Origin of the sequence: Nocardiopsis xinjiangensis YIM 90004 (genome assembly GCF_000341145.1) — a bacterium.
Classification (GTDB): domain Bacteria; phylum Actinomycetota; class Actinomycetes; order Streptosporangiales; family Streptosporangiaceae; genus Nocardiopsis; species Nocardiopsis xinjiangensis.
This window is the reverse complement of the sequence record NZ_ANBE01000003.1, coordinates 1-57,671: the sequence shown is the minus strand read 5'-3', so window position 1 is coordinate 57,671 and position 57,671 is coordinate 1. Positions and strand designations below refer to the sequence as shown.

Here is a 57,671-nt window from a genome sequence, read left to right as displayed (position 1 = left end):
ATCGTTCCCACGCTATGGCCTGTTCGGTGGGTTCTCCTCCACCCCGTCGGCCGTCACCGCCCGCCGGGAACGCCTTCTGCGCGGCCCCGTTCGCTCACGGACACCTGTTGGTGCGGTACCGGTCGGCGTGACGGAAGGCATACACCGCATGCTCCCTGGTGGTCCGGCTCGGGGAGGGGTGCCGCCTCAACGGTGGCCGAAATCCGCAAGGAGGGGTTAAAAGCCGGATGGTTCTCGGCCACCATGGGCCCATGAACCAGCGCTCGGAACAATTGGTACTCGACTACTTGTCCGAGGTCGGGCTGGCGTCGTACGGACACTTGACCGCGAAGGAACGCACGGCCTTCCTGGCAGAGCTGCGATCGAAGATCGACGAGCGGCGCAGGGCGGCCCCGGACGACCACGTGGACACGGTACGCGGGATCCTGCGCGGGTTCGGCAGCGCCGAGGACGTGGTGGAGCGCGAGTGCGGCGGACGCAACCTCGACCTGGAGGACAACGAACTCATCCCCGATCGTCCCCAGCACGCGAACCGGCCGCCGCCGCCCTGGCGGGGCGGGCCGAGCATGGGCCTGATGGGTCTGCTGGAGGGACCCGGCCAGACCGACACGGACGTGCGCCGAAAGGCGAGGACCAAGAGCACCGGAACCCTGCGGGGGATAGCTCTGGTCGTGCGCACCCACCCGGCCGAGGCCGCGGCACTGGGGCTGATGCTGCTGACCGTCCCCTGGTGGATGGACCTGGCCTTCGTGTGGGTCCTGGCCGCCGTGCTCGTCGCCCTGAGCCAGGTGTGGAACGGGCGCGACACGTGGATCGGTATCGGTCTCCCGCTGCTCGCCTGTGTGTTCGGGATGGCCCTGTGGACCGGCGATGCCCGTTACATCGACGAGTACGTCCTGGAATCGCTGACCGCCACGGGCGTGGTCGGTCTGGGGCTGGCCAACCTCGTCTGTGTGCTCTACCTCTTCCCGCGGGTACTTCGTGCGGCCCGACGGAAGGAGGCAGTGGTCCGAACCGTGTGATCGTCCGGGGCTCGCTGGGTCACCGGTTGGCAAATGCTCGGAATAACCTTTTCCGGCCAGGCCGTTACGACGCGTCCGGGGACGCTGTTTCGGGTACCCATGTCAGTACACGGCCTTTTTCGTTGGGCCGCGGCGGTAACGGTGCCCCAGCCCGCCAGCATGGGCGCCGACCGCGTCGAGACGGACCCCGGTTTCCGCCGAGTCCCGTCCCATTACTCCGCACCCAGCGGTGAGCGGGGCCGTCGTCGACCCGAGGCCCGGATGATCCGCATCCGGGCCTCGTTCCCATGCCCAGGGGCGTCCACAGAGGAATTATGTTCTCGCGCCCGGATACCCCCTGCCGGTAGCCTGGGAGAGTACTCACGGAAACCAGAGGGACCGCCCAGGGAACGAACGGGAACGCCGCGGTCGGGCGCCCCGGGTTTCGGTCCTGAGGTTCCCGATATTGAAAGCATGAGGTCACCCAGTGCCCACCGGCAAGGTCAAGTGGTACGACGGAGACAAGGGTTTCGGTTTCCTCACGCGCGACGACGGCGGTGAGGTGTTCGTGCATTCCTCCTCCCTGCCCGCCGGAACCACCGCGCTGCGCACGGGACAGCGTGTGGAGTTCGGCGTGGCCGAGGGACGCAAGGGCGCCCAGGCGCTCCAGGTGAAGCTGCTGGACTCCCAACACTCGGTGGTCGAGGCCCGTCGGAAGAAACCCGATGAGATGGTCGTCATCACCGAGGATCTCATCAAGCTCCTGGAGGGCCTCTCCAGCGGCTACCGCAAGGGGCGCCGACCCGATCGCCGGGAGGCGGCCAAGGTCGCGTCCGTGCTGCGTGTGGTCGCCGACGAGCTCGACGTCTGAGGCCGCGGGGTCGGGTACGACACGCCGTTCGTGCCCGACCCGTGACCCGGAACTGACTGATTCGGACCGCCGAATTGGTCAGATCGGTGCTCACCATCAGTGAGAATGGAAAACGTGAGCCCTTCTCGACGTTCTCCTGTACCGGACAAGGCATGTATCGAGGCGGTGGATCTCGCCCGCTCGGTGGCCGCCGAGATCGGGCGACCCGAGTGGGTGGGTGAGCTTCTCACCCCCCAGGTCGAGGACACGCGCCTGGTCACGCACTACTTCACGTGCCTGGACCCCGCATACCCGGGGTGGAACTACGCCGTCACCGTGGTCCGCGCCGCGCGCGCGAAGAGGGTCACGGTCAACGAGGTGGTCCTCCTGCCGGGCAAGGGTGCTCTGACCGCGCCCGAGTGGGTCCCGTGGAAGGACCGCCTGCGCCCCGGCGACGTCGGGGCCGGCGACCTGTTGCCCACGGAGGAAGGCGACATGCGCCTGATGCCCGGCTACGCCCAGGTCCCCGAGACCGATCTCGAGGCCGAGGGTGTGGACCAGCAGATGATCTGGGAGCTGGGTCTGGGGCGCAGCCACGTCCTCTCGGAGCTCGGCCGCGAGCGGGCCGCCCAGCGGTGGTACGAGGGTGATGCAGGCCCGCGCACCCCGGTCGCCGACCAGGCCCCGGCCCCGTGCGCGACCTGTGGTTTCCTCACCCCGCTCGCTGGTGAGCTGCGCAAGATGTTCGGTGTGTGCACGAACGAGTACGCGCCCGACGACGGCCGGGTCGTGTCCCTCGACCACGGTTGCGGAGCACACTCGGAGGTGCGCGCACCCGAGTCGCAGAACGAGCCGGTAGCGCCGGTCATCGACGAGATGGGGTACGACCACATCATCTTCGACGACACCACCGAGCTGGAGCTGGTTTCCGCCGACTCCTGACCGACCGACGCCCCGGCGTGCGGCGCACGCCGGGGCGTCGTCATGTCCGGGGACAACCAGCGGCCCCGGGGCCGCAGAGGCGGGCGCGTGGCGCGGCACACCCGCTCCGGGCATGTCTTAGGCTCGTTCTACCGCGTGCGCCCCGCCGCGGACGGTCCCTGTGTCCCCAGCGCGCGAGGAGTCCACTATGGCCGAGTCCGCGGTCGCTGCGGCGACCGACCCCTTCCACACCGCCGAACTGCGTCGGCGTGTGCTCGCGGCCTGGGCGGACGCCCCTGCCCGGTTCCGGGAGGACGCCAACGCCGAGGAGGACTTCGCGCTCGGCGGTTACCGCGACCGTGTCGTCGTGGAACTGGCACAGAACGCCGCCGACGCCGCCCTCCGGTCCGGTCGGCCCGGCCACCTGTTCCTGGAACTGAGCGAGGACCGCCTCACCGCCGCGAACACCGGTTCCCCGATCACCGCCGACGGCGTGGAGTCCCTGTCGACNAGGGTTCTCCGCCGTGGCCGCCCTGAGCGACGACGTCACCGTGGCCTCCTCCACCGGTGCGGTGCGCTTCTCCGGAGCGAGCGCGGGCGGGGCCGTGGCCGACCTGCTCGCCGCCGACGGAACCCACGAGGAACTCGCCCTGGAGGTGGAACGCCGCTCCGGGCACGTACCCATGCTGCGCCTGCCCTTCCCCGCCGAGAACACGAGCGTCCCCGAGGGCTATGACACCGCGGTCACCCTCGTGCTGCGCGACGAGGACTCCGCCCAGCGCGTGCGCGAACTCCTCGACCGCACCGGCGAGGCGCTGCTGCTCGCGCTCGACGGCCTCGCCGAGGTCCGTGTGCGTGTGGACGGTGCCGAGCACGTCCTCACCCGGGACGAGGGCGGCGCGGCCGACCTGAGGACCACCAACCGCAGCGCGTACGGCGAACGCACCACCGCCTGGCGCCTGCTCTCCCGCTCGGGCCGCTTCTCCTCGGAGGCCCTCTCCGACCGTCCGGCCGAGGAACGCGAACGCAGCGCGTGGCAGCTCACCTGGGCGGTCCCCGTCGACGCCGAGGGCCGGGTCGCGCCGATGCCCTCCGACGTCGAACCGGTCGTGCACGCCCCGACCCCCACCGACACCGCCCTCGACCTGCCCGCGGTCCTGATCGGCACGTTCCCGCTCAGCACCGACCGCCGCGGTGTCCAGGCCGGCACCGTCACCGACCTCCTGCTCATGGAGGCCGCCAACGCCTACTGCGCGCTCCTGCGCCGCTTCGACGCCCGGTCCGCCCTGGATCTGGTGCCCGGGGCCAAGGTGGCCGGGGGCGCCGTCGACGCGGTGTTTCGGACCCGGGTCGCCGAACCGCTGCAGGACACCCCGTTCCTGGTCACCGAGGCGGGCATGCCCGCCGCCCCGCGCGATGCCGTACTCCTCGACACCGGCGGGGGAGCCGAAGGGGCGGCCGAGAAGTTGGCCGAGCTGATCCCGCAGGTCCTGCCCGGGGCGTGGAACCCCCGCCACCCGGCGTTCACCGCGCTCAAGGTGCGGCGTCTGGGCCTGGCCGAACTCGCCGACCTGCTCTCCGACACCGACCGGCCCCCGAGCTGGTGGTCCGACCTGTACGCGACCCTGTCCACCGCCGACACCACCGACCTGGGCGCTCTTCCCGTGCCGCTGGTCGACGGCCGGCTCGTGCGCGGGCCGCGTTCCCTGCTCATGCCCACCGGGGACTGGCGGCCCACGGACTCCGAGGCGCTCGGTGTGCGTGTGGTCCACCCCGAGGCCGCCCACGCGCTCCTGCTGCGCCTGGGTGCCGTCGAGGCCACCGCCGCGACCGTTCTCGCCGACCCGCGTACCGAGGCGGCCGTGCGCGACTCCCTCGACGCCGAGGACCCCGACCCGGTCGCCGATGCCGTCCTGGCACTGGCCTCCGCCTCCGGGAGCAGTACCGACGACCTGCCGTGGCTCTCGGAACTGGCCTTGCGCGACGACGAGGACGGCTACTCCGTGGCCGGGGAACTCCTCGTGCCCGGAGCACCCCTGGCCGACCTGCTGGCCGCCGACGCACCTTTCGGGACCGTGCACCAGGACCTCGTCGACCGCCACGGAACCGACGTGCTGCGGGCGGTCGGCGCGTTGTGGGAGTTCACCCTCGTGCGCGCCGAGGAGGTCGCGCTCGGCGAGGACATCACCGACGACTTCGACGGCGACGGGATCGAGGACTGGGCCGAGGACGTGATCGAGCGTGCCGGCGATCCCGAGCTGCCCCCGGTCGTGCCCGAGCTGGTCTGTGTCGCCGACCTCGACTGCGTGGCCGAGGACCGGTGGCCGCAGGCGCTCGCCATGCTCGCCGAAGGACCGTTGCGTGAGGCGGTGACCGCGCCCACCCGTGTGCTCCTGCCCGACGGCCGGGTCCAGGACGTGCCTTCCTACACGGCCTGGTGGCTGCGTTCCCGGGCCCGCCTCGGCGGCCGTGCCCCCGTCGAACTGCGTGCCGGTGACGCCGAAGCCGCCCTGGCCGGTCTCTACGACGAGGCGCCCGCCACCGTGGACCGCGAATTCGCGCGGGCCCTGGGTGTGCGGACCACCGTCGCCGACCTGCTCACCGACCCCGGCGGGCCCGACGACCTGCTCAGCCGCCTGGCCGACCCCGAACGGCACGTGGGGCGCGGCACCCTCCACAGCCTGTGGACGGCGATGGCCGAGGTCGACCCCGACACGGTCTCCCCGCCCACCCGCGTGCGCGCGCTACGGGAGGGCTCCATCGTGGTCGCCGACGCCGAGGACACCGTCGTCGTGGACTCCCCCGACCTGCTGCCGCTCCTGGACGGGCCCCTGGTCATCGCCTCCGCCGCCCTCGCGGAGCGCCTGGCCGACGTGCTCGACCTCGACCTGGCGAGCGAGACCGTGACCGGGCGGGTGGGCTCGGCGGGCCGGATCCGGCCGGTCCCGGACGAGGCGGAGCTGTTCCTGGACCCGGCCGACCGCACCTACCTGCACCACCAGTCCCTGACGGTGGACGGCACCCGACTCGACTGGTACGTCGGCGACGACGCCGTGCACGCGGCCAATACCGACGGGCTCGCCCGCGCCCTGTGCTGGCGGGCCGGAGCCTGGTCCCGCCGCCATCTGCTCGCGGCGGCGCTGCGCGACCCGTCGGCGGTCGCCCGGCTGCTGGCCGAGGCCGACCTGGACTGAGGAGCGGGCGTACAGGGGGAGAGAGCGGACGCCGTTGCGGGTATGTTCCCTCTCCCCTCGTCGATGACTGGATTCCCCATGCACCGGTCGGCCCCTTCCCCTCTCCGCGTCCTGGCCCCCGCGGCAGTCCTGTTCGGGCCCCTCGCCTGCACCCCGCCGAACCGTTCCCGTCCGGGAGCGAGGCGGAGGTGTCCCTTCTCCCACCTGGAACAGTCCGCGGAGTGCACGGTGGTGTTGCCGGAGGGTCTGGCCGAGATCGGTACCGGTGAGACCCGGCTGGTGGCGCTGGAGCGCGACCGCGAGGTCGAGACCTCGGCCCTGGCACCGCACGTGGTCGTGGGCGGGGAGGACACCGGGACCGCACGCGGCCGAGTGGTGCTCAGCGGCGTCTGACGTTCGGTGACGACCCTGTGGGGAATGACGGGCAGGGAGGAGGGAAGGGGACAGCGATGGACCTGAACAACCAGGTGGGAGCGGTCGACCGCACGGTCGAGGTCGAACCCACGGCTGACGGTGAGGAGTGCGCGGTCGTGCTCACCCGTGACTTCGGTGCCGCGGCCGAAGAACTGTGGCGGCTCTGCACGGACCGCGAACGCCTCGCCCGGTGGTTCGTACCCGTCACCGGGGAACTGGAGGAGGAGGGGACCTACCAGGTGCAGGACAACACCGCCGGCCGGATCCTGGCCTGTGACCCACCGCGTTCCTTCCGTGTGACGTGGGAGTTCAGCGGATACAGCGAGCTCGAGGTACATTGCACCGCGCTCTCCGACACGCGTGGCCGCCTGCGTGTCGCACACGCCGCGCCCGTCGACGAGCACTGGGAGAAGTACGGTCCCGCGGCCACCGGGATCGGCTGGGAGCAGGCGCTGCTCGGTCTGGACCGGTACCTGGGGACCGGCGACCCCAACCCCGACGGGGACACCCGATGGGAGGAGTCGGCCGCCTACCGCGACTTCGTCATGCTCTCCGGGCAGCGTTGGGGCGAGGCCCATGTCGCCGCGGGCGGCGAACCCACCGCGGCCGAGGCCTCGGCCGCGCGGACCGTGGCCTTCTACACCGGCCGGGAACTCTGAGGTCCTTCGTTCCCGGCCGGGGCCCGAGCACCCAGCGTTCCCGCGGGCCCGGGTCTCCAGGGGCGCGCGCCCGGATGCCTTACCGCGCGACGCGGAAGAAACCCTCCGAGATGAGCGTGCGCAACGCGTCCGGGGTCCGTTCACGGACCACCGCCGGGTCCTCGCCCATGAGCTCGGCGATCGCGTCCAACAGGGGCCCCACCGGCATCGTCCCGTCGCACACGCTCGCCAGCGCGGCCTCGACCGTTCCCACACGTGCGACGCGGTGCAGCCCGTCGCGCTGGCGCAGCAGGATCTTCTCCGGATCGGGTGCCCCGGGCCTGCTCACCCGCTCCTCGACCACACCGGGTGCCAACGCCACGTGCGCCGACAGCAGGGCCGCGTCGGTCAGCCGGTGCGCGGTCATCGCGCCGTTGACGACCTCGGACAGGTAGGGGCCGACCGGTTGCTCGATCCCGTGCCGCAGCTCCTCCACGCGCACGGTCGCGTCCTGGGCGGCGTCCTTGCGCAGGCTGATCCAGCCGAAACCGATGCCCTTGATGCCTTCGCGCTCGAAGTAGTCCAGCCAGGCGTCGTAGCGCCGCGTGTACTCGGGGGTCCCGTGCTCGCACGAGTCGCGCAGCCACAGTTCCACGTACTCCGCGGGGTCCTGCACATCGCGCTGGACCACCCAGCCCGAGCACCCCGTCCCGGCGATCCAGCCGCCGACACGGTCCTCCCAGTCGTCGCCGTCGGCGTGCACCCAGTTCGCGAGGATCTGGCACCATCCGCCGTCGGTCAGATGGGCCGGGGCCCCGCGCACCAGTTCGGCGCAGACGCTGTCCCCGGGCAGATCGGACTCGCGGTAGGTGTACCGCGAGGCCTCGGGTGTGATCACGAAGGGCGGGTTGGACACGATGAGGTCGAAACGGTCGTCGGCCACCGGTTCGTAGAGCGAGCCCTCCAGCAGGTGTGCGTCGGATCGCCCCGACAGCGCGAGGCTGATGCCGGCCAGGCGCACGGCACGCGGGTTGAGGTCGGTCGCGACCACCTCGCGGGCCCGCGAGCCCAGGTGCAGCGCCTGCACGCCGCAGCCGGTGCCCAGGTCCAGGGCGCGGTCGAAGGGGCCGTCCACGATGAGTTGGGACAACGTCGAGGAAGCGTTCCCGGCGCCCACGACGTGGTCGGGGCGGGGCACGGCGCCGCTGCCCGGGCGCACCTTGGGGTCGGAGATGACGAAGCCGGGACGGCCTTCCTCGAGCTCCCACGGGCCCAGATGGACGAGGGCGCGCACGACACGTCCGCGCTCGCCCTCCTCGAGGGTGACCAGGCCGGTCTCGGCCAGCTCCTCGACGGGCAGGATCTTGCGGGCCGCACGCTCGGGGATGGGTGACTGCAGCCACCACAGACGCAGCAGCAGTCCGAGCCGTTCGTCCCCGCCGGTGGCGCGCATTGCGGGCACCAGTTCCTCGCGGGCCAGGGCGCGGGCGGCGGCGTCGCCGAGACGGTCGCGCACCCCGGACACCGTGTAATCGGCGTCGATCAGGATGCCACGCAGCCGGTCGGCGAGTCCGCGCGGGAATTCTGTCTCAGACACTCGTCCATTATCGGCCAGGTGGGGGACCGGAACCGACTGCCGGACGGTCTCAGGGGCGTCCGGGCGCGGTGTCTTCCCCGGTCCCGGCCGTGGTGTCCCGCGGGGCACGGTGGGCGGCCCCGCCCGTTCCGGCCCCGGTGCCCTCCGTGTCCCCGGTCTGCTCCGGGCCCTCTCCGCGGCTGCGGAGCAGGCGCGGGATGTAGAGGAACCCGAAGACCCCCAGGGCGATGCCGGTCAGACACACGCCGATCCACCACTGCTCGGACTCGGGGAGACCCTCGTCCATGGCGAGCAGGAGGACCAGGGCGGCGGTCCAGGCGAGCGTGCCGATGGCGGCGGGCACGCGGTAGTCGCTCTCGTGGACGTCCGGATCCGGCTGGCGAGGTTTGCGCACGGGTCCAGGGTATCGCCCGGGCGCGAACGCGGACGAGAGGTGGCCCGCGGACTCTCGCGGGCGCGTTTTTCCGGGGCGCGTGTCCGTTTGATGCCTACATCACACCGTTCGTCCTCACACCCCAACTATTCAGTGATTTGCATGAAACCTCTGCGCAACATGTGTCTGCTGTTGTGCGAAAGTGCAACTAATCTTGCTGAGTGTCCGTGATGCCCGCCAACGCGACCAGGTCAGAGTGAAGACGTGAACGCAGCAACCCCACCCCCCTCCCAGACTTCCGACGCTCCACGCGGAGCGCTCGACCGCTACTTCCACATCACCGAACGCGGATCCTCCCTCGGCAGGGAGATCCGCGGCGGCCTGGCGACCTTCTTCGCCATGGCCTACATCGTGGTCCTCAACCCCCTCATCATCGGGACGGCGGAGGACGTCAACGGCGAGACCCTCGGCATCCCCGAGGTCGCGGCCATGACCGCCCTGATCGGCGCGCTCTCCTGCGTGCTCATGGGCGTGGTCAGCCGCTATCCCTTCGCGATCGCCGCAGGCATGGGCCTGAACGCGGTCGTCGCCTACGGGATCGCACCGCTCCTGCCCTGGGCGGACGTCTTCCTGCTGGTGATCATCGAGGGCATCGTACTGCTGATCCTGGTGCTCACCGGGTTCCGTACCGCGGTCTTCGCTGCCGTGCCCCCCGGCCTCAAGGTCGGCATCGCGGTCGGTGTCGGCCTCTTCCTGACTTTCGTCGGACTCTCCAACGCCGGCTTCATCACCGGTGCCGAGGACCCCCCCGTCCAGCTCGGCTCGGACGGCAGCCTCAGCGGCTGGCCGATCGTGATCTTCGTTCTCGGTCTGCTCGTGGGCATCGCGCTCTACATGCGCAACCTCAAGGGCGCCCTGCTCATCGCCATCGGGGTGGCAACCACCGTCGCGATCGCGGTGGAGACGCTGATCGGTGACGGTGCCGGCGGGCTCGGTTGGAGCCTTGGCGAGTCCCCCACCCTGCCCACGAGCCTCGGTGAGTTCGTCGCGGTCCCCGACTTCGGCCTCATCGGCCTGTTCGCCGACGGCGGCCTCAACATCGCCGCGCGGTGGTCGGACGTGGGCCTGGCCACCGTCCTCATGCTGATCTTCACCCTGTTGCTCGCCGACTTCTTCGACACCATGGGCACCATGGTCGGCGTCGCCCACCAGGGCGGCCTCGCCGACGAGGACGGCAACATCGAGGGCACCCGCGAGGTGCTCCTCGCCGACTCCGCCGGCACGATCCTCGGCGGTCTGGGTTCGGCATCGGTCGCCACGCTCTACGCGGAGTCCGCGGCGGGTGTGGGTGAGGGCGCCCGCACCGGCATCGCGTCGATCGTCACCGGCGCCATGTTCATGCTCGCGACGCTGTTCACCCCGCTGATCGAGCTCATCCCCTTCGAGGCCGCCACCCCGGTGTTGGTCATCGTCGGGTTCATGATGATGTCCCAGGTGGTCAACGTCGACTTCAGCGACCCGGCCATCGGTATGGGCTCGTTCATGGCGATCATCATGATGCCGTTCACCTACTCCATCGCCAACGGCATCGGTTTCGGCCTGATGGCCTACACCTTCATCAGCCTGGTGACGGGCCGGGGGCGCCAGGTCCACCCGCTCATGTGGCTCGTCTCCCTGGTCTTCCTGATCCACTTCGCGGAAGCACCGATCTACGCCCTCATCGGCTGACCAGGTCGGTCTTTCCCGGTCTCCCCGTGGTTTCCGGCCACAGGGAATGCCGGGGCGGGTGAACGGCGTTGTTCCCAGAGATGTGTCAACGCCGTTTACTCCACGTTGGTCCCCGTCCCGGGACCCCATGCACGACGGTTCCTCCCCACCACGGCAGAGAGGTGGGGAGGAACCGTTGAAGCGTGCTTCCATGTTCCGTTCCCTGGGCGTGCGCAACTACCGCCTGTACGCGGCGGGCCAGCTGCTGTCCAACCCGGGCACCTGGATGCAACGCATCGCCCAGGACTGGCTCGTCCTCCAACTCAGCGGCGGCAGCGGCATCGCCCTCGGCCTCACCACCGCCCTGCAGTTCCTGCCGATGCTCCTCTTCGGTCTCCTGGGCGGCGCGCTCGTCGACCGGATCGACAAACGCCGACTGCTCATCTGTACCCAGAGCGTCATGGCCGTGCTCGCCGTCGGGCTGGGTCTCCTGGCCACGGCCGGCGCCGCCGAGGTCTGGCACGTGTACCTGTTCGCCCTGGGGCTCGGCATGGTCACCGTCGTCGACAACCCCGGACGGCAGTCCTTCGTGCCCGAGATGGTCGGCCGTGACCACCTGACCAACGCGATCGCGCTCAACAGCGCCAGTTTCCAGCTCGGCCGTGTCACCGGACCCGCAGTCGCCGGACTGCTCATCGCCTGGGTCGGCAGCGGGCCCGTCTTCCTCCTCAACGGTGCCTCGTTCGGGTTCACCATCCTCGCGCTGATGATGATCCGCCCCTCCGAGCTCAACCGCACCGACCGTGACGCGGCCGGCGGCAAGGGACGGATCCGTGAGGGCCTGGCCTACATCGCCTCCCGCCACGACCTCATCGTGCTGCTCGCCCTGGCCGCCTGCACCCAGTTCTTCGGTGCCAACGTCCAGAACCAGCTCGCGCTCATGGTCAACAACGTCTTCGAGACGGGCGCGGACGCCTTCGGGTGGGCCGCGGCCTGTCTGGCCGTGGGTTCGCTCGCCGGTGCCCTGCTCGCCGCGCGGCGCGAGCGCCCCCACATGCGTCTGGTGCTGCTCGGTGCCCTCACCTTCGGACTGCTGCAGGCCGTGGCCGGGACCATGCCGTCCTACCTGGCCTTCGTCGTGGTGCTGGTGCCCATGGGTGTTGCGTTCATGACCTTCGTGACCACGCTCAACGCCACGTTCCAGCTCAGCGTCGCCCCGCAGATGCGCGGACGGGTGATGAGCATGTTCCTGCTGGTGTTCATGGGCGTGGCACCGATCGGGGCACCGGTGGTCGGGTTCCTCGCCGACACCTGGGGGCCCGGGACGAGCATGTTCATCGGCGGAACGGTCACGGTCGCCGTCGTCGTGGTGCTCACGCTGGTGCTGCGCTGGGCCAAGGGCGTCAGCCTGCGGGAACTGTTCACCACCGCCCGCATCGACGACGGACGGCCGCCGGAACCGGCCGAGGCGGTCGAGGAGCCCGCCGGGACCGAGGGCGCCGCCGAGAAGGACGGCGGGTCACCGGCCGCTGCGTCCGAGGGGACCGAGAGCGCCCGACGCTGAGAGGACCGGAGGCGACGGTGCCGGTCAGGCCGTGACCACACGGGTCATGATCGACACCGAGCTGACCACCATCAACGCCAGCACGGCGCGGCGGAACCACCCGGCGTCCATCCGGCGGAAGACCCGTTCGCCCGCGACGGTGCCCAGCACCATCGCGGGCACTCCGACCAGCACCGCCACCCCGACCTGGGCGGTGAGCTGACCGGTCAGCCCGAATCCGATCAGCGTCCCCACACTCGTCGCGGAGAAGGTCGTGCTCAGGGTCGCGCGCTGGGTCCGGGGCGACAGGCCGCCGTACTTCGAACCCTGGATCCCCGCCACCAGCAGCGGGCCGTCGATCGCGGTCGCGGAGAACGAGGCCCCCGACAGCAGACTCATCCCCGCCACGGACGGCGTGCCGCCCGGGATCGGTGTTCGGAACCAGATCAGTACCGTGCTCACCACGATCACCGTCGCGATCAGGATCAACAGGGTGCGCTCGTCGACCACGTTGATCACCCACAACCCGAACGGGACCCCGGCCAAGGCCGACAGCAACAGGAGCGGGGAGAGCTTCGGGTGCGCATGCGCCCGGTCGCGCACGGCCACCCACAGGTTGAGCGGGACCGCCGTGACCGCCGCGATCACCACCGCCGCCACCGGGTCGATCAGCAGAGCCATCAGCGGCACCGACACCAGCGAGTAGCCGAAACCGGCCGCGATCCGCACCAGGGAGGCCACGGCCAGGGCGGCGAAGACGGCGGCGAGCTCGAGCACAGAAGGAGACTCCGGTCAGGGGACGGGGAAAATCCAGCTCAGCGCGGGTTCTGCGGCCGGCCGCAGGGAGAGTACCGCCCGCGCGGTACTCGGACAACCCGCCAGAGGGAAGGCCGCACCCATGCGCCTGTTCACCGCACTCGATCCGCCGCGCCGGGTCACCGACGCCCTCCGTGGCGCGGTCCGGCGCGGCCGCCGCCACGAGCCACGGCTGCGTTGGATCGCCCCCGAGCACTGGCACCTGACCCTGGTGTTCCTGGGGGAGGTCGCCCCCGAACGCCTGCCCGCCCTGGAGCCGGGGCTCGAACGGGCCGCCGCGGCGCACCCGCCGCTCGACCTCACTCTCGACGGCTGGGGCACCTTCCCTCCGCAGGCCCGGCGCGCTTCCGTCCTGTGGGCCGGGGTGGGCGGACACACGCGCGCGCTGGCCGCACTGGTCGAGGATCTGCGGGCGGCCGTGGAGGAGGCCGGAGTGGAGACCGGCGCGCGTCCCTACGTACCGCACATCACGATCGCCCGTAGTCGTCCCCCGCGCGACCTGGAAGCCACTGTCGCATCGCTCGGGAACCCGCCCCAACTGCGATGGCGTGCCACCCGGGTCGCCCTCGTGGAAAGCATTCCAGGACAGGGGGCCCGCTATCGGACCGCTCTCACGTGCCCCTTGCTCCGGGGCTGCGCCGACCGGAGCGGAGAGTGAGCGGGCCCGAATGCGGTCAGGAGCCGGATACGCCCTCTGACCGGTCCACCACGAACGTTCCCTTGATCGGGAGCGTGATCACGAGCCCCCGTTCCCGAAGCTCTCGGGTCGCCCTCCGCGCCGTGCCGATCGAAACGCCGTACTCCTCTGCGAACTCCCGTTCGGGGGGAAGCCGGGCACCGGGCTTCAGGTCCTCGCGCTGTATCTGCCCTGCCACGAAGTCGGCAAGTTCCAGATACAGGTAAGCCGCGTTCGATGGCTGGAAGTCTTCGGGACTGCTCATGGATGCACGATAAACCGGTCCTGCGCTGCATAAATGTAAGGGACGCGTCCCTTTGCTATACACCGCGTCCTATAGCAAGTAAGGTGAGGGCTCCACAACCGAACAGAGCGGCCCGGCGGTGCTAGCAACACCCCGGGCCCGGACGAACAGATGAGGTGTTCGCCGTGGGCTACGCTATCGCCCTTTTCGCCGTGCTCGTGCGGCTGTCCCGTCTTACGTGCGGGGTTCACGTGACCCCGTTCGGCTACCTTCGAGAACTCTCCGCAGAGCTTCGCCGTCGTCGCTCCGGCCGTGTCCGGCGCTACGTCGTCGAAGGGCACACGAGCGAGGCCCCTGCCCCGCTGGTGCCCGCCCCGCGTAAGCCTGCCGACAACCGCCCCCGTACGGCTCTCTCCTCTGTTGTGCCCGTGGTCGAGCCCCGCGAGGTCGAGGCTCCCCCCGCGCTGGTGCGTGGTTACTACGTGGCTCATGAAAGGCGTGAAGCGCTCCACCGCGCGGACAGGAACCGTACCGGGACCGCAGTGCTCTGCGACATCACCGAGAGGACCGTTGCGTGATGACTGCGAACACCCGCCCGGTGAAGCCGTGCCCCGAACACGAATGCACCCTGCGCGATCCCCACGAGGGGGAACACATGGATCCGGACGGTCGCACGTGGGCGATCACGCTTCCCACGTCCACCATGGCGTTGCAGGTATCGCGCCTTCTCGCGGCCCCTGGCCTGCCGGCACGCAGCACCGCGACTCTCCGCCGCGCCGACGTGGCCTTCGGGATCTTGGACGCTCTGCCTCGTAGTCATGCCCCACTCCCTGGGTACTGGCGTGTGGTCGCCCCCGGGGACAAGAACGAACGCCAGTACAGCACCGACCTGTGTGAGGACGTCTCGGAAGCTCTCCGCGAGACAGGAGGCCGGCCGCGTGCCTCAGTGCGCTCCGCGTGGCGTGTGCGCGGTGGGCGGCTCTGGATGGCGCGCTGCGCGCGGGTGCGCCGTTGCCCGAGCAGTGGCGTTCGTGACCGCGCGGGCATGATGCGGTAGGCAGCAGCCAGAGCAGGGCCCGGAACCTGAAGGGAGGGGCCGGGCTCCCCTGCATCGTGTGCTTGCTCACCTCGCGCAGAGACGGACCGGCCAGGGGGCCAGCAATCAGTGGTCCCGGAGATGTCATGGAGAGCTGCCCTCTTGCGGTGGTCGGCGCCTCTTCAGAGACGGCCGGAAGAGCGTTCCGTGCCCGGGGACCCGCTATCGGACCGCTCTCACGCGCCCCTTACTCTGGGGTACGGATACCGGCCGGACAGCAGAGCGGGGCACGTCATGAGCATGCTCACCAACAACCACAAGCAGCGTTGGCTGCTGCCCGTGGTGCTGGGTTCCATCATGCTCCTGGTGATCCTGGGCGCCCTGCTCGACTGAGCCCCGGGCCCGCGTCCCCGCGGGTCCGTCCCTCCGGCTCCCGCCCCCGCGGCTTGACCTTGACGCCGGTGTCAGGGTTCTAGGTTGCCGCCATGACGACACAGAACCCTTCCGTCGGCACCGGCCGACTCGCGACGGCCTGCCTGGTCCTGGCCGCTTTCGCCATCGGCACCGACGACCTGGTGATCGCCGGACTGCTCCCTCGGATCGCCGCCGACCTCGGCGTGGGCGTGCCCGCGGCCGGCCAGCTCATCACCGTCTTCTCACTCACCTATGCGGTCTCCGCCCCGCCGCTGGCCGTGCTCACCGCCCGGTGGCCCCGACGGCCGCTCTTCCTCGGCGGACTCTCCCTGTTCGCGCTGGTCAACCTCGTCACCGCGCTGGCCCCGAGCTACGCGGCCCTGCTGGTGCTGAGGGTGGTCGCCGCCGCACTGGCGGCCGCACTGACCCCCACGGCGTTCGCGATGGCCGCCCAGATGGCCCGGCCCGGACGCGAGGGGAGCGCCCTGGGCGGCGTCGCCGCCGGCCTCACCGTCGCCCTCTTCCTGGGGGTGCCCCTCGGTACCTCGATCGGGACGCTGGCCGACTGGCGCTGGGCGTTCGTGTTCGTGGCCGCGCTCTCCCTGGCCGTTCTCGCGGCCTCCGCCGTCGCCCTCCCCGCCCTGCCCGGATCGCCCGCCACACGCGTGTCCGCGCAGTTGCGCCCCCTCGCCCGGCCGGCCGTGCTGCTCTGTGTACTGGGCACCGTCGGCGGCGCGAGCTGCGGTTACCTCGTGTACACGTACGTGGCGCCGGTGACCAGGGACCTGACCGGTGCCGGAGGGCTCACCCTCGCGGCCCTCATCGCAGTCGCGGGGGCGGCGGGCGTCCTCGGCACCGTCGTGTGCGGCCGCCTCACCGACGCCTGGGGCACCGATCGGAGCCTCATCGCCACCTTCGCCGGACTCGTCGCCGCCTGCGCCCTGTTGGCCGTCCTCGGCCTGTTCGGCGAAGGGTCGCTGCCCGTCTGGGTGCTCGTGGCCGTCTTCGCCTTGTGGGGCTTCTCCGCCTGGGGGTTCGCCGCCCCTATGAGCGCACGCGTCCTCGCTCTGGCGGGTGAGTCCGGCACCGAGGCGGTCGCGCTCAACACCGGGGCCCTCTACGTCGGGGTCACCGTCGCCGGTGCGGTCGGCGGCGCAGCTGTGGCCGGACACGGGGGAACCGGTGCGGCGCTCGCCGCGACGGGGATCGGCCTGGCCGCCCTGGTCCTCATGGCGGTCTCGGTGCGCGCGTTCCCCGCGGCCGGGGGTGTTGCCCCCGGTTCTACTGTGGAGATGGCGGAGGAGAAGGAGGACCCGCATGCGCATCGGTGAACTCGCCGAACTGACGGGGGCCAGTACGCGCGCGCTGCGTTACTACGAGCAGCGCGGGCTGTTGGGATCGGAGCGTTCGGAGAACGGATACCGCGACTACCCGGAGGAGGCCGTGGCCACGGTCAAGGGCATCCGGTTGCTCCTCGACTCCGGTCTGAGCTCCGACGACATCCGTGCGATCCGCGGTTGCCTGGCGCGTGACCTGTCCACCGAACCCGAGTGCGCCGACGCCCGCGTCCTCTACGAGCGCCGGTTGCGGTCGGTGCAGGAACGCATCGACACACTGACCCGCACGCGCGACCGCATCGAACACCACCTGCGTACGCACGCCGTGTGAGGTCCGACCCGCCGACCGCGCTCAAGCTGCGGTGGAGGAGGCCAGCTCCGCGGCCCGGGCGACCAGGTCGGCGTTGTTCTCGGCCTCCGTGCCGTCCGGCAGCCGCAGGGTGTCCTCCAGACCGGTACGTACGTCCATCCCCGCCGACAGTGCCGCCTCCAACATCGGCCACGCCGTCGCGTCGGCGCCGTGCAGCAACCGCGGACGCCGGTCCTTGGCCTTGTCGAGCAGCGCCACGATCGTGTCGGCGTTGTGCCGCGCGTCCCCGGTATCCACCTGCGTGGGTTCGACGAGCACGGCCGAGACCGTGATCCCCGTCGCGATCAGGATGCGTGCGGCGTCGACCGTCCACAACCCGGCCTCCACGTCCACGCGGCGGTCGTTCAACAGGCGTACCAGGTCGACCGAGCCGGCCTCGTGCAGGTTGACCGTCACCGAGTCCGGCAGCATCGGCGACGCCCACCGCTGCACCAGGTCGTAGCGGCGCACCGGGTCGGACTCGGCGGAGAGCGCCGTGGTCAACGACACCGGAACCTGGGGCCCGTCGTTGCGCAGGCGCTCCATGAGCGCCCCCACCACCTGCGGGTCCAGCGACTCCGCGCCGCCCGGCCCGCGCGGGTGCACGTGGAGGTCGGTGGCCCCCGCGTCGACCGCGGAGTGGGCGTCCTCCACCATCTGGTCGAGCGAGACCGGAAGGGCGGGGTGGGAACCGGGACGGCGGTCCCCGTTGAGACAGGCGACGATCCTCATGGGGCTCTCCTCAGCGTGTCCGTACGCCGAATGTGCCCGCTCGCACGCACACGCAAGCCACCCCCGCCCGCACCGTCCTGGCAGGATGTCGGACATGAGAAGACTCCTCGCGCTCGCCGCAGCCGTCGTCCTCGCGCCCGGTCCGGCCCTCCCGGCCTGGGCCGACACCGACGTGCCCGACGGGACCGGGGAACCGGGGGAGCCGGGGGAGGGCCCCAACTATCCGCGCGGTGGCGAACCGCCCGAGGGCTCGGAGACGGCCTTCGAGTTCCAGGACCCGCTCGTCTCCGAGTCCAGCGGGATCGCGCCCTCGCTGCGGCACGAGGGCGTGTGGTGGACCCACAACGACAGCGGCCTGCACGAACCCAGCGTGTACGCGGTCGACGAGGACGGCGAGACCCTCGCGATCCTCACCCTGAACGTGGAACTGCGCGACTGGGAGGCCGTGACCGTCGCCGAGGGGCCCGACGGGCAGCCGCAGATCCACGTCGGCGACATCGGCGACAACTTCGGCGGCGGGTGGCCCGACATCCGGGTGTACCGGTTCCCCGAACCCGAGACCCTTGCCGACGCCGCCATCGACCCCACCACCCTGACCCTGACCTACGAGGACGGCGGACGCGACGCCGAGTCGATGATGATCGACCCGCGCGACGGTCGCCTCTACCTCGCCTCCAAGGAGTTCTCCGGCGGTCTGTACGCCGCACCCGAGGAGCTCGACCCCGAGGGCGAGAACGTCCTGGAGCGCATCGAATCGGCGCCTCTGTTCGCCACCGACGCCGCCTTCCACCCCGACGGCACCCGGTACGTGATCCGCACCTACTGGGGCGCCACGGTGTACGACTCCACCGACGGAGTGCCCGGCGACGCGATCGGCTCCTTCGACCTGCCGGAGATGGACCAGGGCGAGTCGATCGCCTTCACCCCCGACGGCACCGCGCTCATGGCCGGCACCGAGGGAGAACACGCACCGGTGTGGCGGGTCCCTCTGGCCGATGAGTTCCTGAGCGAGGAGGACGCCGAACTCGCCGCCGGTGACGGCGAGGAGACCGGTGCCTCCCCGGAGGAGGCCGAGAGCGGCGACGGGGACGACGACTCGGCCCTGGGCCTCATCGCCGGGGGTGCCGTCGTCGCCGGTGTCCTCATCGCCGCGGTCCTCTGGCTCGCCCGCTGCAGCTGAGCGGTCGTCGAGACCAGAGTGGGCCCTACGTGGGCTGCGGTTCTGCCCGCGTCATGTCGCCGTAGTCGAACACGGACCGTTGCGGGGCTGCCAGAGGCAGGGCTGCCGTTTACGGGGCGTCTCGGAAGTGGTGCGGGTGCGCACGACGGTCGGGTACACGGTCCAGGGCTCTTGTGGTGTGCGGATTCGTGATTTCGGTATCAGGCCGGCAACGCGTTGGTTCTTGTTGCAGAGGGCAACGGAGAGATGCGTGCGGGGTGAGGATAAGTCTCGTTCCGGAAACAGTGGTGCGCGCGGAGGTCATGAAACTTGCGGCCGCACCTTCACTTAATGCTACTTTTATGTGCGGTTTGTTCGTTCAGTGCGGCATGCCAAATTCACGGGCTTCAGAGGGAAGTGTGGAAAGGCAGGAGAAGTGTGTCCGATTCCGTGGGTGGCCCGCCATGGAATCGGGAGGTGACCGGTGGTGACGACCGGAAAGCAAGCCGACCTCGGGGGTGTTGGCGGGCGATCGGGGGCGGATGCTGCTCATGGCGGCGTGCGAAGTTCCTGCTTGAAGCTCACGGCAGTGGGGATGGCGTTGGCGCTACTGGCGACGGACTCCCTGTCATCATTGCCCCCGCACCTGACCATGCCGCGGCTCACGCCGGCCTCGGCGGCTGACGTCGATACGCCTGAACAGCAGGACGGGTCCGCGTCCGATCGGACACACCGATCCGAAAGCGCCGTGGTCGAAGGTGATCCCGACGGCTCGTCCTCGGATGCCGATGTACCGGACGAGGCGCTGCCCCGCGAGTGGCCCGATCTGCCCGAGGACGCTGATCCGATGCGTCCCCCGGGTCTGGAGGGAACAGAAGCTCCCGCACAGCCCGAGGAGGACGAGCCGGACGTCTCCGGCTTCGACGAGGACACCAGCGAGGAGGCCGTCGACGAACGCGAAGAGTTCTCCCGTACCTTCGAGAACGAGGACGGCACCCTGTCCACCGATTTCTCGCTGCAGCCTTTCCACTTCGAGGGCGCGAACGGTTCCTGGGAGAGGATTGACACCAGTCTGGTTCCGGAGAATACCGCGACCTGGGCCAACTCCGCGGACTCGCGGGACCTCGCCTTCGCCTCACACGCGGACAGCGGTGAGTTGGCCCGGATGGAACTGGACGAACACCACAGCCTGGTTTTCTCTCTGGAAGATGCTGCGGGCGTCGAGGGTGAGGTCCTCGACGGGGACGAAGACAGCATCCTTTACGAAGACGCCCTGCCCGGGGCCGACATCGAACTGGAGTCCCTGGTCGGGGGGACCGTGAAGGAGACCATCTGGCTCAACGAGGCCCCAAAGAGTTCTGAAGACGCCACGTGGCGTTTTCCCTTGGAACTGGAGGGTCTCACCCCGGAGCTCCTCGACGACGGCAGCATCGACCTGGCCGATTCAGAAGGTGAGAGTGTCGGCCACATTCCGGCCGGCTACATGGAGGACTCCGACATCGACCCCAGGTCCGGTGATGGAGCGTGGTCCGAAGCGGTCGAGTTCGCCTTGTCCGAGGAGGACGGGCAGTGGGTACTGGAAGTCACCGCCGACCATGATTGGTTGACCGACGATGCCCGCGTCTATCCGGTCGGGGTGGACCCCACAGCATCGTGGAACTACAACGTCTCCCAAGACACCTACGTCCAGAGTGGGTTCAACACCCCGCGGCACACCGAGACTGAACTCAAGGCCGGTACCTACGACAACGGTTCCAACCGAGCCGCCTCCTACTTGAAGTTCAGCTCCCTGGTGAACGAGCTGCGCCACCACAAGATCTACGGCGCCCAACTTTACCTGTTCAACCACTGGTCGTACTCGTGTACGCCGTCCCCGGTTCACGTCCACGAGGTGACGCAGTCCTGGAACCACAGGTCAGTTTCCGACTTTCCGGGCCCCAGCTACAACTCAACCGCCCTGGGGCAGAACAGCTTTGCCCGCGGGTGGATGCCTGTGGGAGCATCCAGCAGCTCCTGCCCGGCCCGCTATGAAGGCATCGACCTCGGTTCACGCGGTCGAGACCTGGTGCAAGCCTGGGTCGACGGCGACAAGGCCAACCATGGCCTGACCGTGCGTGCCTCCGAGACCAGCAGTTCGGGCTGGAAGAAGTTCGGAAGCCGGGAATCCTGGGGCGCGCCGTACATGACGGTCACCTACAGCCCTTATCGGGCCGACTACTCCTTTGCGCAGGAGCCCCCGGAACTCGACCCGGCGCCGCACCCCAACCGGGGGACCAGCGTCGAGGTCGGTGTCACCAACCGAGGCGAGGAGACGTGGACCCCGGACAACGGTTACGAACTCAGTTACCAGGTCTTCGACGAGGACGGTGACCGTATCTACCACGTCGCTCCCACGACACCGGTGCCGAGCAACGTGGCAACCGGGGAGAGCGTGAACATCAATGCCGAAATCGACCCGCTGCCGCCGGGGACATGGACCATCAAGTTCGACATGACACACGAGGCGCAGTCCTTTGCGGCCTGGGGTGTGCCCATGATGGCGCAGATGGAGGTCGAAGTTCCCGACCTTCCACCACAACTGCTGGACTACAGCCCCCGTGACGGAGCCCGGGTCGCAACCCTCACCCCGGAATTCACCGCATCCGGCAGTAACAACGATGCTTGGCCCACCGACGACATGGAGTTCTGGTTCAACTTCTGTGATGGAGAATGGCCGGAGTGGGAATGCATCGACTCCGGTTGGCAGGAGGACACCTCCTGGGAATTGCCTTCCGACCTGATGGAGTGGGGAAACCAGTACTGGTGGAACGTCTTTGTGCGGGACGGAAGCCAGACGACGGAGAGTGGCTGGCTGCGGTTGGTCGCCGAAGCCGACCAACCAGCGGTCAATTCCAACCTCGCCGGCGCAGGCAGCGATGACGCCTCCGGGGCTGTGGACGATCTGATCGGCAATTACACCGAGACCGTCACGGACGCAGCACTTCCCGTGTCAGGGCCCGAACTGGATGTGACACGGACATACAACTCCTCCGATCCCAGGCAGAACGGCATCTTCGGTGCCGGCTGGTCGACGCGTTTCGACATGGACCTTGTCGCCGACGTGGACGGTACGGGCAACGTCGTGGTGACCTACCCGGACGGCCGCCAACACCGCTTCGCGCACGAGGCCGGGGGCGGATACGCCCCGCCGAGCGGTATGCATGCGACTCTGGCCCGGACCGAAACCGGTTGGCGGCTCATGGACAAAGCCTCCACTTCCTACGTCTTCGACGACTCGGGTCGGTTGTCGGAGGTCACCGACCACCGCGGCCGCTCGCAGACCATCGAATACGATGCGTCGGGTCTGATCGCCGAGGTCGTCTCGGACGCCGGCCGTTCCCTCGAATTCGGGTGGAAGGACGGGCGCGTCGTCTCCGTCATGGCCGCGGGTGGCGAGGATTCGGCCGAGTGGACCTACGCCTATGACGAGCAAAGACTGGCGGAGGCGTGTGACCCGGAGGGCGCATGCACCTCCTACACCTATGAAGAGGGATCGCACTACCGAGCAGCTGTGATGGACGCCAACCCGTACGGGTTCTGGCGCTTCGAGGAGGACAGAGGCGACACCGCTGCCGACGAGGTGCCTGAAGCGCTTGGAGGGGAACCCGCTACGATCGTCGGATCGGGCCTGGGCGTTGAGGGGGCACTGACCGGTGTGGACTCCGGGGCCCTCGCCACCGGCGCGGACTCCTACGCCCAGCTCCCGGAAGCGGCCCTCCACAGGATCGGCACGCGGATCACTGCGGAAGCCTGGTTCTCCACCACCGAGCACGGCACTGTCATCGGTGCCGTGGACCGAACGGACTCGCCGTCCGAGAGCAACCAGATCGTTTACGTGGGAACTGACGGCAAGCTCCGTGCGCAGTTCCTGACTACCGACGCCGATGTGGCCCCGATCGTCACCGACAGTGCAGTCAACGACGGCGAGTGGCACCATGCGGCCCTGACCTCCGACGGAACGTCACAGGTGCTGTACCTGGACGGAGCGCAGGTGGGGACCAAGGAAGGACAGGTCGATCACCGCAACACCAAGTTCGTGTACGCCGGCCACGGAGTGGCTGGCCCTGAGTGGCCGGCCACGCTGAGCAGCGCGGGTGATTTCTCTTTCAATGGGATCATCGACGAGGTCGCCCTCTATCAACGGCCGCTGCATCCGGACACGGTCGCTTTGCACCACACGTCGGGGGTCGATGCCGCGGACCGCCTCAGTGAGTCCGTGACGCCGGAAGGCAAGACCTCAACTCGTCTTGAGTTCGACGAGAGTACCTCCCGGGTGCGTATCCACACTGACCGCAACGGCGGTAAGTGGGTCTACTCCGAACCCGACTACAGCGGTTCCCTCGACGACGAGGAACCGGAGGTCCTCGCAGAGGTCACCGTGGCCGACCCCAGGGCGGAAACCACTTCCGCCCGGTACGACGCGCTCAACGGCCATCAACGTGTGACCGACATCGACCAGTTGGGCTACGAGACGACCTACTCCTACGACACCGGTGGCTTCATGGCGGCCACCACCAGCCCTACTGGCACGCGTACCGAGTTCGCCAACGACGAGCGCGGCAACCGCCTGGGCAAGATGGAGTGCCGGGACACGTCAGCCGCGGAGTGCTCTTGGGAGTGGTATTCATACCACCACAACCCGGACGACCCCTTCGACCCGCGCAACGACCAGCTCCTCAGTTACCTGGACCCGCGGTCGGAAGACTACCTCGACACCACGTATCGGACCTGGTGGGCCTACAACGAGTACGGTGACCAGATCTCGGAGACCTCGCCCGGGACGGAGGACGCGCCCGACGGGCACAGCACCCGCTATCTCTACACCGACGGGACCGAAAAGGCGGTGGACGGCGGCACAGTACCGGCCGGCATGCCTGCCGAGAGTGTGGATGCCGAAGGCGGGGTGACGGAGTACGCCTACAACTCACACGGTGACACCACTCGCGTCGTCGAGCCCTCCGGGGCGGTGACCGAGAATACCTATAATGGCCTGGGCCGCCTCGTTGAGACCACCGTGGTCTCCGACGAGTTTCCTGAAGGTGTCACTACCTCCCTCACCTACGACGGTGCGGGCCGCATGCTTACCCGGACCGGACCGCCGGTCGCCAACGAGATCACCGGTGACGAGCACCGACACCGCACTACCCTGCGCTACGACGGTGACGGCAACCCCGTCCGCAGCACCATCAGTGACCTGGTCGGTGGAGACCCGGACCGCGTGACCACGTGGGCCTACAACCAGTACGGTCACCTGGTCGCCCAGACGGACGCGCAGGGCCGTACCGAGCACTACGGCTACGACCTGACCGGATCCCGGACCCATTTCCAAGATGCGGCGGGGACGATGTTCCGTACCACCTACACCGAACGGGGGCACGTCGCCGAGCGCTCGGTCGAAGGCTGGACCGGCCACCCCGATGATGTGGCCGAGCCCTCGAACCTCGTCCTGGAGTCGCGCTCCTACGACCCGGACGGCAATCTCGCCTCCACGACGGACCCGGCGGGCCGCACAACATCCTTCGTCTACTACGCAGACGGCCTGCTCGCGCGTACTACTGCCGCCCAGATGATGCTCAACCACGAGGACGAGCCGCAGGACGTCGTTCTGGAAGACAACTCCTACGACCCGGCCGGGAACCTGGTCCGTTCGGTGAGCGACGGGGGAGAAACCCGCGTCGACCGGGTGTGGAGCGCTGATTCCCAGCTCGTCGAGCAGACTCTCGACCCGGAAGGGCTGGCCCGCACGACCACCTACTCCTATGACGGTCGCGGGAACACGATCCAATCCATCCTGACCGACCCTTCGGGACGGACGGAGCGGACCAATAACACCTATGATGCCGCCGGGCACCTGGTCGAAGAGGCCGTCGCCACCGATGACGGTGCACTCGTGACCACCTATGAGGTCAGCGAACGCGGCCTCGTCACCGCTGTGACGGACCCACGTGGGAACGAGGACGGAGCCGAGCCCTCTGACTTCACCATCCACACGCGCTACGACGAGCTCGGCAGGCCGGTCGAGGAACGGATGCCCGAAGTCACGGTCGAGCACTACGGGGCGACTACCACTGATGAGCGACCCACGCTTCGCTACGGCTACAACCTGGTCGGCGACCTGACCCACGAGGAGGATGCCGAGGGGCACACCACGGTCTCCGGATACGACCTCGTCGGGCAGAAGACCAGTAGGCAGGGCCCTTCCTTCATCGGAGCCGAAGGTGTCGAAGTGAGCCCCGAAGCAATCAGTGAGTACGACGCTCTGGGGCGGGTCGTCTCACACACGGACCCGCTCGGCAATAGCCGGACCTACACGTGGGATCAGCTCGGCAATCTCACGGGTAGCATGGACCCGCCGCAGGAGGAGGGAACCGAACCGGGACAGTGGAGCTATTCCTACAACCCCGTTGGTGAGCTGCTCACGGTGGTCGATCCTCTCGGGGCCCGGACCGAAGCGACCTATGACGACCTCGGGCGGCAGGTCACCGAGACCGAGGTGGAACGCGTCCCTGCGGCGGCCGCCTACACAACGCAGTACACCTACGACGTGTCAGGCAACCCCCTGTCCGTGACCGATCCGTTGGGGAACGAAACAGCCTACGCCTACAACCCGGCTGGCGAACTCGAACGGAGCACCGCACCGACCGGGGAGACGACCCGGTTCGAACACGACTCGGCCGGTCGGCCCACGAAGACCGTCGACCCGGTCGGCAACGAGTCCGTTTCCGAGTACGACCCGGCGGGACGGCTGGTGCGGCAGAGCGTCCTCGACGCCGATGGGGAAGCGCTCCGCACGGAGTCGACTCGCTATGATGCCGCCGGTGAGCCGGTCGAGCGCACCGATGCGCTCGGCCACACGACCGAGTTCGAGTACGACGCCCTGGGTCGACTGGTCAGCCAGGTCGAGCCAGTCAGCGAGAGCGATTCCATCACGACCACCTTCGGCTACGACGCCTCGGGCCGCAGGACCCGGATCACCGATGGGCGAGGCAACAGCACCTGGACCACATACACACCGTCCGGACAGGTCGAGGACCTTGTCGAGCCTGCGACGGACAGTGATTCGGAGGCCGTCGACCGCACCTGGACCACGGCCTACGACGTCGGGCTGAACCCTGTACGTCAACATGTGCCGGGTGGGATCGTCCGGAAACGTACCTTCGACGCCTTCGGGAACTTGACCAGGGAAACCGCACAGGGAGCAGAGGCCGAGACCGAGGACCGGGTGTTCGGCTACGACCTCGCGGGGCGTCCGGAGTCGGTCGGTACACCCTCGGGGGACATCGACATCGTCCACGACGACCGGGGCAACCGGGTGCAGTTCCTCGGCCCCGGCGCTGTTTCCTACGACGGCATCGCGCCGGGGACCACGGTCAGTTACGACGGCGCCGGCCGTGTCGGTACTCGTACGGACATGACAGGCACAACGACGTTCGCGTACGACGCTTCCGGACGGGTGACCGAGCACTACGATCCCGTGACCGACACCGAGCTGGTGATCGACTACGACGAGGCCGGTCGCCTTTCCTCCACAACTACGGACGAGGGTGCTGTGCGGGCGTTCGATTACGACGCCTTGTCCCAACTGACAGAGGACACGCTCGTCTCCACGGAGGAAGAGACCGGATACACCACCTCTTACGACTACGATGCGGCCGGTCGTATCACCGAACGGTCCGTGCAGGGAGGTACGGACCCGGGAACGCACAGTTACACCTACGACCAAGCTTCCAGATTGACCTCGTGGACCTCGCCCTCGGATGGGAAGACCGAGTACGGCTGGGACGACGCGGGCAACCGTGTCTCCGCCGGCTCAGAGGAACTCGAGTACGACGAGCGCAACAGGCTGACCGCCTCCAGCGAGGGGAACACCTGGAGTTATGCGCCGGGCGGCACGCTCAGTTCGGCCTTCGTCGACGGCGAGTTGCGCACACCGGGCTTCGACGGGTTCGGCCGCATGGTCGATGCCGGGAACGGCTCGGGCACCTACGCCTATGACGCGCTCGGGCGCATCGCCGAAAGAGACGGCTCCGGCTCGGAGACCCACACGTTCGTCTACCCGAACCTGTCGAACAACCCCGTCGGCATCCTGGACGGCACGCAGACCCCTGTCGCGCAGTACGGGCGTGACAGCGAAGGGCAGCTCATGAGTGTCCAGGACGGCCAAGACGCGCCGGGTCTGACCTACAGCAACTCTCACGGTGACCTCGTCGCAACGCACACGGCTGCGGGTTCGGTCCTCTCCACAGCGGACTTCGACCCGTTCGGGGAACAGAGGTCGGATTCGAGCGCTGCATCCTTGGGTTATCAGGGGGAGTGGACGGATCCCGAGACGGGCGATGTGAACATGCACGCCCGCTGGTACCAGCCCGGGAGCGGTAGGTTCGCCTCCCGGGACACGTTGACCCTGGCCCCGACCCCATCGGTGCAGAGTAACCGGTACACCTACGCCAACGCCGACCCGGTGGGCAACACCGACCCGAGCGGACACTTCGTACCGATCGCGATCGGCTTCAGCTTCAAGGCCTTGGTGGGCATCGGTGCCGCGCTGAGCGCAGCGGTGGCGATCTCATCGGTGGGTGCCTATACCGCAGCAGGCGGACGTATCAATATTTCGACCCCGTCTGTCCCGGACCTGTACAGGATGCTTCCGGAGTTCAAGAAGCCGAAGCGTCCCAGGTATTCCAGGGTTCCGCGTTTCAACATTCCTAACTGGAATGGTGGATACAGTGGCCCCTCGTACTCTTGGGGAGGTCATCGTTACGGCAGTGGCTCCTCTTGGGCCTACTCAAGCGCTCGTGGCGTCACTGTTCCTCCTGTCGTTCGGACACCGGGATTCAGTGGTGGACGATATGGCATGTATGTGTCGGGAGGCGGAAGCCAGAGCACTTTCGTCCCGATGGTCGACCCGCGCAGAAAGACTCTCGACCGGATCCTGAGCACACCGCAACCCCGGCCCCCGATCAAGTCGTTGGTCACTCAGGAGGAGGTCGATGCGCAGCGGCTCGAAGCCGAGCGAGGCGCGAAGATCCATCGGACGACCACGATGGATGACCTCTACGAGGAGTTCGAGTTCAACATCAGTCCTGCAGGGGTGCGCCCGGTGAGCAGGCGGGAGCCGCTTCCCGGGAGAGTTGACGAAGCGAACGACGAATGTGTGCCGTACACGAACTACGGTTATATCGACACCGAGGACCGGCGCAGCGGAGTCGTCAAACAGTTCTGCTCCCCTGAGGACCTGAAGGGGGGAAGTAAGCCCAGTTCAGCTGCGGGCGTCATTCCTGGTTACCCTACAACTCCAAAACACCATCCGAAAATGCCTGAAAAAAAGGGTTACGCCTATAACAAGGGGCATCTTCTTGGTCGGCAGCTCGGAGGGAGCGGCTCAGATGCGAGAAACCTTGTCAACCTTCACCGTAGAGCCAATTTCCCTGTCATGGAACGCTATGAGCGCAGAGTGAGGGATTCCGTTAATTCGGGAGAGGATGTTATATATTCAGTTCGTCCAGTTTATGGAGGTGGCTCCAATACCCCATCTTTTATTCATGTGCAGGCTATAGGGGAAGATGGCCTTCGGATTGATTCTTGCATTTCAAATGAATATGAACCTGTTGCGCTTCATGGAGTGCCGTGTGTAGGGGGCGGGTAGGATGTATCAGGCATTTTTTGACCGATTTTCTGAAACACTCGGGGAGCCGAGTTCGGTCCCGTTGTTCGATCGTGCGCCGGTGGAGGAGTGCCTGGGGAGGGCCCTTCCTGATGATTTTGTTTTCTTGATGAAATCATACGGTTCTATTATTGGGTGGGGTGGTGACGAAGCTGTTATCAGGGTGAATGCTACCCCTCGGGTACAAATGGGTGTTGGGGAGTTTATTGAAAGGCGCAACGAGGATACATATGAAGTCATTGAACCTTTTTATGGGATCTATATTGGAGAGGATTTTGGGAGGTGGGTGGATGCCTCGGTTATTCTGAGTCGAGACCCTTATAATGTTTTCGCTATTGGTGAGGTCGATGGTCGGGACTTGTTGCTTTTCTTTGATGAAGTGATCGGAGGGTGGACTATCGTTCATGACATCGGGGGCGAGTGGTGGCAGTTCGAAGGAAGTATCTGTGAGCTCTTGGTGAAGATGGATAGCGGGGAGGCCAGGGTCCCTTACATGGAGGATTTTTTCGTGGGGATGGACCTCGAGCAGGAGACGGATGAAATCTCGATATGATGTGAGGAAGAGGGCCGGGGGGCGGCTTATCCTGGCCTCTGGGAGTGTGGTCGCCCTTTTCGGATGCGTCTGGGGCTTGTCCGCTGTGTTCGGGGAAGGCGAGCTTTCGGTGGGCGACTGCCTGCCGTATGACGGTACTGCGTTCGCGATGATGGCAGATCGTGAGGCGCTGGCCTCGGAGGCAGTCGATTGCTCGCAGGAGCACGGGACCGAGGTCTTCCACGTCGAAACGCTTCCGAGTGGCGAGTACCCCGGGACGAGAGAACTCATGAACACGGCTGCGCAGACCTGCGAAGGCGGGATCTTCGAGGATTTCGTGGGCATCGAATATCACCGTTCTGAGCTGTACGCCTCGGTGAGCATCCCCAGTGCCACGCTGTGGGAGGAACAGGGTGACCGATCGCTTTATTGTGTTGCGCACGCGCCGGGTGGCAATGTCACGGGCTCCTTGGAGAATGCGAACCGATAACGCCCCGGTACCGGTCATCGATCAGGGGGCCTGGCCACCCGGGATGAAACACCCGTTCCCTCGTGCAAAGTCGACCTGATGTTCTTCCGTCCGCACACCTGGCGCAGGGACGGAGTCCAGGGCCATCTCCCGGGCGCCGCCCCCTTCGGTACGGCGCCCGCGCCGATCACTGCGGGTCGAGGAAGAACTCCCGGGCCAGGAACGCGTGGCGGGAGAAGTCGCTGAAGACCCCGTCCACGCCGACCTCGAAGAAGACCTCGTACTCGGCCGCGAAACCTCCGTACTCGGTGGACACACCCTCCGAGCGCAGGTTCGCGGGCAGGAAGTGGTTCTCACTGCGGAACGTGAACGGGTGCACCAGCAGCCCGGCCTCGTGCGCGTGTTCGACCAGCTCGGTGGGCGTGCCCAGGTTCCCCTCGTCGTCGGTCGGGACGATCAGGCTCTTGTGCGGGCCGATGGCGTGCGCGAACGAGGCGACCTCGGCCAGGCCGTCCGGTGTCGTGTAGTGCCGCCAGTGCTCCTCGGTGCCCATGAGCAGGACCAGCGGCAGGCCCGTGTCGGTGAGCTTGCGCAGGCTCTCGGGCTCGAAGGACTGCAGGAACACCGGGACCGCGGGCTCGTCCCCGTGCAGCCCCGCTTCCCGCAGCTCGGCGATGAGCGTCGGCTCCAGCTCCAGGCCCTGCTCGACATGGTGGGCGGGGTGCTTGGTCTCCGGGTAGATGCCGACCGGGCGGCCCAGATCCTTGGTCAACGACTTCGCGAGCTCGATGACCTCACCCAGGGTGGGGATCTCGTAGGTGCCGTCCATGACCGCGTTGTCGGGGCGTACCTTCGGCATGCGCTCCACCGCACGCAGGGTCTTGATCTCGGCCAGCGTGAAGTCCTGGGCGAAGAATCCCTCCGCCTCGCGCCCGTCGACGGTNGTGCCCCCGCCGATCTCCTGTTCGTGGCGGCAGATCAGCGCGCCGTCACTGGTGGAGACCAGGTCCATCTCGATGAAGTCGCCCCCGTGGCGGGCCCCCAGTTCGTAGGAGGCGAGGGTGTGCTCGGGCCGGTGACCCGAGGCGCCCCGGTGGGAGATGATCTTGATCGGGGGTTCCTTCTTGTTCCTGCGCACAGTCGGACCGTCCTGGGTCGGGCAGGGCCTGCGAGAAGAGGGCCTGCGAAAAACGAGCCTGGAAAAGGGGAGTGGCCGGCCCCGCGAGGGACCGGCCACCATTGTGCAACGCCTTGAGCGGCCTCGGGGCCGCCCGCCCGGGACGGTCGGGATCAGGACAGCTTGCCCGCCACGAAGTCGATGCACTGGGTGAGGGCGTCCACGTCACTGGGCTCCACAGCGGGGAAGGTAGCGACGCGGAGCTGGTTGCGGCCGAGCTTGCGGTAGGGCTCGGTGTCCACCACGTTGTTGGCGCGCAGCACCCGGGCCACGGCCTCGGCGTCGACGGAGTCGTCGAAGTCGATGGTGCCCACGACCTGGGAACGCTGGGCCGGGTCGGTGACGAACGGCGACGTGAACTCGGTGCGGTCGGCCCAGTTGTAGAGGATCGACGAGGACTCGTGGGTGCGGTCCACGGCCCACTTCAGGCCGCCGTTGCCGTTGAGCCACTCGAGCTGCTCGGCCAGGAGCAGGAGCGTGGCCACGGCCGGGGTGTTGTAGGTCTGGTCCTTGCGCGAGTTCGTGATCGCGGTGGTCAGCGAGAAGAACTCCGGGACGTAGCGGCCGGAGGCCGCGATCTCCTCGGCGCGTGCGATCGCGCGGGGCGACATGACCGCGATCCACAGGCCGCCGTCGGAGGCGAAGCTCTTCTGCGGCGCGAAGTAGTAGACGTCAGTCTCGGCGATGTCGACCGGCAGGCCGCCGGCGCCGCTGGTGGCGTCCACGAGCACGAGCGAGCCCTCGTCGGCGCCGGCCACACGGGTGATGGGCGCGGCCACACCGGTGGAGGTCTCGTTGTGGGTGAGCGCGTAGGCGTCCACGCCGGCCTCGGCGACGAGCTCGCCATGGGTGCCGGGGTCGGTGGCGATGACGGTGGGCTCGGACAGCCACGGGGCGCCCTGGACGACCTTGGCGAACTTGCTGGAGAACTCGCCGAAGGACAGGTGCTGGGACTTCTGGCGCACCAGACCGTGCGCGGCGATGTCCCAGAACGCGGTCGTGCCGCCGTTGCCGAGCACGACCTCGTAGCCCTCGGGCAGGGAGAAGAGGTCGCGCACGCCCTCGCGCACGCGGCCCACGAGGGACTTCACCGGCTTCTTGCGGTGAGAGGTGCCCATGTAGGCCGGACCGGAGGAGGCCAGCGCGTCGAGCTGGGCGGTACGGACTTTGGAGGGGCCGCTTCCGAATCGGCCGTCGGCGGGCAACAGGTTCGCGGGGATCTCAATCTCGTCGGTCACGTCCACCAGCGTAGTGGCGGCGCTGCTCGCCGGAGGGCTCAGGGGGCGGCATTCGGACACGTGAAACATTGTGAACAAGGGTGAAACGATGTGAGGGGAGGGGGCGGGATCCTGCCTGTTCCCGGTGCGTTCTGCTGCGGCTGAGGTCAGGAGGGATCCGCCCCCACCCATCGGCGCTCCCAGGCCTAGCCTCGCTGCGCTCGGTGGCACCCCCGATGCCGGTGTGCTGCGCGGGAGCGCGCCGGCGGAGGACGGGAGGGAAGGGACCTCCACCCGGGTGTGGCGCGGAGTGACAGGAACTGTTCAGCGTTGGTTGTCGCGCCGATCCGCGTAGTCTTCACCACGCCGGTCGAGGTTTTCGCACGTCAGGAGCGCTCAGGGCGGTCCGGGGTCGAAGACGGCGTGGGTGCCCACCCGCCGCCAGATCACGTGGGTCTTGCCCGGGATCTGCTCCTGCCCGTACTCCCACGTGGCCCGCCCGTCGGGGGCCCAGGTCATTTCGTAGATGCCCGGGTGGCCCTGAAGGCCCTTCACACGCAGACTCGGCCGGAACCGGCCTGTCTCCAGGTCGGGTACGAACGCTTCGCGCACGACCTTCTCGAAGCGGGCGAGCTTCTCGGGGGCGCTCTTGGCCAGCTTCTTGCGGTCGGACCGGAACCGGGGGGTGACGTCGAAGGTCGGCACCTAGCGTTCTCCGTCCTCGCCTGTGTCCTCGTCGTCCTCGGCCAGGCCCGCGAACAGAGCGTCCACGTCCTCGTAGAAGTCGGTCTGTCCGGCCGCGATCTGCTCGCTGGCCTCCCGCTCACCCGCCGACCACTCGGGAGTGAAGAACCAGGCCTGGTCAGTGGGTACCGAGGTGAAGCCGCGCACGACCATCTCTCCCCGGTCGTTGACCGTGAACTCCAGCTCGTCTCCCTCGTGCACCTGCAGCGTCCGTGCCACACCGCTGGGCACCGTGATCTGGTTCTTGGGCCGCATGCGCACCTTGGCGGGGAGCTTGCGCTCCACCTCGCAATTGCTCTCCTCAGCCAGGCGTCCGGTCTTCTCCTTCTCGGTCATGTCCCCTCCTTCCTCTTCTCCCTCTCCATCGTCCATCAGGTTGTAAGAAATTCCAACCCTCTTACTTGGAGCGACCATGGCGACTGCCGGCCCCGCATCGCCGTTGCGTTGGTCGCAGAGCAGCCCCTGAGCGGGCATCCGTGCCCGTGCCCCGTGGGGCCCGTTGACGCTGCGGGTGCTCCGCGCGAGAGGATGAGCGCGTGGAGCATCCGAACCCCGCCGGCCTGCGAAGGACCTACCACGGCCACCCCCTGCGCCGGTCCGCGCTGGCCGCTCATCCCATGTCCCAGTTCCACCTCTGGTTCGAGGAGGCCTACGACATCGGCCTGCCCGAGCCCAACGCCATGGTGCTGGCCTCGGTCGAGCCGTCCGGACTGCCGCGCGGACGCACCGTGCTCATGAAGGGCTACGACGGCACCGGCATCCGTTTCTTCACCAACTACACCTCCCGCAAGGGCCGCGCCCTGGAGGCCGACCCCCGCGCCTGCGTCGTCTTCCCCTGGCACCCGATCCGCCGCCAGGTCCTCATGGCAGGGCGGGTGGAACGCCTGGACGAGGAGGAGAACGACCGCTATTTCGCCTCTCGTCCGCGGGGCTCGCGCATCGGAGCCTGGGCCAGCGAGAGGCAGTCCGCACCGGTCGCCGGCCGTGCCGAGCTCGAGGAGCTCTACGAGGGGTTCGACGGCGTGTGGGAACCGGGCCGCGAGATCCCACGACCGGACTACTGGGGCGGTTTCCGACTCGTGCCCGAGGAGGTCGAGTTCTGGCAGGGAGGGGCCGACCGGATGCACGACCGGTTCCGGTACCTGCGGGACCCCGACGGCGACGATTCCTGGACGATCGAGCGCTTGGCCCCTTGAGTCGGCCGTGATGTTCCTCGCTTCGTACGCATGTTCGGGGTGTCCCCGGGGTCTTTGCGGGGTGCGGGCCGTCGGGTACCTCCCCCTCGTTCCCGGGGTCCGGTCGGAAGAGGCCTCAGGACCCTTGTACCGTGGGGGTTGCGGCTCTGGCCGTGTCCGCATCGTGAGTCCGCTCGAGATGCACGACGGTCGCGTCGCGATATGCTGGATCGAACGGTGGTCGCTCCTGCGGCTCTGTGGACGCCCCGTTCCCCGCCAGTCACTGGGAATCACGCCGTCCCGGCCTGTGTTGTGAGAGATCTGCCGTGTCCGCCGTCAATGCGCGCCGGGCACTGAGCCTTGGGAGGGGAGACGTGACCGCACACGGGCTGATCGACACGACGGAGATGTATCTCCGTACGGTCTTCGAGCTTGAGGAAGAGGGCATCGTCCCGCTTCGTGCGCGCATCGCCGAGCGCCTGCACCAGAGCGGACCTACGGTGAGTCAGACCGTGGCCCGCATGGAGCGCGACGGCCTGCTGCGGGTCGAGAACGACCGCCATCTGGTGATGACCGGCGAGGGCCGCCGTCTCGCCACTCATGTCATGCGCAAGCACCGGCTCGCCGAGCGCCTGCTCGTCGACGTCATCGGGCTGCCGTGGGAGGACGTGCACATCGAGGCCTGCCGCTGGGAGCACGTGATCTCCGAAGCGGTCGAGGAGCGCCTCGTCTCCCTGATGAACGCGCCTTCGGTGTGCCCGCACGGCAACCCCATCCCAGGGCTGGACGAGCTGGGCCTGGCCGACTACTCGCCGGAACCCTTCACCGACGACTCCATCGTCCCCATGATCGATGTGGCCGGTGGCAGCGACGCCACGGTCACGGTGCGGCGCATCAGTGAACAGATCCAATCGGACGCCGGCATCATGCGCACACTGCGCTTGGCCGGGGTACGACCGGAACAGGACGTCGTGATGCGTGCGTCCGACGGCGGAGTCCGGATCATCGGCAAGGACGGTGACTCGGTTCTGCCCGGCGACGTGGCCGGGCACATCTTCGTCGCCAAACCTTGAGACTCCACCAGGAACGGTGACTGCTCATCAGGATTGTGACAATGCCTGCGCAAGCGTTGACGGTGTTGCTACGCTCAGCCGTAGGTGCGGTCGTTCGGGGTACCCGGAGCGGGCATGTGTGCAGCTCATGACGGCGAGGTGGCGGCTAGATGACACGGTGGGGTGAGCCCTCCCGGGAGAGCGACGCTCTCACCACGGCCGCCGTGGTCGAACAGGCACAGATCGCCATCGTCGTCATCGACCGGCACAGCTATCTTCGGTACTGGAACCCCTTCGCCCGCGAGCTCTTCGGTTTCGTCGACGGCCGGGACCACGTCGGGCTCTCCCTGCTCGACATCGGCATCCACGACTCCGACCGCGAGCACGCCGGCCAGCTCGCCCGCCGCGTGCTGCGCGGCGAGCCCTGGGAGGGCACGTTCGCGGTCCTGCGCGGTGACTCCACGTGGATCCACGTGCGCGCCCAGGCCGTGCCCGTGCGCGACGACGAGACCGGCGAGATCGACGGCATCACCCTCATCGCCCGTGAGGCACTGCGCGGCGGCCGTGTGGAGGAGCAGTACGGCCTGCTGGAACGCATCGGCAGCCGCCTCGCCGGGTCCTTGGAGCTCGACTCCACGGTCAAGGGTGTGGCCGGGATCCTCGTTCCGCAGTTCGCCGACCACTGCTTCATCGACCTCTACGAGGACGACCGTCTCATCAGACACGTGTCGGTGCATTCCGAGGGATGGACGCCCCCGCCGCGCACCTGGGTCGAGATCGGCGAGGAGGTCCGTTACCCCGAACGCCATTTCGTGACCCGGGCGCTACGCCGGCTGGAGACCGTGGTCAGCAGCGACCACCTCTTCGCGAGCTCGCCCAACGACCGCTCCGACCGGGTCTCCCGCCAGGTCGGTGTCAGCTCCGTGATCGCCGCCCCGCTGCGGGCACGCGGTGAGGTACTGGGTGTGCTCACCCTGGCCCTGTCGGGGCTCTCGCCGCGTCAGAAGAACACCTACGGCGGGTTCGACCGCGACCTGGTCGGTGCGATCGCCTCCCGGGTGGCCCTGACCATCGACAACGCGCGCCTCTTCGAGGAGGAGCGCAGTACTGCGCTGGCCTTCCAGCGCAGCCTCCTGCCGCGGAGCTTCCCCCCGCTCGACGGCCTCACCGTGGCCCACCGGTACCTGCCGGCCGGACCGCTGAAGGCGCACGGGCACGGGATCCAGACCCAGGTCGGCGGCGACTTCTACGACGCGATCCCGTTGTCGGCCGGACGCGTGGGGCTGGTCATCGGCGACGTCGAGGGCCGCAGTCCGCAGGCCGCCGCCGTCATGGGACAGCTGCGCGCCGCCCTGCGTGCCTTCGCGCAGGCCGACCGCGAACCCGCCGACATCCTCCGCGAGCTCGACGAGTGGGTGCGCCAGCTCGGACAGCCCGACGGCAACGGCGGCACCTGGATCCCCAGCGTCAGCTGCCTGTACATGGTCTACGACGCTTGGTCGCGGGAGCTGTCCTACGCCAACGCCGGCCACGCACCGCCGCTGCTGGTCACCTCCGACTCGGTCCAGCCCCTGGAACTGGCGCTGCCCGACCGCATGCTCGGCGTGCGCGCCAAGAGCGGATCGGGTGAGGACATCGTCTACCACCAGGCGAATCTGCGCCTGCCCACCGGCGCGACCCTGGTCATGTACACCGACGGGCTCGTGGACCGCCATCCCGTCGGCGGCCGCCCCGATCCCGAGCGCGCGTTGGCGCGGATGACGGAGCGGGTCGCCGAGGTCGCCGACAAGGACGTCGAGCAGATCGCCGAGGCCGCGGTCAACAGTGTTCCGGGTGAGCTCGACGACGACACCGCGCTGCTGGTGGTACGCACCAACTCCGACCAGCTCGCCGTCAGTGAGGGCTGGTTCCGTTCCGATGCCTCCACCGTGGGGGAGTCCCGCCACCTGGCCGCCCAGACCTTCAAGGAATGGGGCATGGACCGCGACCAGGCGGAGCTGGCCTGTCTGCTGGTGTCGGAGATCGTGACCAACGTCGTCATCCACGCCACACCGCGCCCGGTGCACCGTGCGTTCAGCGGCGGCGGGATCCTCGACTCGGAGAGCCCGGGAAACGAGCCCGGTGCGGACGAGTTCGACGAGGACTGGACCGACCTGCTGGAGGCGGCGGCCGAGGAGGACGAGGCGGTGGAGGACCCCGCCGACAAGGAGTTCCTGTTGCGGTTGCGCCGCGGTGCCGACACCGTGTGGGTGGAGGTCTTCGACAACGATCTGCGTCTGCCGCGGATCCGCAGTGCCGCCGCCGACGACGAGGGCGGCCGGGGGCTGTATCTGGTGGAGCAGCTGGCGACCCGTTGGGGTTCGCGGCCCACACCGGACGGCAAGGCCGTGTGGTTCGAGATGCCGATGTTCGGTGAGGACGGCTCCGAGGAGAGCTGAGGAGCCGGGTTCCGGTGCCCGGCCCGGAGAGGCCCGGGGCCTTCGGCGTCCGGCTGTCGGCCGCTGACGGCCCCTCAGCGCCAGGACCACGCCCACAGCAGCAGGCACAGGAAGACGAAGAAGACCACGATCGCCTTGGTGCTCCAAGGGACGTGGACCTTGGGCCGGAGCCAACGCACACCGATCACGAGCAGGACCACCAGCAGGCCCATCACGATGAGGCCGTCCCACGCACCGGTCATGACCGCTCCGACCCTTCTCCCGGGGTTTGGCGCTACAGGCCCAGTCCGCGTCCGACGATCTCCTTCATGATCTCGGTCGTGCCGCCGAAGATCGTCTGGATACGCGAGTCCTGCCAGGCCCGAGCCACGGGGTATTCCATCATGTAGCCGTACCCGCCGTGAAGTTGGAGGCAACGGTCCATGACCCGGTTGCACATCTCGGTGGTCCACCACTTGGCCTTCGCGGCGTCCTCGACGGTGAGTTCGCCCCTGTTCAGGAGCTCGACGGCCCGGTCCACGTAGGTGCGGGCCAGGTCCACCTCGGTCGCCAACTCGGCCAGGGTGAAACGGGTGTTCTGGAACCGACCGATAGACCGGCCGAAGGCGGTGCGCTCGCGGCAGTACTCGATGGTGTGCTGGAGCATGAAGTCGGCCGAGGCCACCGCGCAGGTGGCGATGGACAACCGCTCCTGGGGCAGGTTCTCCATCAGGTGGATGAAGCCGAGGCCCTCCGTGCCGATCATGTTCGCGACCGGTACACGCACGTCGTCGAAGAACAGTTCGGCGGTGTCCTGGGCCTTCATCCCGATCTTGTCGAGGTTGCGGCCGCGCTCGAACCCGGGCATGCCGCGCTCGACGACGACGAGGGAGAAGCCCTGGGCCCCCGCGTCCGGGTCGGTCCGGCAGACCACCACGACCAGGTCGGCGTTGATGCCGTTGGTGATGAAGGTCTTCTGCCCGTTGACGATGAGGTCGTCGCCGTCGCGGACCGCGCTGGTCTTGATGCCCTGCAGGTCGCTGCCGGTCCCGGGCTCGGTCATGGCGATCGCGGTGATCAGCTCGCCGCTCGCGAAGCCGGGGAGCCACCGCTGTTTCTGCTCGTCGTTGGTGAGCCCGACCAGGTAGGGGGCCATGACGTCGTTCTGGAGCGTGACACCGAACCCGCTGGCGTGGGCCTTGCAGACCTCCTCGTTGACGATCGTGTTGTACCGGTAGTCGTGGAGGCCGGTACCGCCGTACTCCTCGGGCACGCCGTGGCCGAGCAGGCCCACCCGGCCGGCCTTGGTCCACACCTCGCGGGGGACGATCCCCTCCTTCTCCCAATCGGTGTGGAAGGGGGCGACCTCGCGTTCGAGGAACTCCACGACCGACTCGCGGAAGAGTTCGTGGTCGGAGTCGAACAGGTCCCGCTTCATGAGCTGCTCCGGGGTGTCGGGGGTCACGTTCTGGTGTGGCCACACGGTAACCGAATCTGATTCGGTAAAGAAGGGGCGGGTCGGGGCGGGGCGCGGAGTCCGGGGTGCTCGGAGCCGTATTCACGGGGGCGGGACTTGCCACGGCGGTCAAACCGAATACAGTTCGGTTCAGAACCGTCATCCTGCGCCCCTTGGAGGACCCCGTGGCCGAGGCCTACATCGTCGACGCCGTACGCACCCCCGTCGGCACGAAGAAGGGCGCCCTCGCCGGCGTGCACCCGGCGGACCTGGGGGCGCACGTGCTCAAGGAACTCGTCGAACGCACCGGCGTCGACGCCGAAGCCGTGGAGGACGTCATCATGGGCTGCGTGAGCCAGGTCGGCCCGCAGGCCCTGGACCTGGCCCGCACGGCCTGGCTGTCGGCCGGTCTGCCCGAGAACGTCCCCGGCGTCACCATCGACCGCCAGTGCGGGTCCTCCCAGCAGGCTCTGCACTTCGCTGCTCAGGGCGTCATGTCCGGTACCCAGGACCTCGTCGTCGCCTCCGGCGTCGAGAACATGGGCATGGTCCCCATGGGCGCCAATGTCCAGTTCGCCATCGACAACGGCCTCGGCCTGTACGGCGACGGCTGGGGCGAGCGCTACGGCATGCAGGAGATCTCCCAGTTCCGCGGCGCCCAGCTCATGTGCGAGAAGTGGGGTTACAAGCGCGAGCAGCTCGAGGAGTTCGCCCTGGAGAGCCACCAGCGCGCCGGCAAGGCGCTCGAGAGCGGCCGCTTCGACGCCCAGATCGCCCCGATCGCCGGTGTGAGCCAGGACGAGGGCGTGCGCGCCGACACGACCACGGAGAAGATGGCCGGGCTCAAGCCGCTGCGTGAGGGGTGGGACCTCACCCCGGCCGTGGCCAGCCAGATCTCCGTCGGCGCCGGCGCCGTGCTCATCGCCTCCGAGGCCGCGGTCGAGAAGTACGGCCTCACGCCGGTGGCCCGCGTCGTCCAGCTGTCCCTCGTGGGCGACGACCCGGTCTACATGCTCACCGCGCCGATCCCCGCGACCCGTATCGCGCTGGAGAAGGCCGGCCTGAGCATCGACGACATCGACGTCACCGAGATCAACGAGGCCTTCGCGCCCGTGCCGATGTCCTGGACCGAGGAGCTGGGTGCCGACCCGGCCAAGGTCAACCCCAACGGCGGCGCCATCGCTCTGGGCCACCCCCTGGGCGCCACCGGTGCGGTCCTGATGACCAAGCTGGTCGGCGAGTTGCAGCGCTCCGGTGGCAGGTACGGCCTGCAGACCATGTGCGAGGGCGGCGGCCAGGCCAACGTCACCATCGTCGAGCGCGTCTGATCCCCCACGTTCACAGGGCCGTGCCTCCGCCGCGAGGCACGGCCCCTTCTGCGTTCCAGGCCCGAAGCTGTCGTTCGCTTCCAGGCGCATGTATGGCGTGGAGATCGGACGACGTGCCCCGGGGCGATGCGTGCCGTCGGTGAGCCGGGCGGCACTCCCATCGTGTTGCGGATGGCCGGGGAACTCACGAACCGGTGACGGGGGAGCGCAGGCCCGGGCCGCAGACACCGTGCTCCAGGCCCAGCCAGGCGGCCATCTCTTCCAGCTGCTCCCGCAGTTGGGGCAGGGTCTCGTCGGGGGCGCCGGGCTCGAGCGTGACACGTCGGGCCAGCAGGGTCCCCGCCTTCCGGTCGGCCTTGAGGTCGACCCGGGCCACGAGGTCCTCGCCGAGCAGGAACGGCAACACGTAGTACCCGTGCACGCGCTTGGCCGCCGGTACGTAGATCTCCAGCCGGAACCGGAACCCGAAGAGTTCCTCGGCACGCCCGCGGGTCCACACCAACGAGTCGAACGGGCTCAGCAGGGCGCGGGTGTCGACCGAACGCGGAACCCGGGCGTCCCGGTGCAGGTAGGCCGGGCGTTCCCAGCCCTGGACCGTGACCGGGAGGAGCTCGCCGGAACCGACGAGGTCGGCCACGGCCGGCCGGGACAGACGGGTGGGCAACCGGAAGTAGTCGCGCAGGCACGGTTCGGTCGCCACCCCGTGGGCGCGGGCGGCGATCGCGACGAGCTCGCGCGCGGCATCCTCGGGACCCAGCTGCGGGGCGTCGAGGTGCTCGGCGGGCAGGACCCGCTCGGTCAGGTCGTAACGGCGCTCGAACCGGGTGTTGCGCCCGTTCGAGGACAGGTCGCCGACCCAGAACCCGTACTCCAGGGCACGCTTGACGTCGGACCAGTTCCAGCCCCAGTGCTCCTTGGTGCGGGGTGCGTCCTGCGCGAGTGCCCTCTCCACCTCCCGGGCGGTGGACGGGCCGAGGCGTGCGACCTCGTCGGCCACCGCTCCGACCAGGCCCGGGCGTGTGTCGAGGACACCGGAGATCCACGTACCGTGCTTCTCGCGGTTGGCGTCCATGCGGTAGCGCAGCAGCTGCCGGGTGGCGGGCGGCACCAGGCTCGCCTCGTGCGCCCAGGTCTCGACGAGGCGGGCCCGGCCCGACCCCGCGGCGGTGGTGGTGGCCCGGTCCAGCAACTCCGGGTCGTAGGAGCCCATGCGCGCGAACACGGGCAGGTACTGGCTGCGCGACAGGACGTTCACGCTGTCGATCTGGAGCAGACCCGTTCGGCCCGCCACCCGCCCCAGGTGAGCGAGGGTGGGTGTGCCCGACGGGTGCGGGTCGGCGAGTCCTTGCGCGGCGACCGCGGTCCGGCGGGCCTGGGAGAGGGAGAGCACGGAATCGCGGCGGGGGTGTCGGTCGACCATGCCGTCACCGTAATGCCGGGCACCGACATTTCCCGCGGGCCGAAGGGAGCCGGTTCAGGAGCCGCCCATCCGGCGGTGCTGGTTCTCCTCCAACGAGGGGCCCGGTTCGGAACCGCCGATGAGCGGGCCCGGTAGCGAGGGGTCGACCACGCCTTCCTCCACCCAGGTGTAGGAGTCACCGAGGACCCGCCGGGAGAGTTTGCCGTCCACGTCGTCGGTGTTGGACCACAGCGCCTCGAACAGCGACGCGATCCGCAGGCGGGCCTGCCGGCAGAACACGTCGGCGAGCTCGAGAGGCTCCGACCCGCGTTCGGGGTGGTGGTCGACGTCGTGGCGGGCACGCACCACCACCGCGCTCATCGCGAAGAGTTCGGCGCCGATGTCCACGAGCCTGGCGAGGAAGGCCTGTTTGACCTCCATCCTCCCCTGCCAGACCGACATGCCGTAGAACGTGGACCGGGCGAGCTTGCGACCGGTGCGCTCCACGTACCGCAGGTGCGGGGCGAGCGGGCCGAACTCCGCGAAGGCCGAGGGCCTCTGCCCCTGGCCGAGGGCCAGCGTGGGCAACCACTTGGCGTAGAACCCGCTCGCCCGGGCCGCCGCACGGACCTTGTCGGAGGTGTCGGCGCCGGGGTCGATGAGGTCGCCTGCCACCGACAGGTGCGCATCCACCGCCTCGCGGGCGATGAGCAGGTGCATGATCTCGGTGGCGCCCTCGAAGATCCGGTTGATGCGCAGGTCCCTCAGAAGCTGCTCCGCGGGAACGCCCCGCTCACCCCGCGCGGCCAGGGACTCGGCGGTCTCGTATCCGCGCCCGCCCCGGATCTGCACGAGTTCGTCGGCGATGGTCCAGGCGTGCTCGGAGGCCCACAGTTTGGCGAGGGCCGCCTCGATCCGGATGTCGTTGCGGCCCTCGTCCGCCAGCTGCCCGGACAGCTCCAGCATCGCCTCCATCGCGTAGGTGGTCGCGGCGATGTAGGAGATCTTCTTGGCGACCTCCTCGTGCCTGCCGACGGGGCGACCCCACTGCACCCGCTCGCGGGCCCACTCGCGGGCGATCTTGGTCGACCACTTCCCGGCGCCCACGCACAGTGCGGGCAGGGACAGGCGGCCGGTGTTGAGCGTGGACAGGGCGATGCGCAGCCCGTGCCCCTCNCCCCCCCTGGCGGAGCCGGTTCTCCGCCGGCACCCGCACCTGGTGCAGGCGGGTGAGGCCGTTCTCGATCCCGCGCAGGCCCATGAACCGGTTGCGGCGTTCCACGGTGATGCCGGGACTGTCGGCCTCCACGACGAAGGCGCTGACCCCGCCGCGGTGACCCGGCCCCTCGGGCACCCGCGCCATGACCACGAGCAGGTCGGCGACCACACCGTTGGTCGTCCACAGCTTCACACCGTCCAGGAGGTAGGCCGAGCCGTCCTCGGTGGGCACGGCGGTCGCGTGCAGGCGGGCCGGGTCGCTGCCGACGTCGGGTTCGGTGAGCAGGAACGCGCTGATGTCGCCGCGGGCGCACCGGGGCAAGAAGCTCAGCTTCTGGTCCTCGCTTCCGAACATCCGCACCGGCTGCGGTACACCGATGGACTGGTGCGCCGACAGCATCGCGCCGATGGCCGGGCACGCCGACCCCACGAGGGTGAGCGCCCGGTTGTAGTACACCTGGCCCAGCCCGAGCCCGCCGTACTCGGCCGGGATCTTCATGCCGAAGGCCCCGATCCGGCGCAGGCCGTCGATGACCTCGTCGGGGATGTACTCCTCGCGCTCGATACGGGCGGCATCGATCTCGGAGCAGAACGCGCGCAGCTCCGCCAAGAACGCCTCCCCGTGCCGCCGGTCCTCGTCGCCGGGTTCGGGGAAGGGGTGGATCAGGTCCAGACGCAGCCGGCCCAGATACAGCTCCTTGGCGAAACTCGGGAGCTCCCACCCGCTCTCGCGGGCCTGTTCGGCGACGGCCCGCGCCTGTTTCTCGTCGACCCGGGATCCGTGGTCGGCGGCCCGTGGTTCGGCCATGGCGCTCACCTCGTCGGGAGAAGGGGTGTGTCCTGACTCACATCCCCTACCCTGCGGTGTCTCCGTTGACCCACGCCGGCGCAGGGTCCGGCCGGTACCGCCGCCTACGGCCCTCACGTTCGGTGGCCGGCCCCACGGGTCCCCCGGAAAAACCTTTGACCCGATGCGAACCCGGAACGGGGGTCGGCCGTCCAACCCCGTGCGACACACACCACCGAGTACATGTCGGGAGTCGCGACGCCCCGGTGCGGAGGACGGCCGCACCGGGGCGCACACGTGTCCGGCCCCGCCTCGGGGCGGAACCATCTTGTCGACTGCGTGCTCTAGCCTTTTGCTGTGCGTATCGCGACATGGAATGTGAACAGTGCCAGGGCCCGGGCAGAACGCATCGGCGCCTGGCTCGACCGGAGCGACGTCGACGTCCTCGCCATCCAGGAGACCAAGGCCCGGGACCACCAGTTCCCCGCGTCCGTCTTCACCGACCGCGGGTACGAGGTGGCCCACCACGGCCTCTCCCAGTGGAACGGGGTCGCGATCGCCTCCCGCGTCGGGCTCGAGGACGTCCGGATCGGTTTCCCCGGCCAGCCCGGCTTCGGTGAACCGGAGGAGGCCGAGGCCCGCGCCATCGGTGCCACCTGCGGGGGCGTCCAGGTGTGGAGCCTGTACGTGCCCAACGGCCGCGAGGTCGCCCACCCCCACTACGCCTACAAACTCCGGTGGTTGCAGGCCCTGCGCGAGGCCGGAACCGCACGCCTGTCCGAGGACCCCGACGCCCAGATCGCCTACGTCGGCGACTTCAACATCGCCCCCCAGGACGAAGACGTGTGGGACATGGACGCCTTCGAGGGCCTCACCCACGTGACACCGCCCGAACGCGCCGCCTTCACCGAACTGGTCGAGGCCGGCTTCACCGATGTCGCGCGCCCGCACACTCCCGGGCCCGGCGTCTACACCTACTGGGACTACAAGGGCCTGGCCTTCCCCAAACGCAGGGGGATGCGTATCGACTTCGTCCTGGCCTCGCCGGCACTGCGCGACCGCGTGAGCGGCGCCGGCATCGACCGTGAGGAACGCAAGGGCAAGGGCGCCTCCGACCACGCCCCCGTCATCGTCGGGCTGGACGGTGCCACCGGCGAGCCCGTCGCGAAACCGAAGGAGTCCGGCAAGTGAGCACCCCGCGCATCGCTGTCCTGGGCAGCGTCAACATGGACCTGGTCGCCTACGTGGACCAGGCGCCCGGCTCCGGCGAGACCGTTACCGGGACCGAATTCCGCCAGGTCCCCGGCGGCAAGGGCGCCAATCAGGCGGTGGCGGCCGCACGTGCGGGCGCGCGCACGACCTTCCTCGGCGCGGTCGGTGACGACCCCTTCGGGCAACAGCTGCGGCAGAGCCTGGTCGGGGCCGGGATCGACGTACGGGGAGTGCGCACGGTGCCCGGGGTCTCGGGGATCGCGCACATCGTCGTCGACGGCAAGGGCGCCAACTCCATCATCGTCGTACCGGGCGCCAACGGCACGGTGGAGCGCGCGAGTGAGGCAGAGGCCGAACTGATCGAGGGCGCCGACGCGCTCCTGCTCCAGTTGGAGCTGCCGATGTCGGCGGTCGTGTCCGCCGCGCGTACCGGCCGGGCGCTGGGTGTGCCGGTCCATCTCACGCCCGCGCCCGCGCGCGAGCTCCCCCAGGAGCTCCTGGAGAACGTGGATGTGCTGGTGCCCAACGAGCACGAGGCCGCGGCCCTCACGGGTGAGGTGGACCCCGGCAAGGCACTGGCGGCGCTGTTGGAGCAGGTTCCGGAGGTGCTCATCACCCTGGGATCGGAGGGCTCGCTGTACGGTGCACGCGGGGGCGATCCGGTGCGGGTGCCGGCCCGTCCGGTCACGGCGGTGGACACCACGGCCGCCGGCGACACGTTCTGCGGTTCCTTCGGGGTCGCCCGGGCCGAGGGGCGTACGCCCGAGGAGGCGATGCGGTTCGCTGCCGCCGCTTCCGCGCTGTCGGTGCAGCGCCACGGGGCGAGTTCGTCGATGGCCGGCCGGGACGAGGTCGAGGCCCTCCTCCTGAACTGACGGAGCCCTGGCCAGGGGTCGGCCGACGCGGTCGGCCCCTCAGTCGATGTGACCGATCCGGCGCAGGAAGGCGGTCGGGTCGGCGTCCTGCAGGCGTACTTCGAGGACCACGTCGATGGTGTCGCCGACCAGGCGTCCGCCCCAGGCAAGCGGGCCGCCGTCGCCGACACCGAAGTCCGAAAGCGAGATCTGGGTGTTGGCGGAGAAGAAGTGGCCGTAGATGCCCTCGGGGTCGGACAGGTCGGGCGCCTCGCCCACCCACTGCGCCGGCATGGACACCGGGTTGGTCTTTCCGTGCACGGTCAGTTCGCCGTTCAGCGTGAAGCCGTTCTGCTTGCGGCGTCGGGGCACCACCGAGACGGAACGAAAGTGCAGTTCCGGGTAGGTGTCGCTGTCCAGGAAGTCCGAGGAACGCAGGTGGGCGTCGCGTGCGGCCACACCGGTGTTGATGCTGCCGGCGTCCATGGTCACGGCCACGGTGGACTCGGCGGGCTCCTCGGCGACCTGGACGATGCCGCGGGCCTGGCCGAAGGTGCCCTGCACGCGGCCGAAGCTGAGGTAGCGGGCCACGAAGATCAGGCTGGAGTGCAGCGGGTCGAGATACCAGGTCCCCGGTTCGGGGCCGACACGTTCGAGCGTGGACGACATGGACAGTACTCCCATATGTCTGGATTGTGGGGTTTGTCCATACGATAATTCGGCTTCAGGGGCCGCAGGGCGCTCAACGCTGTGATCGGAGCGAGATGTTCGACTCGATTTCGCAGGCCACGGGCGTGCAGGGAGCCCGGCCCCGAGCGTGCGCAAGGCCCCCGGACACCGGTCCGAGGGCCTTGCGGGAACACGCACTCACATGTACTCGGGCGACTCCACTCCGAGCAGGTCCAGGCCCTGGACCAGCACCTGCAGCGCCACCGAGACCAGCGCCAGACGCGACTCGCGCTCGGCGTCGGAAGCGGCGGTCAGCACCGGGCAGTACTCGTAGAAGGTCGTCAGCGACTGCGCCAGCTCGAACAGGTAGGTCGAGAGCCGGTGCGGCTGCAGCAGGTCGCCCACCTGGGCCACCACCGGGCCGAACCCGAGCAGTTTCAGGGCCAGGGCGCGCTCGGCCCCCTCGGCCACCGAGATCTCACCGCGGGCCTGCTCCGGCTCCACCCCGCCCTTGCGGAAGATGGAGCGGATCCGGGCCTGCGCGTACTGCAGGTAGGGGCCGGTGTTGCCGGTCAGCGCCAGCATCCGGTCGAAGTCGAAGGTGTACTCGGTGTCGTGCGCCACCGACAGGTCGGCGTACTTGACCGCACCGATGCCCACCTTGCGGGCGATCTCCGCGCGGTCCTCCTCGCCCAGGTCGGGGCGGTTCTCTGCGACCACCGAGGCCGCACGCTCGACCGCCTCGTCCAGGAGCTGCACCAACCGCACCGGCTCTCCGCTGCGGGTGCGCAGGATCTTGCCGTCGCTGCCGAGCACGTTGCCGATCTGCACGTGTGTGGTCTCGACGTCCTCCGGCAGCCACCCGGCCTTGCGGGCGGTCGCCCAGACCATCTTGAAGTGCATGGCCTGCGGGGCGCCCACCACGTAGAGGATGCGGTCGGCCTTGAGGGTGTCCACCCGGTACCGGACGGTCGCCAGGTCGGTGGTGGCGTAACCGTAGCCGCCGTCGCTCTTGCGCACGATCAGCGGCACCGGTTTGTCCTCGCGTCCGGTGTAGCCCTCGAGGAACACGCACAGGGCGCCGTCGCTCATGGTGGCGATGCCCTTGCCCTCGAGGTCCTCGCAGACCGCGTCCAGCATGTCGTTGTAGGTGCTCTCGCCGGCCAGGTCCTCGTCGGTGAGGGTGACGCCGAGCTTGCCGTAGACCTTGTTGAAGTAGGTCCGGGAGAAGCCGACGAGTTTGCGCCACAGGCGCAGGGTCTCCTCGTCGCCGCTCTGCAGCTGCACCACACGCCCGCGGGCCCGGGCGGAGAAATCACCGGAGCCGGTGCCGGACTCGTCGAACTTCGTACGGGCCGCCTGGTAGAAGGCGTTGGGGTCGGTGGTGAGCAGCTGGGCGTCCTCGGAGTCCTCGCCCACCTCGAGCAGGTGCTCGATGAGCATGCCGAAGGGTGTGCCCCAGTCGCCGATGTGGTTCTGGCGCACGACGTCGTGGCCCAGGAACTCCAGGGTGCGGGCCAGGGAGTCGCCGACGACGGTCGTGCGCAGGTGCCCGACGTGCATCTCCTTGGCGACGTTGGGCGCGGAGTAGTCGAGCGGGATGTTGTCGGGGGCCTGCTCGGGCACGCCCAAACGCGGGTCGTCGAGCAGGGACTGCACCTGCGCGGCGATCCAGTCCTCGCGCAGGGTCAGGTTGATGAAGCCCGGCCCGCTGACCTCGACCTCTCGGCACAAATCGGAGACGTCCAGGTGCTCCATGACCGCCGCGGACACCTCACGCGGCTTTCGGCCCAGGCGCTTGGCGAGTGCGAGAGCGGCGTTCGCCTGGTAGTCGGCGAACTGGGACGGACGGATGACGGGGTCGGTGCCGGCGAACTCGGGGCCGAAGGCGGCGCCGAGCGCGGACTGGACCCGTCGCGAGAGTACTTCCTGCGGGTCGGCCATGCTTTCCAGAGTACCGACCGGACCGGGCCTTTCCGACGGATGTGGGACGGTCCACAACGCGGGTCGCGGGCCCGGTCCCGGAGCGGACGGCGGGCCCGGGTTCACCGGTCCTCGTGCTGGGCGAAGCGGTTGAACCAGTTGGTCTGACGGTGCTGTACGCGTCGCCGGACCTGTTCGTCCATGCGCCCGGCAGCCAGGTCGTGGGCCAGGCGGCAGGCGTGGGCGATCCCCGGGGCGCGGCTGGACCCGTGTGCGATGACGACGGTCCCGTTGAGGCCGAGCAGGGCCGCACCGCCGTAGGTCTCGCTGTCGAGGCGGTCGCGCAGCTCGCGCAGGGAGCGCCGTTGGAAGAACGCCCCCGCCTTGGCCAGCGGGGTGGCGGTCAGGGCCTCGCGGACCGCCGACATCGCGAACGCCGCAGTGCCCTCGACGGTCTTCAGGGCGATGTTGCCGCAATGGCCGTCGGCGACCACGACGTCGACCGTGCGGGTCAGCAGGTCGTGTCCCTCGATGTTGCCGTGGAAGTCCAGGGCCCCGGTCTCCCCGGCCGAGGTGAGCAGCTCCCCGGCCTTGCGGGCCAGCTTGTTGCCCTTGCCCGGTTCCGAACCGATGGTCAACAGTCCGACGGTGGGCCGGTGCACGCCGAACGCGGTCTGGGCGTAGGCGCTGCCGAGGTGGGCGAACTGCACCAGCATCTCGGGTTTGGCGTCGGCGGTGGCCCCGGCGTCCAGCAGGACCGTGGGTTTCTCGCCGGTCGGCAGCGGTACCGCCAGGGCCGGGCGCACGACCCCGGTCTGGGTGCGCAGCCGCACCGTCGAGGTAGCAACGATCCCGCCGGTGGAGCCGGCCGAGACCAGAGCGTGGGCGATGCCGCGGCGGATCAGGTGGCAGGCGACGGCGACGCTGGAGCGCGGGCGGCGCCAGCTGGCCAGGGCGCCCTCGTGCATCTCCAGCACATCCTCCGCGTGCACGACGGGAACCTCTCTCAGGGCGTCGTGCTCGGCCAGCAGGGAAGCGATCTCGGTGCGCCGTCCCACGAGCAGGACCCGCAGCCCGAGTTCGCGTGCGGCGGTGACGGCGCCCAGGACGGCCTCCTCCGGCCCGTGGTCCCCACCCATGGCGTCGACGGCGACGATCGGCGGGGCGCCGTCGTGCTCGGCCGGCTCGAGTTCGGGTGTACCGCTCAACGGGGTGTGTCCTCCACGGGTCGGGCTCGTCGCCGGTGCCTCGTCTCCTGTGCCGCGCAGCCACGGTATCCGGCGGTGGGAGGTGGTGCGCGTGTGGCTCCTGGGCACCAGTGTGCCCCGCACCTAGGGGCTTCTGCGAAGATACTTCCGGTATGTCCCGTTAGGATCTGCTTTTCCGTGTAAGTGGGTACAAAGCCTCTATCTGGGGTATGCCCGCCCGTTGGTGTCGAGGGACGCGAAGACCCCCGAGGCCACACGACAACCGAATGAACCGCACCCGGTGGTTCGCGCGGGCCCGTACCGTGACGCGATCACCGGGTCTGGGCTGCCCGATTCAACCCTCGCGGGGAGCCCTGCCCTATTCGCCAGGAGAGGAGAGGCGTGAGCGTTACGCCAGACGCGGCACAGTCCCCGTCCGCCGGACGTCGGTTTCGTGCCTACACGACGAAACACCTTGACGAGCTCNCGCGGGGGGGAGCCGGCCTCGCAGCAGACGAGCGGCTCGCGGTGCAGGCGGTGGCCACTGTGCTGCCGTTCCGGGTCAACAGCTACGTCGTCGACGAGCTGATCGACTGGGATGCCGCGCCCGACGATCCGATCTACCGACTCGTCTTCCCACAGGCCGACATGCTGCCGAAGGAGGACGTGTCCCGGATCGCCGACCTGCTGAGCGCCGGGGCCAAGCGCAAAGAGCTCAACGAGGCCGCCAACGAGGTCCGTGCCCAGCTGAACCCGCACCCGGCGGGCCAGATGGACCTCAACGTGCCGACGTTGGGGAACGAAGAACCGATCCCCGGGATCCAGCACAAGTACAACGAGACGGTGCTCTTCTTCCCGAAGCAGGGACAGACGTGCCACGCGTACTGCACCTACTGCTTCCGCTGGGCGCAGTTCGTGGGCGACGCCGACCTGAAGTTCGCCTCCAGTGAGATCGACCAGATGGTCGAGTACGTGCGTTCGCACCCCGAGGTCACCAGTGTGCTCTTCACCGGTGGCGACCCCATGATCATGGGCGAGGGTGTGATCTCCAGGTACATCGAGCCGCTGCTGGAGATCGAGCACCTGGAGGCCATCCGGATCGGGACGAAGGCGCTGGGCTATTGGCCGCAGCGTTTCGTGACCGACCCGGACGCCGACGACACCCTGCGCCTGTTCGAGAAGGTCGTGGAGTCGGGCAAGAACCTCGCGTTCATGGCCCACTTCTCGCACCCGAACGAGATGGCGCCGGACCTGGTCCAGGAAGCGGTCCGCCGTGTCCGCAACACCGGCGCGGTCATCCGTACCCAGGCACCGTTGATCCGCACGATCAACGACGACCCGGGCACCTGGGAGACCATGTGGCGTACCCACGTGCGCCACGGCATGGTGCCGTACTACATGTTCATCGAGCGCGACACCGGCCCGCAGGACTACTTCGCGGTGCCTCTCGCGGAGGCCTACGACATCTTCCGCAACGCTTACCAGCGCGTCTCGGGCCTGGCCCGGACCGTGCGCGGGCCCTCGATGTCGGCCACACCCGGCAAGGTGTGCATCGACGGTGTCACCGAGGTCGCGGGGCAGAAGGTGTTCGTGCTGCACTTCATCCAGGCCCGCGATCCCGAGTTGGTCGGTCGGCCCTTCTTCGCCGAGTACGACGAGAAGGCCGCCTGGCTGTTCGACCTCAAACCCGCTCTGGGCGCCACCCATTTCCCGTGGGAGATGGTTCCCGAGGGCGGTTCCGACGGGTTGATCGACCTGCCCCGCCTGTAGCGGCGACCGTGGCCCCGGGCGACCGCCCGGGGCCACGGGGGACGGGCGCGCCGTCGAGGCGGCGCCGAGAAGACAGCGGAGCCCGGCGCCTGCGAAGGCGCCGGGCTCCGTCGTGTGTCCGGCCGAGGACGGAATTGGCCTGCTCCGCGGCCGTGGGCGGGCGCGGGGGCCATCGGCGGACACTGTTTTCCGGGATGGTCCGGGAAGGCCGCGGTGCGGCCGGGTGTCAGTTCAACAGTGCGTCGAAGTCGCCGGTCTTGGCGCCGCGCACGAAGGCTCTGATCTCGTCGGGGGTGTAGACCAGGGCAGGCCCCTCCGGGTCACGGGAGTTGCGGACGGCGATGTCGCCGCCGGGCAGAGTCGCGACCTCGACGCAGTTCCCGTCGGGGTTGCTCCAACTGCTCTTGGTCCAGGTGACCATCGGCAGACTGTCTGCCGGAACGCCGTTGTAGACCTGCATCTCAACCTCCTGGAACATCTGTGGACTGGTGAGCGGGGTGTCCACCCGCGGCAGGGACCCGCCGCGCCCGTAGTCCGGCCCCCGGGATCGTCCGAGGCGGCCCGGGGGGTCACGGAGCGCGTCCGGTCGGGGTTTCATCGACCACGGCGTTTGCCACAGCGTAGTCGATGCACGTGCATCCGTGATTACTTCTGTAAGCACATACACGTGGACCCCGGGTCATGTGATTGCGGATCCCCATGTCACAGCCGACGCATACGCGACGTGTTTGGTGCCGGGTTCCAGAATTGTTTCTCACCCGTGGCCGAAGGTGGACATTTCGGAGACTTCGCTTCTGCCCGAAGTGATGGACCGACTGCGGAGAGTAGTGGCGCGTGGCGGGTGAAAGCGCTGGGCGGCGGGTCGGAGGGAGCGCCGGGCGCCCGGGGGCTCGGATGGAGCGGTTCGGGGGCGGTCGATCGGGATGGGAGCCCGTGGGACAGGGGCTCAGGAGGAATAGCGGTCCAGGAACGGCTGGAGGATCTTCTCGGTACGGTCCGGCGTCGGCGCCTGTGTGGCCAGATGGTCCATCGTTTGTGCGTACCGGTGGGTGTCGTCGTACTTGTCGAAGTACAACGCGCTGCTCAGCTGCTCCAGGTAGACCACGTCCGGCAGCTGCGGCGTGGGAAAGCGCAGGATGCTGAAGGGGCCGCCGGCCGCCGGGTGCCCGCCGATGTCGAAAGTGGCGATCTGCACCGTGACGTTGGGGCGGCGGTTCATCTCGATGAGGTGCTCGACCTGTCCACGCATCGTCGCGCGGTCACCGTAGGGGCGGTGCAGGACGCCCTCGTCGACGACGGCCCACAGGTGTGGTGCGTCCGGATCGTGCAAACGTGTTTGCCTGTGCATCCGCATGTCCACCCGATCGGTGACGTCGTCGTCCGAGCGGGTGGTGCCCGACAGGTTGATCACCGCGCGTGCGTACTCCTCGGTCTGCAGCAGGCCCGGGACGAACTGCACCTCGAAGGTGCGGATCATCGACGCGGCTTCCTCCAGGCCCACGTACACACCGAACCACTGGGGGAGTACGTCGCCGTACTTGTGCCACCACCCCTGGGCGTTGGCACTGGAGATCAGTCCCAGGAGCGCCTCGCGCTGCTCGGAGTCCTCGATCCCGTAGAGCTTCAGCAGGTCATCGACATCCCGCCGTTTGAAACTCACCTGGCCGAGCTCCATCCTGCTGATCTTGGCGTGTGAGGCCCGGATGGCGTACCCGGCGTCGTGGCGAGAAATTCCCTTGTTCTTGCGCAAGCGTCGCAGCTGGGTGCCGAGAAGAATGCGCAGCACGGTCGGGCCGCCGCTGGAATTGGCCAGGAAATCCTCGTTGACCTGCAAATCCTGGGCCTGGTCGGTGGTCAAGGAGCCCTCCCTGTGGCGGCTTCTGAGCGAGCGATCGCCCAGTATAACGATGAGTTTCCATTGTGGACAGAGCGTGCTGTACGAGGCTTTCGCGCTGTCTGTCCTGCTCTGATGCGCGTGTCATTGCTGGTACCGGTACACGAATTCTCGCTCTCAGGTCTACCAATGCGGGCAGTTCGTCCTATAGTCTTACCCGGACATCATGCTGCACGTGCAGACGTGTCTTACAGATGTAAGCCACGCTCCCCCGTCAGGACAGGCCGAGCGACCCGACATCACATCGTGAGGAACGTGATGAACGCAGAGCTGATGCCTTCGGCGACCGCTCCCGAGGCATCCCCGAGCCGACCCTCCGCTGTGAGGGTCCCCGACCGCCGCCTCTCCGGCTGGTGGGATCCACCCTCCGGCCGACTCGACATCGGCGGTAGGACACGAACACAGGATCTGGCGGCGCGTTCCCTCGACTCCACGGCCCGTTCGGTCGGCCACGCCCGCGAGTTCGCGGCCGACGCCGCACGCGGATGGGGGATGGCCGCCCTCGAGGAGGACCTGCGCCTCATCGTCTCCGAGCTCGTCGGCAACGCCTGCCGCCACGCCGTCCCCACCGGCGCGGACCCGGCCCGTTCCCCCCTCGTCCTGCAGTTGCGCCTGCTCAGAGGCCAGGGCGCCGTGGTGTGCATGGTCGCCGACAGCTCCGATTCCGCCCCCACCCCCGTCGACGCCCACCAGTTCGCAGAGTGCGGCCGCGGTCTCGGTCTCGTCGCGGCGTTCGGTACGGAATGGGGCTGGAGCCCGGTCCGCGGCGGCGGCAAGGTCGTCTGGGTGATCTGCGGAGGCCCGGAACCGGTCTGACCCCCGCCCCGACTTCCGGTGCCTCCCACAAGGTACGAACGTCCTCCACAGGTGGGACCACGCGTCCGTGAGGCGTGGTCCGGGCCGAGTAGGCTGTCGAGTCATGTCGGTATTTGACCGAGCGGGTCCCGACAACGGGATCCTGGGCTCGACCCGGGAGTGAGGCGTGGCCGTGCTGGACACGGAACATGAACAGTTCGTCTGCGACGGCATCTCCGTCGTGGGAATCGAAGGCGAGATCGACATCGCCACCGCGCGTGCAGTGCACACGCGCCTGACCGAGAAGCTCGCCCACGGCTGCGTGGTCGCCGACCTCGGCGAGGTGGCCTTCATCGACGCCTCCGGGGTCAACGCGCTCGTCGGCGCCATGCGCGAGGCCGCACGTGGGAGCAGACATCTCTGCCTGGCCGCCCCGCCCCGACAGCTCTCCCGCATCCTCGACGTGCTCTCCCTGCATTCGGTGATGCCCACCCACCCCGATACCGACTCCGCGGTGGCAGCGCACACCTGCTGCGGGCGCAGCCGCGGACGTGTGCCCCGTCAGAAGGTCTGACCCTGCCAGAGGCCCTGACGGGGCGCCCGCACACGAAGGACGGGGCACGCCCGCGGGCGCGCCCCGTCCCCCTGATGCCGGCCGGGCCCTACTCCACGGTCACGCTCTTGGCGAGGTTGCGGGGCTGGTCGACGTCGTTGCCCTTGGCCAGAGCCAGCTCGCACGCGAACACCTGCATCGGGATCGTCGAGACGATCGGCTGCAGCAGAGTGGGCACCGCGGGGATCTCGATGAGCACGTCCGCGTACGGGCGCACCGCCTCATCACCCTTCTCGGCGATCACGATGGTGCGGGCCCCGCGGGCACGCACCTCCTGGATGTTCGAGACGATCTTGTCGTGCAGCACGCTCCGGCCCTCGGGGGAGGGAACCACCACGACGACGGGCAGCCCCTCCTCGATCAGCGCGATCGGGCCGTGCTTGAGCTCGCCGGCCGCGAAGGCCTCGGCGTGCATGTACGCCAGCTCCTTGAGCTTGAGCGCGCCCTCCAGGGCCACCGGGTAACCCACGTGGCGGCCCAGGAACAGCACGGTGCTCTCCTCGGCCAGCGAGTGCGCCAGCTCCCGGACCGGCTCGACGGTGTCCAGGACCTGCTCGACCTGCTCGGGCATCGTCGCGAGCTGCCCGATGAGCGCGTTGATCTCGTCCCCGTACTTCAGGCCGCGCACCTGGGCCAGGTACAGACCGATGAGGTAACAGGCGGCCAGCTGTGTCAGGAAGGTCTTCGTCGCGGCCACGCCGACCTCGGGGCCCGCGTGTGTGTACAGCACGCCGTCGGCCTCGCGCGGGATCGTGGAGCCGTTGACGTTGCAGATCGCCAGGACCTGGGCGCGCTGCTCACGGGCGTAGCGCACCGCCATGAGGGTGTCCATGCTCTCGCCGGACTGGGAGATGGCGATGACCAGGGTCTGCTGGTCCAGGATCGGGTCCCGGTAGCGGAACTCGCTGGCGACCTCGACCTCGCAGGGCACACGGCACCAGTGCTCGATCGCGTACTTGGCGATGAGACCCGCGTGGTAGGAGGTCCCGCACGCGATGATGACGATCTTCTCGACGGTGCGCAGCTGCTCCGGGGTCAGCCGCATCTCGTCGAGGTGCAGCTCTCCGTCGGTGGTCACCCGGCCCAGGAGCGTGTCGGCGACCGCGCGGGGCTGCTCGACGATCTCCTTGAGCATGAAGTAGTCGTAGCCGTCCTTCTCGGCGGCCGAGGCGTCCCAGTCGACGTGGTACTCGTTGACCTCGGCCGGGTTGCCGTCGTAGTCGGTGACCGTGACCGAGTCGGCGCGCAGTTCCACGACCTGGTCCTGGCCCAGCTCGACGGCGTCGCGGGTGTGGGCGATGAAGGCGGCGACATCACTGGCGAGGAAGTTCTCGCCCTGGCCGCGGCCCACGACCAGCGGCGAGTTGCGGCGCGCGGCCACGACGAGACCGGGGTCGTCGACGGAGACCGCGACCAGGGTGAAGGCGCCCTCCAGGCGCTTGCAGGCCTGGCGCATGGCGCCGGAGAGGTCGCCGTCGCCGCGCTCCTCGAGCACCTTGTTCAGCAGGTGCGAGGTGATCTCGGTGTCGGTCTCGGAGAGGAACTTGCAGCCCTGCTCCTCCAGCTCCCGGCGGAGGGCGGAGAAGTTCTCGATGATGCCGTTGTGGACCACCGCGACGCGACGCTCGTCGTCGACGTGGGGATGGGCGTTGACGTCGTTGGGGGCACCGTGGGTGGCCCAACGCGTGTGACCGATACCTGCGCCCTCGCCCCCGATGGGATGATCTTCCAGGGCCTGGCGCAGATTGGCGAGCTTTCCGGCCCGTTTCTCGGTACGCAGCGTGCCGTCGTCCAGCACAGCCACACCCGCGGAGTCGTATCCGCGGTACTCCAACCTGGCGAGGCCGTCCACGACGACTTCGAGCGCCGGTTGCGGCCCGACGTAGCCAACGATTCCACACATGGGGGTCAGCGTAAGTGAGCAAGGGCGCCGGATCGACCAACCAGCAGTCCAGACCAGTTGCCGTTTTGGCTGGTAGCGGTATAGACCATTCGGTGTATGGCAGGTAGACCGCGCAGATGGGGCGCGTGCGGAACGATCGAGTGCGTGCGTTCCGCGCCCCTCGGGCGAACCCGGAAAAACTTTCCCCGAGCCCCCGCTGAACGTGTGGTTTCGGACACGTTTGCCTGTTGTCGTGGTCGTTCCGGGGGGTCGGGCGCCGGGCCCCTTCCGGACAGACCCTAAGGTTGGCAACCGTGTCTCACGCGACGAAGAACGGCTTCTCCTCGCCGTACGTGGAACTGGACCGGGAGGCCTGGGCGGCCCTCCGTGCCTCCACGCCGCTGTCCCTGACCGAGGCCGACCTCGCAGAACTGCGCGGGACGACCGACCCCACGTCACTGGAGGACGTGCGCGACATCTACCTACCGCTGTCGCGCCTGCTCAACCTCTACGTCGGCGCCACCCAGCAACGACACGCCGCCGTGCGTGACTTCCTGGGTGAGGCCGACCGCCCGGCGCCGTTCGTCATCGGCGTGGCCGGCAGCGTCGCCGTCGGCAAGTCCACCACGGCCCGGCTGTTGCGCTCGCTGCTCGCGCAGTGGCCCAACCATCCCCACGTCGAGCTGGTCAGCACCGACAACTTCCTGCACCCCAACTCCGTGCTGCAGGCACGCGGCCTCATGCGCCGCAAAGGGTTCCCGGAGAGCTACGACCGGCGTTCCCTCGTCCGCTTCGTCTCGGAGATGAAGGCCGGCGCCGAACGCCTCGACATCCCCGTCTACTCCCACCTGCACTACGACGTGATCCCGGAGGAGCGGCAGACGGTCCACAGGCCCGACATACTCATCGTCGAGGGCATCAACGTCCTCCAGCCCGCCACCGCCGGGCGCCTGGCCGTGGCCGACTTCTTCGACTTCTCCATCTACGTCGACGCCAAGGTCGGCAACATCCGCGACTGGTACCTCGACCGGTTCCTGGAGCTGCGCCGCACCGCCTTCTCCGACCCGCGGTCCTACTTCCACCACATGGCCACGACCACCCCTGAGGACGAGGCGCTGGAGTTCGCCGCGAACACCTGGCGCACCATCAACGAGGTCAACCTGGTCGAGAACATCCAACCCACCCGCGGCAGGGCCA

At 68.7% G+C, this 57,671-nt stretch carries 43 protein-coding genes and 2 pseudogenes (1 of these 45 running past the window's edge); 25 read left to right on the top strand and 20 right to left on the bottom strand.

The annotated features are described in order from the left end of the window. On the bottom strand, positions 1-2 hold a 2-nt sliver of the coding sequence (locus tag D473_RS0100690; protein WP_017607168.1) for a helicase-associated domain-containing protein. 2,509 nt of this gene lie to the left of the window's left edge; only 2 of the gene's 2,511 nt are visible here; its start codon straddles the left edge of the window (only 2 of its three bases are visible, at positions 1-2); its stop codon lies off the left edge, out of view. A 249-nt stretch (positions 3-251) separates the two neighbouring features. Between D473_RS0100690 and D473_RS23910 the strand changes: the two genes are divergently transcribed. From D473_RS23910 to D473_RS0100660, 6 genes and pseudogenes are all read left to right on the top strand, one after another. Next, positions 252-1,022: a hypothetical protein gene (locus D473_RS23910; protein WP_033352421.1), complete on the top strand. Its 771-nt coding sequence runs from the start codon at positions 252-254 to the stop codon at positions 1,020-1,022. Between the two features lie 466 nt (positions 1,023-1,488). Beyond that, the gene (locus tag D473_RS0100680) at positions 1,489-1,872 is read left to right on the top strand and encodes a cold-shock protein (protein WP_017607167.1); all 384 of its coding nucleotides are present in this window, start codon (positions 1,489-1,491) and stop codon (positions 1,870-1,872) included. A 165-nt stretch (positions 1,873-2,037) separates the two neighbouring features. Continuing rightward, positions 2,038-2,793 (top strand): DUF3027 domain-containing protein, encoded by a 756-nt coding sequence (locus D473_RS0100675; protein ID WP_017607166.1) that lies wholly within the window; start codon positions 2,038-2,040, stop codon positions 2,791-2,793. Positions 2,794-2,980: 187 nt separating this feature from the next. Continuing rightward, a pseudogene (locus D473_RS25395) lies at positions 2,981-5,966 on the top strand (ATP-binding protein). A gap of 228 nt (positions 5,967-6,194) precedes the next feature. Beyond that, positions 6,195-6,359, top strand: a complete 165-nt coding sequence (locus tag D473_RS27405) for a hypothetical protein (RefSeq protein WP_017607164.1) — start codon at positions 6,195-6,197, stop codon at positions 6,357-6,359. 56 nt (positions 6,360-6,415) lie between these two features. After that, positions 6,416-7,039, top strand: a complete 624-nt coding sequence (locus D473_RS0100660; protein ID WP_017607163.1) for an SRPBCC domain-containing protein — start codon at positions 6,416-6,418, stop codon at positions 7,037-7,039. A gap of 79 nt (positions 7,040-7,118) precedes the next feature. Here the strand turns inward: D473_RS0100660 and D473_RS0100655 are convergent, their stop codons facing one another. Beyond that, on the bottom strand, positions 7,119-8,615 hold the full coding sequence (locus D473_RS0100655; protein ID WP_017607162.1) for a DUF7059 domain-containing protein: 1,497 nt from the start codon (positions 8,613-8,615) through the stop codon (positions 7,119-7,121). Between the two features lie 49 nt (positions 8,616-8,664). Then, positions 8,665-9,009, bottom strand: coding sequence for a DUF2530 domain-containing protein (locus tag D473_RS0100650; protein ID WP_017607161.1), 345 nt, complete (start codon positions 9,007-9,009; stop codon positions 8,665-8,667). Between the two features lie 243 nt (positions 9,010-9,252). Between D473_RS0100650 and D473_RS0100645 the strand changes: the two genes are divergently transcribed. Together D473_RS0100645 and D473_RS23900 are read left to right on the top strand one after the other, a co-directional pair. After that, the gene (locus D473_RS0100645; RefSeq protein ID WP_017607160.1) at positions 9,253-10,716 is read left to right on the top strand and encodes an NCS2 family permease; all 1,464 of its coding nucleotides are present in this window, start codon (positions 9,253-9,255) and stop codon (positions 10,714-10,716) included. A 190-nt stretch (positions 10,717-10,906) separates the two neighbouring features. After that, a complete protein-coding gene (locus D473_RS23900; RefSeq protein ID WP_017607159.1) occupies positions 10,907-12,259 on the top strand; it encodes an MFS transporter in 1,353 nt (450 codons plus the stop codon). A 24-nt stretch (positions 12,260-12,283) separates the two neighbouring features. On the opposite strand, the gene D473_RS0100635 is transcribed toward D473_RS23900, so the two are convergent. After that, positions 12,284-13,015 carry a sulfite exporter TauE/SafE family protein gene (locus D473_RS0100635; RefSeq protein WP_017607158.1) on the bottom strand — a complete coding sequence of 244 codons (732 nt, stop codon included), beginning with the start codon at positions 13,013-13,015 and terminating at the stop codon, positions 12,284-12,286. Positions 13,016-13,136: 121 nt separating this feature from the next. Here D473_RS0100635 and thpR point away from each other — a divergent pair, with 121 nt between their 5' ends. Further along, positions 13,137-13,712: an RNA 2',3'-cyclic phosphodiesterase gene (gene thpR, locus D473_RS0100630; RefSeq protein ID WP_017607157.1), complete on the top strand. Its 576-nt coding sequence runs from the start codon at positions 13,137-13,139 to the stop codon at positions 13,710-13,712. Positions 13,713-13,728: 16 nt separating this feature from the next. Here the strand turns inward: thpR and D473_RS0100625 are convergent, their stop codons facing one another. After that, on the bottom strand, positions 13,729-13,995 hold the full coding sequence (locus D473_RS0100625; RefSeq protein ID WP_017607156.1) for a winged helix-turn-helix domain-containing protein: 267 nt from the start codon (positions 13,993-13,995) through the stop codon (positions 13,729-13,731). A gap of 1,500 nt (positions 13,996-15,495) precedes the next feature. Between D473_RS0100625 and D473_RS0100610 the strand changes: the two genes are divergently transcribed. Both D473_RS0100610 and D473_RS0100605 read left to right on the top strand, forming a co-directional pair. Continuing rightward, the gene (locus tag D473_RS0100610; RefSeq protein ID WP_017607153.1) at positions 15,496-16,755 is read left to right on the top strand and encodes an MFS transporter; all 1,260 of its coding nucleotides are present in this window, start codon (positions 15,496-15,498) and stop codon (positions 16,753-16,755) included. Continuing rightward, on the top strand, positions 16,742-17,092 hold the full coding sequence (locus D473_RS0100605) for a MerR family transcriptional regulator (RefSeq protein ID WP_017574460.1): 351 nt from the start codon (positions 16,742-16,744) through the stop codon (positions 17,090-17,092). Before D473_RS0100610 ends, D473_RS0100605 begins: the two co-directional genes overlap by 14 nt. 21 nt (positions 17,093-17,113) lie before the next feature. Here the strand turns inward: D473_RS0100605 and D473_RS0100600 are convergent, their stop codons facing one another. Beyond that, positions 17,114-17,842, bottom strand: coding sequence for a 3-keto-5-aminohexanoate cleavage protein (locus D473_RS0100600; RefSeq protein WP_017607152.1), 729 nt, complete (start codon positions 17,840-17,842; stop codon positions 17,114-17,116). Between the two features lie 94 nt (positions 17,843-17,936). On the opposite strand from D473_RS0100600, the gene D473_RS0100595 reads away from it, so the two are divergent. The 4 genes from D473_RS0100595 (at position 17,937) to D473_RS0100580 (ending at position 29,726) form a co-directional block, all read left to right on the top strand. Further along, positions 17,937-19,022 carry a hypothetical protein gene (locus D473_RS0100595; protein WP_017607151.1) on the top strand — a complete coding sequence of 362 codons (1,086 nt, stop codon included), beginning with the start codon at positions 17,937-17,939 and terminating at the stop codon, positions 19,020-19,022. A 727-nt stretch (positions 19,023-19,749) separates the two neighbouring features. Further along, complete coding sequence (locus tag D473_RS0100590) at positions 19,750-28,686, top strand: DNRLRE domain-containing protein (RefSeq protein ID WP_017607150.1); 8,937 nt, start codon at positions 19,750-19,752, stop codon at positions 28,684-28,686. A 79-nt stretch (positions 28,687-28,765) separates the two neighbouring features. Further along, on the top strand, positions 28,766-29,257 hold the full coding sequence (locus tag D473_RS27905) for a hypothetical protein (protein WP_241474668.1): 492 nt from the start codon (positions 28,766-28,768) through the stop codon (positions 29,255-29,257). A gap of 85 nt (positions 29,258-29,342) precedes the next feature. Continuing rightward, positions 29,343-29,726 (top strand): septum formation family protein, encoded by a 384-nt coding sequence (locus D473_RS0100580; RefSeq protein WP_241474689.1) that lies wholly within the window; start codon positions 29,343-29,345, stop codon positions 29,724-29,726. 166 nt (positions 29,727-29,892) lie between these two features. On the opposite strand, the gene D473_RS0100575 is transcribed toward D473_RS0100580, so the two are convergent. From D473_RS0100575 to D473_RS0100560, 4 genes are all read right to left on the bottom strand, one after another. Then, a complete protein-coding gene (locus D473_RS0100575) occupies positions 29,893-30,843 on the bottom strand; it encodes a glycerophosphodiester phosphodiesterase family protein (RefSeq protein ID WP_017607147.1) in 951 nt (316 codons plus the stop codon). 152 nt (positions 30,844-30,995) lie between these two features. Further along, positions 30,996-32,126 carry a phosphoserine transaminase gene (serC, locus tag D473_RS0100570; protein ID WP_017607146.1) on the bottom strand — a complete coding sequence of 377 codons (1,131 nt, stop codon included), beginning with the start codon at positions 32,124-32,126 and terminating at the stop codon, positions 30,996-30,998. A gap of 369 nt (positions 32,127-32,495) precedes the next feature. Continuing rightward, complete coding sequence (locus tag D473_RS23895) at positions 32,496-32,804, bottom strand: hypothetical protein (protein WP_017607145.1); 309 nt, start codon at positions 32,802-32,804, stop codon at positions 32,496-32,498. Then, complete coding sequence (locus D473_RS0100560) at positions 32,805-33,179, bottom strand: AbrB/MazE/SpoVT family DNA-binding domain-containing protein (protein ID WP_017607144.1); 375 nt, start codon at positions 33,177-33,179, stop codon at positions 32,805-32,807. A gap of 200 nt (positions 33,180-33,379) precedes the next feature. Between D473_RS0100560 and pdxH the strand changes: the two genes are divergently transcribed. The 3 genes from pdxH (at position 33,380) to D473_RS0100545 (ending at position 37,508) form a co-directional block, all read left to right on the top strand. Further along, on the top strand, positions 33,380-34,039 hold the full coding sequence (pdxH, locus tag D473_RS0100555) for a pyridoxamine 5'-phosphate oxidase (protein WP_017607143.1): 660 nt from the start codon (positions 33,380-33,382) through the stop codon (positions 34,037-34,039). Positions 34,040-34,392: 353 nt separating this feature from the next. Then, entirely contained in the window at positions 34,393-35,091 is a 699-nt protein-coding gene (locus D473_RS0100550; RefSeq protein ID WP_017607142.1) for a metal-dependent transcriptional regulator, read from the top strand. A gap of 149 nt (positions 35,092-35,240) precedes the next feature. After that, the gene (locus D473_RS0100545) at positions 35,241-37,508 is read left to right on the top strand and encodes an ATP-binding SpoIIE family protein phosphatase (protein ID WP_017607141.1); all 2,268 of its coding nucleotides are present in this window, start codon (positions 35,241-35,243) and stop codon (positions 37,506-37,508) included. Between the two features lie 74 nt (positions 37,509-37,582). On the opposite strand, the gene D473_RS27565 is transcribed toward D473_RS0100545, so the two are convergent. Then, on the bottom strand, positions 37,583-37,750 hold the full coding sequence (locus tag D473_RS27565; RefSeq protein ID WP_017574449.1) for a hypothetical protein: 168 nt from the start codon (positions 37,748-37,750) through the stop codon (positions 37,583-37,585). Between the two features lie 32 nt (positions 37,751-37,782). Then, the gene (locus tag D473_RS0100535; RefSeq protein ID WP_017607140.1) at positions 37,783-38,925 is read right to left on the bottom strand and encodes an acyl-CoA dehydrogenase family protein; all 1,143 of its coding nucleotides are present in this window, start codon (positions 38,923-38,925) and stop codon (positions 37,783-37,785) included. Positions 38,926-39,128: 203 nt separating this feature from the next. On the opposite strand from D473_RS0100535, the gene D473_RS0100530 reads away from it, so the two are divergent. Then, entirely contained in the window at positions 39,129-40,271 is a 1,143-nt protein-coding gene (locus tag D473_RS0100530) for an acetyl-CoA C-acetyltransferase (protein WP_017607139.1), read from the top strand. A gap of 184 nt (positions 40,272-40,455) precedes the next feature. Here D473_RS0100530 and D473_RS0100525 read toward each other — a convergent pair whose 3' ends face one another. Beyond that, a complete protein-coding gene (locus D473_RS0100525) occupies positions 40,456-41,691 on the bottom strand; it encodes a winged helix-turn-helix domain-containing protein (RefSeq protein ID WP_017607138.1) in 1,236 nt (411 codons plus the stop codon). A 54-nt stretch (positions 41,692-41,745) separates the two neighbouring features. Continuing rightward, positions 41,746-43,696, bottom strand: a pseudogene (locus D473_RS25390) (acyl-CoA dehydrogenase family protein). A 336-nt stretch (positions 43,697-44,032) separates the two neighbouring features. Here D473_RS25390 and D473_RS0100515 point away from each other — a divergent pair. Then, positions 44,033-44,866: an exodeoxyribonuclease III gene (locus D473_RS0100515; protein WP_193373234.1), complete on the top strand. Its 834-nt coding sequence runs from the start codon at positions 44,033-44,035 to the stop codon at positions 44,864-44,866. Continuing rightward, positions 44,863-45,762, top strand: coding sequence for a ribokinase (gene rbsK / locus D473_RS0100510; RefSeq protein ID WP_017607134.1), 900 nt, complete (start codon positions 44,863-44,865; stop codon positions 45,760-45,762). Before D473_RS0100515 ends, rbsK begins: the two co-directional genes overlap by 4 nt. 39 nt (positions 45,763-45,801) lie before the next feature. Here the strand turns inward: rbsK and D473_RS0100505 are convergent, their stop codons facing one another. The 3 genes from D473_RS0100505 to plsX all read right to left on the bottom strand — a co-directional run bounded on the left by D473_RS0100505 (position 45,802) and on the right by plsX (position 49,541). Further along, positions 45,802-46,425 carry a YceI family protein gene (locus D473_RS0100505; protein WP_017607133.1) on the bottom strand — a complete coding sequence of 208 codons (624 nt, stop codon included), beginning with the start codon at positions 46,423-46,425 and terminating at the stop codon, positions 45,802-45,804. A gap of 183 nt (positions 46,426-46,608) precedes the next feature. Beyond that, a complete protein-coding gene (argS, locus tag D473_RS0100500; protein WP_017607132.1) occupies positions 46,609-48,354 on the bottom strand; it encodes an arginine--tRNA ligase in 1,746 nt (581 codons plus the stop codon). A gap of 101 nt (positions 48,355-48,455) precedes the next feature. Next, a complete protein-coding gene (plsX, locus tag D473_RS0100495) occupies positions 48,456-49,541 on the bottom strand; it encodes a phosphate acyltransferase PlsX (RefSeq protein ID WP_017607131.1) in 1,086 nt (361 codons plus the stop codon). 507 nt (positions 49,542-50,048) lie between these two features. Between plsX and D473_RS0100490 the strand changes: the two genes are divergently transcribed. Next, positions 50,049-51,290: a KamA family radical SAM protein gene (locus tag D473_RS0100490; protein WP_017607130.1), complete on the top strand. Its 1,242-nt coding sequence runs from the start codon at positions 50,049-50,051 to the stop codon at positions 51,288-51,290. A 226-nt stretch (positions 51,291-51,516) separates the two neighbouring features. Here D473_RS0100490 and D473_RS0100485 read toward each other — a convergent pair whose 3' ends face one another. Together D473_RS0100485 and D473_RS0100480 are read right to left on the bottom strand one after the other, a co-directional pair. Further along, entirely contained in the window at positions 51,517-51,768 is a 252-nt protein-coding gene (locus D473_RS0100485) for a DUF397 domain-containing protein (protein WP_017607129.1), read from the bottom strand. 468 nt (positions 51,769-52,236) lie between these two features. Beyond that, a complete protein-coding gene (locus D473_RS0100480; protein WP_033352412.1) occupies positions 52,237-53,124 on the bottom strand; it encodes a helix-turn-helix domain-containing protein in 888 nt (295 codons plus the stop codon). 318 nt (positions 53,125-53,442) lie between these two features. Between D473_RS0100480 and D473_RS0100475 the strand changes: the two genes are divergently transcribed. Together D473_RS0100475 and D473_RS0100470 are read left to right on the top strand one after the other, a co-directional pair. Next, complete coding sequence (locus tag D473_RS0100475; RefSeq protein ID WP_017607127.1) at positions 53,443-54,000, top strand: ATP-binding protein; 558 nt, start codon at positions 53,443-53,445, stop codon at positions 53,998-54,000. A gap of 166 nt (positions 54,001-54,166) precedes the next feature. Next, entirely contained in the window at positions 54,167-54,553 is a 387-nt protein-coding gene (locus D473_RS0100470) for an STAS domain-containing protein (RefSeq protein WP_017607126.1), read from the top strand. An 88-nt stretch (positions 54,554-54,641) separates the two neighbouring features. Here the strand turns inward: D473_RS0100470 and glmS are convergent, their stop codons facing one another. After that, positions 54,642-56,495: a glutamine--fructose-6-phosphate transaminase (isomerizing) gene (gene glmS, locus D473_RS0100465; RefSeq protein ID WP_083917875.1), complete on the bottom strand. Its 1,854-nt coding sequence runs from the start codon at positions 56,493-56,495 to the stop codon at positions 54,642-54,644. A gap of 332 nt (positions 56,496-56,827) precedes the next feature. Between glmS and coaA the strand changes: the two genes are divergently transcribed. Continuing rightward, positions 56,828-57,671, top strand: an 844-nt coding sequence (coaA, locus tag D473_RS0100460; protein ID WP_017607124.1) for a type I pantothenate kinase, incomplete at its 3' end; no start/stop codon positions are given.

What these genes read in the sequence shown, in the direction of transcription:
- thpR (WP_017607157.1), top strand. Translation starts at nt 13,137, where the DNA reads ATGCGCCTGTTCACCGCACTCGATCCGCCGCGCCGGGTCACCGACGCC.
- D473_RS23910 (WP_033352421.1), top strand. Translation starts at nt 252, where the DNA reads ATGAACCAGCGCTCGGAACAATTGGTACTCGACTACTTGTCCGAGGTC.
- D473_RS0100505 (WP_017607133.1), bottom strand. Translation starts at nt 46,425, where the DNA reads ATGGGAGTACTGTCCATGTCGTCCACGCTCGAACGTGTCGGCCCCGAA.
- D473_RS0100625 (WP_017607156.1), bottom strand. Translation starts at nt 13,995, where the DNA reads ATGAGCAGTCCCGAAGACTTCCAGCCATCGAACGCGGCTTACCTGTAT.
- glmS (WP_083917875.1), bottom strand. Translation starts at nt 56,495, where the DNA reads ATGTGTGGAATCGTTGGCTACGTCGGGCCGCAACCGGCGCTCGAAGTC.
- D473_RS23900 (WP_017607159.1), top strand. Translation starts at nt 10,907, where the DNA reads ATGTTCCGTTCCCTGGGCGTGCGCAACTACCGCCTGTACGCGGCGGGC.
- argS (WP_017607132.1), bottom strand. Translation starts at nt 48,354, where the DNA reads ATGGCCGACCCGCAGGAAGTACTCTCGCGACGGGTCCAGTCCGCGCTC.
- D473_RS0100610 (WP_017607153.1), top strand. Translation starts at nt 15,496, where the DNA reads ATGACGACACAGAACCCTTCCGTCGGCACCGGCCGACTCGCGACGGCC.
- D473_RS27565 (WP_017574449.1), bottom strand. Translation starts at nt 37,750, where the DNA reads ATGACCGGTGCGTGGGACGGCCTCATCGTGATGGGCCTGCTGGTGGTC.
- D473_RS0100475 (WP_017607127.1), top strand. Translation starts at nt 53,443, where the DNA reads ATGAACGCAGAGCTGATGCCTTCGGCGACCGCTCCCGAGGCATCCCCG.
- D473_RS0100485 (WP_017607129.1), bottom strand. Translation starts at nt 51,768, where the DNA reads ATGTTCCAGGAGGTTGAGATGCAGGTCTACAACGGCGTTCCGGCAGAC.
- D473_RS0100545 (WP_017607141.1), top strand. Translation starts at nt 35,241, where the DNA reads ATGACACGGTGGGGTGAGCCCTCCCGGGAGAGCGACGCTCTCACCACG.
- D473_RS0100605 (WP_017574460.1), top strand. Translation starts at nt 16,742, where the DNA reads ATGCGCATCGGTGAACTCGCCGAACTGACGGGGGCCAGTACGCGCGCG.
- D473_RS0100535 (WP_017607140.1), bottom strand. Translation starts at nt 38,925, where the DNA reads ATGAAGCGGGACCTGTTCGACTCCGACCACGAACTCTTCCGCGAGTCG.
- D473_RS0100660 (WP_017607163.1), top strand. Translation starts at nt 6,416, where the DNA reads ATGGACCTGAACAACCAGGTGGGAGCGGTCGACCGCACGGTCGAGGTC.
- D473_RS0100595 (WP_017607151.1), top strand. Translation starts at nt 17,937, where the DNA reads ATGAGAAGACTCCTCGCGCTCGCCGCAGCCGTCGTCCTCGCGCCCGGT.
- D473_RS0100600 (WP_017607152.1), bottom strand. Translation starts at nt 17,842, where the DNA reads ATGAGGATCGTCGCCTGTCTCAACGGGGACCGCCGTCCCGGTTCCCAC.
- D473_RS0100560 (WP_017607144.1), bottom strand. Translation starts at nt 33,179, where the DNA reads ATGACCGAGAAGGAGAAGACCGGACGCCTGGCTGAGGAGAGCAATTGC.
- D473_RS0100525 (WP_017607138.1), bottom strand. Translation starts at nt 41,691, where the DNA reads ATGGTCGACCGACACCCCCGCCGCGATTCCGTGCTCTCCCTCTCCCAG.